Source organism: Methanobrevibacter sp., assembly GCF_045611865.1.
In the GTDB taxonomy this organism is placed as follows: Archaea; Methanobacteriota; Methanobacteria; order Methanobacteriales; family Methanobacteriaceae; genus Methanocatella.
This window is the reverse complement of sequence record NZ_JAZKXX010000060.1, coordinates 57,672-115,342: the sequence shown is the minus strand read 5'-3', so window position 1 is coordinate 115,342 and position 57,671 is coordinate 57,672. Positions and strand designations below refer to the sequence as shown.

General features: G+C 33.7%; 53 protein-coding genes and 1 tRNA gene. 23 read left to right on the top strand and 31 right to left on the bottom strand.

Going from position 1 to position 57,671, the window contains the following annotated elements:
• Window positions 1-65: 65 nt before the first annotated feature.
• A complete protein-coding gene (locus ACKI32_RS06220; RefSeq protein WP_407414589.1) occupies window positions 66-464 on the top strand; it encodes a C-GCAxxG-C-C family protein in 399 nt (132 codons plus the stop codon).
• A 248-nt stretch (window positions 465-712) separates the two neighbouring features.
• A complete protein-coding gene (locus ACKI32_RS06215) occupies window positions 713-2,860 on the top strand; it encodes a hypothetical protein (protein ID WP_407414587.1) in 2,148 nt (715 codons plus the stop codon).
• A 28-nt stretch (window positions 2,861-2,888) separates the two neighbouring features.
• Here ACKI32_RS06215 and ACKI32_RS06210 read toward each other — a convergent pair whose 3' ends face one another.
• From ACKI32_RS06210 to ACKI32_RS06195, 4 genes are read right to left on the bottom strand one after another with little or no spacing between them, the layout of a single operon-like run.
• The gene (locus ACKI32_RS06210; protein ID WP_407414585.1) at window positions 2,889-3,911 is read right to left on the bottom strand and encodes an SLC13 family permease; all 1,023 of its coding nucleotides are present in this window, start codon (window positions 3,909-3,911) and stop codon (window positions 2,889-2,891) included.
• Between the two features lie 8 nt (window positions 3,912-3,919).
• Window positions 3,920-4,234, bottom strand: coding sequence for a TIGR04076 family protein (locus ACKI32_RS06205; protein ID WP_407414583.1), 315 nt, complete (start codon window positions 4,232-4,234; stop codon window positions 3,920-3,922).
• A 4-nt stretch (window positions 4,235-4,238) separates the two neighbouring features.
• The gene (locus tag ACKI32_RS06200; RefSeq protein WP_407414581.1) at window positions 4,239-4,796 is read right to left on the bottom strand and encodes a DUF6434 domain-containing protein; all 558 of its coding nucleotides are present in this window, start codon (window positions 4,794-4,796) and stop codon (window positions 4,239-4,241) included.
• Between the two features lie 32 nt (window positions 4,797-4,828).
• Complete coding sequence (locus ACKI32_RS06195; RefSeq protein ID WP_407414579.1) at window positions 4,829-6,019, bottom strand: redox-regulated ATPase YchF; 1,191 nt, start codon at window positions 6,017-6,019, stop codon at window positions 4,829-4,831.
• 79 nt (window positions 6,020-6,098) lie between these two features.
• Between ACKI32_RS06195 and ACKI32_RS06190 the strand changes: the two genes are divergently transcribed.
• From ACKI32_RS06190 to ACKI32_RS06165, 6 genes are all read left to right on the top strand, one after another.
• Window positions 6,099-6,968, top strand: coding sequence for a metallophosphoesterase (locus tag ACKI32_RS06190; RefSeq protein ID WP_407414577.1), 870 nt, complete (start codon window positions 6,099-6,101; stop codon window positions 6,966-6,968).
• Entirely contained in the window at window positions 6,965-9,088 is a 2,124-nt protein-coding gene (locus ACKI32_RS06185; RefSeq protein ID WP_407414575.1) for an alkaline phosphatase family protein, read from the top strand. Before ACKI32_RS06190 ends, ACKI32_RS06185 begins: the two co-directional genes overlap by 4 nt.
• A 44-nt stretch (window positions 9,089-9,132) precedes the next feature.
• Entirely contained in the window at window positions 9,133-9,771 is a 639-nt protein-coding gene (locus tag ACKI32_RS06180; protein ID WP_407414573.1) for a cobalt-precorrin-7 (C(5))-methyltransferase, read from the top strand.
• Between the two features lie 175 nt (window positions 9,772-9,946).
• On the top strand, window positions 9,947-12,760 hold the full coding sequence (locus ACKI32_RS06175) for a hypothetical protein (protein ID WP_407414571.1): 2,814 nt from the start codon (window positions 9,947-9,949) through the stop codon (window positions 12,758-12,760).
• The gene (locus tag ACKI32_RS06170) at window positions 12,757-12,939 is read left to right on the top strand and encodes a hypothetical protein (protein WP_407414569.1); all 183 of its coding nucleotides are present in this window, start codon (window positions 12,757-12,759) and stop codon (window positions 12,937-12,939) included. Before ACKI32_RS06175 ends, ACKI32_RS06170 begins: the two co-directional genes overlap by 4 nt.
• A 79-nt stretch (window positions 12,940-13,018) precedes the next feature.
• Window positions 13,019-13,360: a hypothetical protein gene (locus ACKI32_RS06165; protein ID WP_407414567.1), complete on the top strand. Its 342-nt coding sequence runs from the start codon at window positions 13,019-13,021 to the stop codon at window positions 13,358-13,360.
• A gap of 30 nt (window positions 13,361-13,390) precedes the next feature.
• Here ACKI32_RS06165 and ACKI32_RS06160 read toward each other — a convergent pair whose 3' ends face one another.
• Window positions 13,391-14,401: an ArsA family ATPase gene (locus ACKI32_RS06160; protein ID WP_407414565.1), complete on the bottom strand. Its 1,011-nt coding sequence runs from the start codon at window positions 14,399-14,401 to the stop codon at window positions 13,391-13,393.
• Window positions 14,402-14,591: 190 nt separating this feature from the next.
• Between ACKI32_RS06160 and ACKI32_RS06155 the strand changes: the two genes are divergently transcribed.
• From ACKI32_RS06155 to ACKI32_RS06145, 3 genes are read left to right on the top strand one after another with little or no spacing between them, the layout of a single operon-like run.
• Window positions 14,592-15,380 (top strand): NAD+ synthase, encoded by a 789-nt coding sequence (locus ACKI32_RS06155; RefSeq protein ID WP_407414818.1) that lies wholly within the window; start codon window positions 14,592-14,594, stop codon window positions 15,378-15,380.
• A 10-nt stretch (window positions 15,381-15,390) separates the two neighbouring features.
• Complete coding sequence (gene leuS / locus ACKI32_RS06150) at window positions 15,391-18,246, top strand: leucine--tRNA ligase (protein WP_407414563.1); 2,856 nt, start codon at window positions 15,391-15,393, stop codon at window positions 18,244-18,246.
• Window positions 18,247-18,281: 35 nt separating this feature from the next.
• Window positions 18,282-19,121 (top strand): alpha/beta hydrolase fold domain-containing protein, encoded by an 840-nt coding sequence (locus ACKI32_RS06145; protein WP_407414561.1) that lies wholly within the window; start codon window positions 18,282-18,284, stop codon window positions 19,119-19,121.
• On the opposite strand, the gene ACKI32_RS06140 is transcribed toward ACKI32_RS06145, so the two are convergent.
• Window positions 19,122-20,165, bottom strand: a complete 1,044-nt coding sequence (locus tag ACKI32_RS06140; protein ID WP_407414559.1) for an acyltransferase — start codon at window positions 20,163-20,165, stop codon at window positions 19,122-19,124.
• 163 nt (window positions 20,166-20,328) lie between these two features.
• Between ACKI32_RS06140 and ACKI32_RS06135 the strand changes: the two genes are divergently transcribed.
• Complete coding sequence (locus ACKI32_RS06135) at window positions 20,329-20,571, top strand: hypothetical protein (RefSeq protein WP_407414557.1); 243 nt, start codon at window positions 20,329-20,331, stop codon at window positions 20,569-20,571.
• Here the strand turns inward: ACKI32_RS06135 and ACKI32_RS06130 are convergent.
• From ACKI32_RS06130 to ACKI32_RS06120, 3 genes are read right to left on the bottom strand one after another with little or no spacing between them, the layout of a single operon-like run.
• Window positions 20,566-21,297, bottom strand: coding sequence for a tRNA (adenine-N1)-methyltransferase (locus tag ACKI32_RS06130; protein WP_407414555.1), 732 nt, complete (start codon window positions 21,295-21,297; stop codon window positions 20,566-20,568). The two genes, ACKI32_RS06135 and ACKI32_RS06130, sit on opposite strands and share 6 nt — an antisense overlap.
• Window positions 21,298-21,305: 8 nt before the next feature.
• Entirely contained in the window at window positions 21,306-22,265 is a 960-nt protein-coding gene (locus tag ACKI32_RS06125) for a zinc metalloprotease HtpX (RefSeq protein WP_407414553.1), read from the bottom strand.
• 7 nt (window positions 22,266-22,272) lie between these two features.
• Complete coding sequence (locus tag ACKI32_RS06120) at window positions 22,273-22,623, bottom strand: hypothetical protein (RefSeq protein WP_407414551.1); 351 nt, start codon at window positions 22,621-22,623, stop codon at window positions 22,273-22,275.
• A 110-nt stretch (window positions 22,624-22,733) separates the two neighbouring features.
• Here ACKI32_RS06120 and ACKI32_RS06115 point away from each other — a divergent pair, with 110 nt between their 5' ends.
• Both ACKI32_RS06115 and ACKI32_RS06110 read left to right on the top strand, forming a co-directional pair.
• Window positions 22,734-23,681 carry a replication factor C small subunit gene (locus tag ACKI32_RS06115; RefSeq protein WP_407414549.1) on the top strand — a complete coding sequence of 316 codons (948 nt, stop codon included), beginning with the start codon at window positions 22,734-22,736 and terminating at the stop codon, window positions 23,679-23,681.
• A gap of 10 nt (window positions 23,682-23,691) precedes the next feature.
• A complete protein-coding gene (locus ACKI32_RS06110; protein WP_407414547.1) occupies window positions 23,692-25,185 on the top strand; it encodes a replication factor C large subunit in 1,494 nt (497 codons plus the stop codon).
• On the opposite strand, the gene ACKI32_RS06105 is transcribed toward ACKI32_RS06110, so the two are convergent.
• Together ACKI32_RS06105 and ACKI32_RS06100 are read right to left on the bottom strand one after the other, a co-directional pair.
• On the bottom strand, window positions 25,168-25,857 hold the full coding sequence (locus ACKI32_RS06105; protein WP_407414545.1) for an ATPase: 690 nt from the start codon (window positions 25,855-25,857) through the stop codon (window positions 25,168-25,170). The two genes, ACKI32_RS06110 and ACKI32_RS06105, sit on opposite strands and share 18 nt — an antisense overlap.
• A gap of 7 nt (window positions 25,858-25,864) precedes the next feature.
• Window positions 25,865-26,713: a shikimate dehydrogenase gene (locus ACKI32_RS06100; RefSeq protein ID WP_407414543.1), complete on the bottom strand. Its 849-nt coding sequence runs from the start codon at window positions 26,711-26,713 to the stop codon at window positions 25,865-25,867.
• Between the two features lie 85 nt (window positions 26,714-26,798).
• On the opposite strand from ACKI32_RS06100, the gene hisS reads away from it, so the two are divergent.
• Genes hisS through ACKI32_RS06080 form a run of 4 tightly spaced genes read left to right on the top strand, consistent with a single transcriptional unit; the run spans window position 26,799 to window position 31,106 of the window.
• Window positions 26,799-28,094 carry a histidine--tRNA ligase gene (hisS, locus tag ACKI32_RS06095; RefSeq protein WP_407414541.1) on the top strand — a complete coding sequence of 432 codons (1,296 nt, stop codon included), beginning with the start codon at window positions 26,799-26,801 and terminating at the stop codon, window positions 28,092-28,094.
• 3 nt (window positions 28,095-28,097) lie between these two features.
• On the top strand, window positions 28,098-28,505 hold the full coding sequence (gene hisI, locus ACKI32_RS06090) for a phosphoribosyl-AMP cyclohydrolase (RefSeq protein ID WP_407414539.1): 408 nt from the start codon (window positions 28,098-28,100) through the stop codon (window positions 28,503-28,505).
• Between the two features lies 1 nt (window position 28,506).
• The gene (locus tag ACKI32_RS06085) at window positions 28,507-30,351 is read left to right on the top strand and encodes a PINc/VapC family ATPase (RefSeq protein WP_407414537.1); all 1,845 of its coding nucleotides are present in this window, start codon (window positions 28,507-28,509) and stop codon (window positions 30,349-30,351) included.
• Window positions 30,352-30,356: 5 nt separating this feature from the next.
• A complete protein-coding gene (locus ACKI32_RS06080; protein ID WP_407414535.1) occupies window positions 30,357-31,106 on the top strand; it encodes a sugar phosphate isomerase/epimerase family protein in 750 nt (249 codons plus the stop codon).
• Here ACKI32_RS06080 and ACKI32_RS06075 read toward each other — a convergent pair.
• The 10 genes from ACKI32_RS06075 to ACKI32_RS06030 all read right to left on the bottom strand — a co-directional run bounded on the left by ACKI32_RS06075 (window position 31,103) and on the right by ACKI32_RS06030 (window position 44,156).
• Window positions 31,103-33,421: a DEAD/DEAH box helicase gene (locus tag ACKI32_RS06075; RefSeq protein ID WP_407414533.1), complete on the bottom strand. Its 2,319-nt coding sequence runs from the start codon at window positions 33,419-33,421 to the stop codon at window positions 31,103-31,105. The genes ACKI32_RS06080 and ACKI32_RS06075 overlap by 4 nt on opposite strands.
• A 99-nt stretch (window positions 33,422-33,520) precedes the next feature.
• Window positions 33,521-33,883, bottom strand: coding sequence for a response regulator (locus tag ACKI32_RS06070; RefSeq protein ID WP_407414531.1), 363 nt, complete (start codon window positions 33,881-33,883; stop codon window positions 33,521-33,523).
• A 9-nt stretch (window positions 33,884-33,892) separates the two neighbouring features.
• Complete coding sequence (locus tag ACKI32_RS06065; protein WP_407414529.1) at window positions 33,893-35,761, bottom strand: histidine kinase dimerization/phosphoacceptor domain -containing protein; 1,869 nt, start codon at window positions 35,759-35,761, stop codon at window positions 33,893-33,895.
• Between the two features lie 223 nt (window positions 35,762-35,984).
• On the bottom strand, window positions 35,985-37,493 hold the full coding sequence (locus tag ACKI32_RS06060; RefSeq protein WP_407414527.1) for a Mur ligase family protein: 1,509 nt from the start codon (window positions 37,491-37,493) through the stop codon (window positions 35,985-35,987).
• Window positions 37,486-38,871 (bottom strand): Mur ligase family protein, encoded by a 1,386-nt coding sequence (locus tag ACKI32_RS06055; protein WP_407414525.1) that lies wholly within the window; start codon window positions 38,869-38,871, stop codon window positions 37,486-37,488. The genes ACKI32_RS06060 and ACKI32_RS06055 overlap by 8 nt, the downstream gene beginning before the upstream one ends.
• A 118-nt stretch (window positions 38,872-38,989) precedes the next feature.
• Window positions 38,990-40,177 (bottom strand): aconitase X, encoded by a 1,188-nt coding sequence (locus ACKI32_RS06050; protein WP_407414523.1) that lies wholly within the window; start codon window positions 40,175-40,177, stop codon window positions 38,990-38,992.
• A gap of 1 nt (window position 40,178) precedes the next feature.
• Entirely contained in the window at window positions 40,179-41,513 is a 1,335-nt protein-coding gene (locus ACKI32_RS06045; RefSeq protein ID WP_407414521.1) for a DHHA1 domain-containing protein, read from the bottom strand.
• Window positions 41,503-41,901 (bottom strand): 30S ribosomal protein S15, encoded by a 399-nt coding sequence (locus tag ACKI32_RS06040; protein WP_407414519.1) that lies wholly within the window; start codon window positions 41,899-41,901, stop codon window positions 41,503-41,505. Before ACKI32_RS06040 ends, ACKI32_RS06045 begins: the two co-directional genes overlap by 11 nt.
• 60 nt (window positions 41,902-41,961) lie before the next feature.
• Window positions 41,962-42,513 carry an XTP/dITP diphosphatase gene (locus ACKI32_RS06035; protein ID WP_407414517.1) on the bottom strand — a complete coding sequence of 184 codons (552 nt, stop codon included), beginning with the start codon at window positions 42,511-42,513 and terminating at the stop codon, window positions 41,962-41,964.
• Window positions 42,514-42,557: 44 nt separating this feature from the next.
• Window positions 42,558-44,156 carry a bifunctional N(6)-L-threonylcarbamoyladenine synthase/serine/threonine protein kinase gene (locus tag ACKI32_RS06030; RefSeq protein WP_407414515.1) on the bottom strand — a complete coding sequence of 533 codons (1,599 nt, stop codon included), beginning with the start codon at window positions 44,154-44,156 and terminating at the stop codon, window positions 42,558-42,560.
• 80 nt (window positions 44,157-44,236) lie between these two features.
• Between ACKI32_RS06030 and ACKI32_RS06025 the strand changes: the two genes are divergently transcribed.
• On the top strand, window positions 44,237-44,740 hold the full coding sequence (locus ACKI32_RS06025; RefSeq protein ID WP_407414513.1) for a hypothetical protein: 504 nt from the start codon (window positions 44,237-44,239) through the stop codon (window positions 44,738-44,740).
• Entirely contained in the window at window positions 44,733-45,794 is a 1,062-nt protein-coding gene (gene cobT, locus ACKI32_RS06020) for a nicotinate mononucleotide-dependent phosphoribosyltransferase CobT (RefSeq protein ID WP_407414511.1), read from the top strand. The genes ACKI32_RS06025 and cobT overlap by 8 nt, the downstream gene beginning before the upstream one ends.
• A 32-nt stretch (window positions 45,795-45,826) precedes the next feature.
• Here cobT and ACKI32_RS06015 read toward each other — a convergent pair whose 3' ends face one another.
• Together ACKI32_RS06015 and ACKI32_RS06010 are read right to left on the bottom strand one after the other, a co-directional pair.
• Complete coding sequence (locus ACKI32_RS06015) at window positions 45,827-46,660, bottom strand: undecaprenyl-diphosphate phosphatase (protein WP_407414509.1); 834 nt, start codon at window positions 46,658-46,660, stop codon at window positions 45,827-45,829.
• 9 nt (window positions 46,661-46,669) lie between these two features.
• Entirely contained in the window at window positions 46,670-47,593 is a 924-nt protein-coding gene (locus ACKI32_RS06010) for a branched-chain amino acid transaminase (RefSeq protein WP_407414507.1), read from the bottom strand.
• Window positions 47,594-47,713: 120 nt separating this feature from the next.
• Here ACKI32_RS06010 and ACKI32_RS06005 point away from each other — a divergent pair.
• Window positions 47,714-47,785, top strand: a tRNA-Val gene (locus ACKI32_RS06005).
• Window positions 47,786-48,040: 255 nt separating this feature from the next.
• On the top strand, window positions 48,041-48,868 hold the full coding sequence (locus ACKI32_RS06000; RefSeq protein WP_407414505.1) for a F420-dependent methylenetetrahydromethanopterin dehydrogenase: 828 nt from the start codon (window positions 48,041-48,043) through the stop codon (window positions 48,866-48,868).
• A gap of 657 nt (window positions 48,869-49,525) precedes the next feature.
• Here ACKI32_RS06000 and hisB read toward each other — a convergent pair.
• Genes hisB through ACKI32_RS05975 form a run of 5 tightly spaced genes read right to left on the bottom strand, consistent with a single transcriptional unit; the run spans window position 49,526 to window position 53,292 of the window.
• Window positions 49,526-50,104: an imidazoleglycerol-phosphate dehydratase HisB gene (hisB, locus tag ACKI32_RS05995; RefSeq protein WP_407414503.1), complete on the bottom strand. Its 579-nt coding sequence runs from the start codon at window positions 50,102-50,104 to the stop codon at window positions 49,526-49,528.
• Window positions 50,105-50,143: 39 nt separating this feature from the next.
• Entirely contained in the window at window positions 50,144-50,344 is a 201-nt protein-coding gene (locus ACKI32_RS05990) for a 4Fe-4S binding protein (RefSeq protein ID WP_407414501.1), read from the bottom strand.
• 13 nt (window positions 50,345-50,357) lie between these two features.
• The gene (locus ACKI32_RS05985; protein ID WP_407414499.1) at window positions 50,358-51,050 is read right to left on the bottom strand and encodes a TOBE domain-containing protein; all 693 of its coding nucleotides are present in this window, start codon (window positions 51,048-51,050) and stop codon (window positions 50,358-50,360) included.
• 59 nt (window positions 51,051-51,109) lie between these two features.
• A complete protein-coding gene (locus tag ACKI32_RS05980) occupies window positions 51,110-52,669 on the bottom strand; it encodes an oligosaccharide flippase family protein (protein ID WP_407414497.1) in 1,560 nt (519 codons plus the stop codon).
• A gap of 38 nt (window positions 52,670-52,707) precedes the next feature.
• Window positions 52,708-53,292 (bottom strand): flavodoxin family protein, encoded by a 585-nt coding sequence (locus tag ACKI32_RS05975; RefSeq protein WP_407414495.1) that lies wholly within the window; start codon window positions 53,290-53,292, stop codon window positions 52,708-52,710.
• 51 nt (window positions 53,293-53,343) lie between these two features.
• Between ACKI32_RS05975 and ACKI32_RS05970 the strand changes: the two genes are divergently transcribed.
• Window positions 53,344-54,090: a phosphoserine phosphatase gene (locus ACKI32_RS05970; RefSeq protein ID WP_407414493.1), complete on the top strand. Its 747-nt coding sequence runs from the start codon at window positions 53,344-53,346 to the stop codon at window positions 54,088-54,090.
• Here the strand turns inward: ACKI32_RS05970 and ACKI32_RS05965 are convergent.
• Genes ACKI32_RS05965 through ACKI32_RS05955 form a run of 3 tightly spaced genes read right to left on the bottom strand, consistent with a single transcriptional unit; the run spans window position 54,087 to window position 57,543 of the window.
• Complete coding sequence (locus ACKI32_RS05965; protein WP_407414491.1) at window positions 54,087-54,368, bottom strand: zinc ribbon domain-containing protein; 282 nt, start codon at window positions 54,366-54,368, stop codon at window positions 54,087-54,089. The two genes, ACKI32_RS05970 and ACKI32_RS05965, sit on opposite strands and share 4 nt — an antisense overlap.
• A gap of 56 nt (window positions 54,369-54,424) precedes the next feature.
• Window positions 54,425-55,666, bottom strand: a complete 1,242-nt coding sequence (locus ACKI32_RS05960) for a bifunctional 5,6,7,8-tetrahydromethanopterin hydro-lyase/3-hexulose-6-phosphate synthase (RefSeq protein WP_407414816.1) — start codon at window positions 55,664-55,666, stop codon at window positions 54,425-54,427.
• Window positions 55,667-55,719: 53 nt separating this feature from the next.
• Window positions 55,720-57,543, bottom strand: coding sequence for a threonine--tRNA ligase (locus ACKI32_RS05955; RefSeq protein ID WP_407414489.1), 1,824 nt, complete (start codon window positions 57,541-57,543; stop codon window positions 55,720-55,722).
• Between the last annotated feature and the right edge of the window lie 128 nt (window positions 57,544-57,671).

Sequence of the window (57,671 nt, the reverse complement as noted above, 5' to 3'; positions counted from 1 at the left end):
TTAACAAATAAGTATTTTTAATTCTTAATTAATATAATTAATTAACAAATTCTGGAGATTGCATTATGGAACTTGACAAAAAAATTTTAGAGGAAAAAATTAGAGAATACAGAAAATCAAAAAGCTGTTCTGAGTCAACTTTAATGGGTCTTTGTGAAACCGCAGGCGCAGACATTACAACTGAAGAAATGATTAAATTAGGTTGTGGATTTGCAGGTGGAATGGGAGGAACATTCGATGAAGGAACATGTGGAGCTGTGACTGGAGCTTTGATGGCAAATGGTATTATTTTAGATGATACTGGGAAAATAAAGGCTAATGCTAAAGAGATTTTTAATACTTTTAAACAAGAATACGGAACAGTTAGATGTGATAAAATTACAAATAATGGTAAAGACAAATCACCTTGCGTTGACTGTTGCGTGTTTATTGCAAACAAAGTTGCTGATTTATTAGATGAATAGATATTATTCATCTTTTAAATATAACAACCTCACCATGACCTTTAAAAAAACACTCACTATTTTTTAATCTTAAACTTGTTTTAATTGTATCTTTTCAACCCCTAAAATAATATAGTAATACTTTTTTTAAATATATGCAATATATGAGTATTACTTAATAGTAAATTATTAATAATACAAAATAAATAGAGAAATGATGTAATTACTTGGAAAATAAGTATTACATCTAAAATTATTAGAGGAAAAAAATGAAACTGAAAAAAATAATTCCAATTTTGATTTTAATAACAGTATTATTTGTTTCATTATCTGCTATTAGCGCAGAAGCAGTATCTGATGAAACTGTAATATCTGAATCCACAAATCAAATTGATGACGTGATTTTAACAGATGGTGAAACCACTAACGATTATTATGTATCCCCTGAAGGATCTGACGATAATAACGGTACCCTAGATTCACCATATAAAACAATTGAAAAAGCGGTTGAAAAAACAACTGCTGATAAAGTAACAAATATCCACTTATCCGAAGGTATTTTCCAGGGAAATGGAAATGTTAACCTAAGTTTAACCAATAACATTAATTTAATAGGAGTTTCTCCAGAAAAAACCATATTAGATGGTTCAAATGCAAATTGGTTAGCAAATATGGATAATGGCATATTGACCATACAAGATTTAACAATAACAAATTTCTTCCTAAACATCAATAAAACTGATACATATGAAGGAATAATCACAAGTAACTCCGATGTTACTATAGACAATGTAATTATCTCAAACAATGTTATCAGAACAGAATTAGGAGCTGAAGAAGAAAAATCAACCATTTACACTGGAGTATTGTTCAGTACCGGAAAAATATACATCAACAACGTTACCGGATTTGACAACAGAATTGACAATACTGCAGGTACCACCTTAGCTGATTTAAGAAAATTAGCTGATTGGGGATGTGTAATTGGTTCATTCAACAGCACCATAATTGCAAATTCCAAATTCTACAACAATCAAGGAAGTAGATCCTCTGTAGTATATGCTCACACATTAACTACCTTAGACATTATAAACAGTACCTTTGAAAATAACGCTGCAACATACTGTGGTGGAGTATTCTTAGCATACTTAAACAGTACCACCCACATCAGCAATTCCTATTTCAAAAACAACAACGGAACCAATGCTGGAGGAATAATTTACCAACAAAGATACTGTAACATGTATGTCGACAACTGTATCTTTGAAGACAATTATGCAAATACCGGTGGTTCATTATATGCACACCACTACAGTAATCTTACTGCAACAAACTGTTCCTTTTCAACTGGCCGTGCAAGAACCGGTTCAGCAATTATTGGTGCAGATTTCGTTGTATTAACTATAACCGATTGTAAATTCAACAAAAATAACGCAAGTGAAGGAGCAATAATGGGAGATGAAGGTTGTCAAATAATCGTTGACCATTGTGAATTCACAAACAATATTGCAACATTCGGAGCAGCTGTATTCGGTGATATGATTAACAACATTACAGTTACAAATTCCCTATTAACCAATAACACTGCAACATACGGTGGTGCAATATTTGGAACCTTTGAAACCAATATCAGAATTTTAAACAACACATTCACCGAAAACAAAGCAGTTAACGGATCAGTTGTCTTTGTTGACAACACTGGTAAACTTGATGAAGAACCAGAAACCCCTGCATATGATGGAATAACTAGTTCTATTTATTCAAAAGACAACATATTTGTCAACAACACTTCCGAAGACAACTTATTAATCGTAAACTATGAAACTGAAAATAATCCTGTGTTAAAAGACACCCAAATTATTGTTTCAGACGTTACAACAACTGTTTATATTGCTGGAGACAACAAACAAAAAGTCAATGTTGAATTAAAAGACGCAGATGGAAATGTTTTATCTGAAAAAGAACTTTACATAATCGTGGCCGGTAACATATATGCAGAAAAAACTGATGCAAATGGAAAAGTTGAATTAGAATTAACCATTTCCAAAGTTGGAACTTATGATTGTGTTGTTTGTTTTGAAGGAGATAAAAATTATAAACCGTCAATTGCAACATCCAAAGTAATAGTAAATAAAAAATCAACAAACATTGTTGTATCTAAAGCAACTTTTAAAGCAAAAGCAAAAACTAAATCTTATTCCGTTACTTTAAAAGATGCTAATAATAACGTTTTAGCTAAAAAACAAATTATTGTTAAAATTAAAAACAATACCTATAAAGCTACTACTAACTCAAAAGGTGTTGCAAAAATCAACGTGAAACTAACTAAAAAAGGAACTTACACAGCTAATATAAGCTTTAAAGGAGATTCCATCTATAATAAAGTTTCAAAAACTGGAAAAATTATTATCAAATAAGGAGATTAATATCTCCCTTTTTTATTTTTTAAATTACCAAATAAACACCCAATAAAATAAACAATAAAATTACATTTAAAACAGTGAATATAATCAAAAACTTCACTTTAAACTCCTTATACTCACGAACAAGAATCTTATAGGAAATAAGATTTGCCATAGATGCTATAAGTGTACCCAAACCACCAATATTAATTCCAACAATAATAGCTTTATAATTAGTACTAAACGTAGTAATCAACACAGCAGCAGGAACATTGGAGATAATTTGAGATGAGATAATTGAAAAAATTACCTCATTACCCACAATCCACTTCTTAAGCAATAGACTTAAAAATGGAATATTCTCTAAATTTCCAATCAAAATGAAAAGTGCAATGAAAGTCAAAAGCAAATAGTAGTCAACACCTAGAAAAACACGTTTAAAGAAATTTTCTCTATCAAAACTAACTTCCCCCATATCGGGCAAATTGATGTTCTCCTTTGGAATGAAAAATGACACACATACCAAAAATACAGCAGATACAACAATATAAGGCAATAATAATAAGAAAAATGACCAAAATGGCATATGGGAAACTGTATACAATACGATATTATGTGGAGATCCAATAGGAAGAACCATACACCCCACATTAGCTGCAATAGTCTGCAGAGCAACAGTCAATATCAATAAATCCATCCTATTAACTTTTTTTAATGCAAGTATGGCAAACGGCACAAATATGATTAAAGTGATATCATTTGTAATAAATATCGCACTAAAAAAACAAGTGAAAACTAAAAATAAAACCAAACCGCGTGTGTTTTTAACCTTAATTAATAGCTTGTGAACCAGTATTTCAAAAATAGCCAAGTTTTTAAGAATTTCAACTACCACCATAATTACAAAAAGCAGTATTATAGTTTCCCAATTAATATAATTCAAATAATCAAGACTAGGTTTTACAAAAAAACAAGAAATAATTGCTAATATGACTGATACAGATAATATTATCTCATCTTTCATGAAATTAATACATTCATCAAATTCAACCATATTATCAATCACGAAAAAATTTAATCTGCATCCTCATCCAAAGTTTCCAGAAGAAAACTGACAGGCCTAAAACCATCATTGCATGAAATCATTGCAGATTTTTTATTTTTCATCCAACCATCATAAAAATCTTCAGCACCATTGGCCAACCCCAATACAAAAGGTGAAACACTCTCCCAGGCACTATCACAAAAATCATCTGGTTTAACCCATCCATTAGCAATGAAAACATCACCTATTTCAACATCACATTCGTGTTCAAGTGGATTTTCATATTTTTCAATTAAATCATCGTGCCTGACTTTTTTAACAACAGTAATTTTTACTTTTTTCATGTTATCACTTATCCAAAGCCATTAAATCGCTTTTTTCGTATTTATTATGTCCTTTTAAGCTTTTTTTATATTTCCAACATTTTATTGCATCATCTAATGATTTACCATTATTATCTTCAAAGAAATCCTTAACGTATTGATTGTATTGAAACTGTTTGCCAATGCTTGTTTTTTCTTTAGAATTTTGAATTTCATAGTATGCATCAATCGCATCCTTATATGTTTTATCTGGATTTGATTTAAGCCATTTTTGAAATTTTACTTTGAATTTAAAACCTTTACCTATTTCTTTTTCAAAAAATTCTCTTTTATCTTCGCTACATTTGAAATTTTCCCCTATTTTTGAATCCAGTTTTATTTCATTTACTTCATTAGGTAAAGATTTAGTGGTGGTTTCTTTTAAAGACTCACCAGTTTCAAGGTAGTGGATGATTCTTCTTTCCAAATCTTGTTTACTTCCACTTATTTTTAACCCTTCATCTCTACAAAAATCTTTTAATTCCTCTTTTAAAAAATAGTATTCATTGAATTCCTCAGGACTTAAATCTTTAGTTAATTTCATGAAAATCAGGACAATAAAAAAAAGTAGAGGTGTTAACCTCTTGTTACAATGCTGATAATGTCACCGTCTTTCAGTTCATAATCACTAGCTACACGCATTTTTGACCTTGCATCGACTGCATGCATGAATTTATCACCAATATCAGTGTGGACAATATAAGCCAGTTGTTTAGGAGTAGAACCTCTTTTTACCAAAAATCCATCCGGCAAAACATTACCTTTTTGATCTGTGTATTTATTTTCATCTTGAACAGGATAGACAACAATATTATCCAATAAGTCAAAAATACCATAATTTAAAGCATCTTGAACACCAGTGCTTCCATATACATCCAAAATATTGGTTTGAATATATTCCAACGCCTTCTTTTGAGGTTCAGATAACTCATCAGGTTTTAGGATTTCAAAATGATTATCACCTGAAACATAACTGATTAAACCTGATTCATTTGCTTTTACAAGTGCAAGCTCTGAATTTGCAGAAGTCGGAATTACATTTGGGTATTTTTCTTTAATCCTTTCTATATTCTCTTTAGAAGTTGGCAAGTCTGCCTTATTTGCAATAATCATCATTGGTTTTGCAATATGCAGGATATTTCTAGTTAATTCAATCAAGTCCTCTTCTTCCCATTTATTGTAATCTGGTTCTATGGTTCTTTTAGCTTCTATAATATCTTCAATAGCTATTCCAGTACCTGATAATTGGTCAAATAACACTTTTGAAATATCCAAATGCTCAGCACCGACTTTTCTTATAAGCCTTACCCAATTTTTTGAGAGTATTCCATACATCCACATTACAATCTCATTTTCCAAAAATTCCAAATCATCAAGTGGGTCATGACTTCCAGAATCGACAGGATTTCCTTCCAAATCGGTTGAACCTGAAGCATCAATAACATTTATAAATACTTTAGCTTGCATTAAATCATCTAAAAACTTATTACCTAATCCTTTTCCTTCATGTGCTCCAGGAACTAATCCTGCAACATCAATTAATTCTATTGGAAGTAATCTTTTTCCATCTATACAGATTGAATTGTGAGGGTTGCAGGTAACACCTAACTCCTTACATGGACAATCCTTAATTACATGAGCAACTGCTTTATTTGCATCAATAGTTGTAAATGGATAATTAGCCATTTCTACAACGGATGCGGTTGCTGAATTGAAAAAAGATGATTTTCCAACATTTGGTTTTCCACAAACTGCAATTTGAAGCATAATAATCACATTAAAATTAATAACAACTTAATATTTACTCTTTAAAATATAAATAGTTTCAGAAATTAAAATAATAACAATGAAAGAGGAAGACATTGAAAGGCCACAAGCGATGAAAATCCGCCAAGGCATCCAAGATGCAATGACATATTCCTTACCTGACAAGAAGTTTAAAGAAGAAAATATCGATTTAGTTGAAGTTGATATTGAATTAGACAATTTGGGATGGAATTTTAACAATTACAGGATTTTAAATTTAACTGATATTCACTTGGGCCAATGGATAAATCCAGAATATTTGGATGAACTTGTTGATTATGTGAACACATTAAACGTCGATATAATCACATTAACTGGAGATTATTTCTCATATGTGATTGATGAGTATTTAGACTCCCTTAAAAATTCATTTAAAAAATTAAAAGCTCCAGACGGAAAGTTTGGGGTTTTAGGAAATCATGACCATTGGATGAGCGCTTCTAAAATCAGAGAAATATTTAAAGCCACAGACATTGTTGATTTAAGTAATGATGTTTATACTTTCGAAAAGGATGGAGAGTTCTTAAATTTGGCAGGTGTTGACAGCTGTACAGTTTGTGCTGATAATCTAGATGAAGTATTGATAAAATTAAGAGAAAATACACCAAGTATTCTTCTTGCCCATGAACCTGATTTTGCAAAAGAATCCTCACAGACAAACAAGATTGATTTGCAGATTTCAGGTCATTCCCATGGCGGTCAGCTCATCATACCTAAAGTTGAAACAACACCTTTCAGAGGACCAAATTCAACAAAATATCCTGTTGGACTTTACAAAGTTGGAAACATGGTTCAATACACAAGCAAAGGTCTTGGAACAAACTCATTTAGAATAAGAATCAACTGTAAACCTGAAATTACAATAATCACGCTAAAAACAAAAAATAAGCAGATAATTCCGATAGAATGAATAAAAATAAAATAATTTCATCCTTAAAAACAATATTGACAACTGCATTGATTATTTTAGCAAATATTGTTGCAGTTGCCTTTGTGGATTATATTAGTGCTGATTTTAACTATACTAACTGGTACGATCCAATCATTATTGTAATTGCTATTACAATTGCAAATTCCATACTTTGGCCTATTTTCAGACGTTTTTTGATGAAATTTATCCTATTAACATTTGGTATCGGTGCAATATTTATTAACTCTTTGATATTTTATATTGCAACTTATCCCATTCCAGGAGTTTATGTTGGATTTTACGGCTTCTGGCAGGTTCCAATTGTTATGGCAATAATTACAACATTTATGACTAACATCACCAACACAAATTACTACGACAGATACATTAAAAGCATATTGAAATATGCTCTTAAAAGAAAAACCTACCATAACAAACAGTACCCTGGAGTAATAATGCTTGAAATCGATGGATTGTCAATCAATACCCTAAAAATGGCACTGAAAAAGGACATGATGCCAACCATTAAAAAATGGTTAAGCAACAATACACATACCCTAAAATCCTGGGAAACAGATTTGTCCTCACAAACAGGGTCCAGCCAAGCAGGGATTCTGCACGGAAACAATGAAAATATTGTAGCATACAGATGGGTTGAAAAAGACAACAACAATAAGATTATGGTTTCAGGCAAATTAAGCCATGCCCCAGAAATTGAAAAAAGAATAAGTAACGGTAATGGGTTGCTTGTGGATGGGATAAGCATTGGAAATATGTTTTCAGGAGACAGTCCCATCTCCGCACTAACATCCTCAAAATTTGGATCAAAACATAGGATATACAACAAAACCCTACATTCGGTGTTTTTAGAATCCTATAACTTTCAAAGAATCATTGTCTTATTCTTATGGGACATCCTTCTTGAGTTGAAATCACAAATAATGCATAAACTAAAAAATATACAGCCTCGCCTCAGAAGATCAATTGTCTATGCTGCAATAAGGGCTGGAGCTAATGTAGCTTTAAGAGAGGCAACAACTGAGGTTTTGACAAGTGAAATTTTTGCTAGTGATATTGACACAGCATATGCGACATTTATGGGTTATGATGAGGTAGCCCACCACTCAGGAGTTCATGATGAAGACGTTTGGGGAGTATTAAAACAAATTGATGTCCAGATTCAAAGATTGGAATCAGCAATAGATATGAATGAGAGGGATTATAAACTAGTTATCCTATCAGACCATGGCCAAAGTAGTGGAGCAACATTCAAACAAAGATATGGAATAACATTGGCAGAATACGTCAGAAGATTGCTTCCCGATGATCTGATGATATATAAAAACGAATATAACATTGACCACTTTAGAGATGCAGTATTGCCTGAAAATAAACAATTGGAAATTATAAAAAGAAGATTTGGAAATATCCGTGACGTATTATTCGATGAACATGAACCCCATCAAAACATGAAGGATGAAATTGACAACATCAAACCTGCGATAATTTTTGAAAACGACAGATATATTAATTTAAGAGATAGGTATTCAAACAGCCTGGATTACATTAAAGGACATGAGAGTGTTGAACAAAGTACCAAAAAGGTTAAAGATTCTGAATTGATAGTTTTAGGCTCTGGAAATATGGGATTGATATATCTAACTCAATGGAAACAACGTTTGAGTTATGAAGAAATTGTTATGCTCTTTCCGGATTTGATTCCAGGCCTTGTAAAGCATTCTGGAATTGGTTTTGTTTTAGTTAATTCCATAACCGACGGAGGTATGGTAATAGGCCAAGAAGGCATTTATTATCTTGACAACGATAAGATTGTTGGACAAAACCCACTTAAGGACTTTGGTAAAAATGCCGCAAGACACCTAAAAAGAGAAAATTCATTTAAAAATATGCCTGATATCCTGGTCAACAGTTTTTATGATTCTGAAAATGACGAAGTTTGTGCGTTTGAAGAGCTGATTGGAAGTCATGGCGGTCTTGGTGGAGACCAATCAAAACCATTTATTTTATATCCTCGTGAATGGGACAATCCTGGTGATTTGATTGGTGCTGAATCCATTTATAAATTCTTAAAAAAAGAAATAGAAAATATAAAATCTTGAAAAAAATTAATATGTTAAAAAAATAAAAAGAATTACTGATTAAAATGAGTGGAAAAATTTATATTATCGGAATTGGACCTGGTTCAAGTGAGTATCTAACTAAAAAAGCTGTTGATACTGTTAAAATGAGCGATTATACCGTTGGAAGTACACGTGCAATTGATTTGTTTGATGATGTTCAAAATACAATTGCATTTAACGTTAAAGAGCTATTGGATACCCTCGAGGAAGGTGTTGAATTAGCTGTCAATGGTAATACCGTTTCAATATTGTCAACAGGAGACCCTGGTTTTTCCGGTGTTTTAAATACTGTTTTAAGAATCTCTGATGAAAAGAGTTTCCCAAAAGAAAACATTGAAGTGATTCCAGGAATCAGTTCTCTTCAGCTTGCTGCTGCAAGAAACTATATCCAATGGGACAATGCCAATGTAATGACCTTCCACGGTAGAGAAAACATAGAAGACATTTTGCCTGTCATTAATAACGGAAAAGTAACTATTGCACTTCCTTCAAGAAAAGTAAAAGACATGGCGCAGTTTTTACTTGATAATGGGGTTGAAGAAGACAGGAAAGTTGTAGTCTGTGAACGCCTCAGTTATCCAGATGAAAAAATTGTTGAGGCTACATTAAAAGATATTGCCCACAGTGAATTTACTTATATGTGCATTATGGTCATATATTAGAAATATTTACCTTTAAAATTCATTTTAAAAACCATTTACCATTTAATTTTAAAATTAAAGCTTATATAAACTAGATATCATACTTTAATTGTTGATTTTAACGAATTAACAAAAAAAGGTAGATATCATGAATAAAAAAATAAACACGTTATGTTTTATTTTCTTGTTTTTCTTTTTGATTTGTGCTGTTTCGGCAGCAAACGACGAAAATGAAACACTAAAAAGCATTGATTCGACACAAGATTTTTCTAAATTAGGTGTTGAAAAAGTAAGTGAAACACTTGAGGTAAAAGAAGTTGAAAAAATAACTGATTCATCTGTTAAAAAAGAAAATGTGATTTTAAAAGCTCCGGATATAAAAATGCATTATAAAGATGGAAGCAAATTTACGGTAACACTGAAAGACAAAAATAAAAAGGCTATCCCAAAGGCTAAACTAAAAATCACAATTAATGGGAAAAGCTATACTAAAACAACAGATAGTAAAGGAAAATGCTTTATTGATTTAAATTTGAATAGTGGAACTTATACTGTCCTAACAACATTTCAAGGAACAAATAAATACAACTCCCAATCTCTAAAAAGCACAGTTACAATAAAAAGCACAATAAAAGCAAGTGATTTTTCAAAATACTATAAAAATTCTGCTTCATATTATGCGACATTTTATAACCAAAAGGGAAAATTACTAAAAAATGCATCTGTTAAATTTAAATTAAATTCAAAAACATATTCCATTAAAACTAATTCCAAAGGTGTGGCAAAATTATCCATTAATCTAAACCCTGGAAAATATAGTATTAAAACAATAAACCCAAATACCACTGAAAGCGTTAGTAAAACAGTAACAATAAAGTCATTGATTGTGAGCTCTGATTTGACATTAACCCCCGGAGAAACTGGCAAATTTAATGTGAAAATTTTAAACATATATGGTAAAGCATCACCCAATAAAAAAGTTAAAATTACTGTTAATGGAAAGTCTTACAATAAAACGACCAATAAAAGTGGTATTGCATGTTTAGACCTTACGTTAAACCCCGGAAAATACAGTATAACAACTGAATACAATGGACTTAAAGCTACCAACAAAATTACAGTTACTAACGCGATAAAAAAGACAGAATTTTCACATGTAACCTTAATTCCAAATTATGTTAATATTACAATACCCTATGTATTTAAAAATGCATATTATTCATTAAAAGAGGGAGTTAATGGAATAATAAAGATGCCTAAGACAGAAGTTTTATCAGTTCAAGTTGGATTAGATGATTATTATTTTTCCACTTCACAAACAACTGACAAAGATACCATAGAAATAGGATACAAAACGTATTTTATCCCATTTAATGGAAGTGGAATTATAAGCAATTTCAATAAAGACCAGCTGAAGGGAGATGGAATTTTAATAAGTAAAATTATAAACTATACTCAAATCGAATGCAGAATTACCACCAGCAACAATACCGAATTATTCGGATTTTACGCCGACAAGGGTAGTGGAAATAGTGAAACATTAACTTACATGAAAAATGACCAAATAATAGCCAAGATCAGTATTCAAACAACAGAATTTGATGAAACAGGATTAAAATATAGCTTATCAAAACATTATTATACATCAACGGCCAAAAACTATGAAGAACTAACAAGAAATGAAACAGATAAAATTAGATTTTCAAATACAAACACCCCTGTTACATTTAGCTATTTTAAAAATTATATAATGGGTTACATACCTAAAGAAGAAATAATCACCAGGTTTGTAGTTAACGGACAGGAAGAACTTGAAAAAATAGAAACTATCACTTACGGCTTTGGTGAGAAATACAGACAAAGCTTAGGCTTTGAAGTGCTTCAGAGTTTCGCCATAATTAATGAAAAAGTAACAAAAGATATCGTTGAATACTGGCTTTCACAAAATCCAAAATATTTAGACAGATTTGGTGTAATGAATATTTATGGAATGTTTTTAGCATCGCTTGAAACATCTTGGATTGCAGATGAAATAGCAGATAACTATTCAAAAGAATTTAATGTAGACTGGTATCGAGGCCATACCTTGACAATATTGGGTGGAATAAACCTAGAAGATACATATTTAAATATTTTAAATTCGGATATGGGGATGAATGTGACTGGAAATAAAGAAAATGAAATATTATTTAGATTTATAAATTCTTTACAATTGCCAAACCTTGAAGATTACTCTTTATCTGAGGTATCTTGGAGATTTATGGATAACACTACCAATTCACTTGATAATGTATTATCTGCAATTTCAAATAACAATTTCAGTATTGCTCAGTTGGGAGAAATGATTTATATTTTCACAGAAGATGGGGCAAACTCTGCAATTGTCTATAATACTACAAGCGGAATAGCAAATGTAATTCTAAGCCATGACAATTCAACATATAAAGGGTCAGCAATTTCAACAAGTTGTGACTGTTGTAGTGTTGGAATAATACCTAAAGACATGATTAAAGGTATAAGAAACACATTAAATAGAGTTGATAATGATATTGACCATATACTGACAAATTTACAGCCTTATAGTTATTTACTTTATTTAATAGGCAAGGAACTTTTAAAACCACTGGTGACAGGTGTTTCTGCAGTAAGTTTAGATGTTTTTTCAACAATGATTCTACTACAAGCAATAGGAACAAGCTATAGAACAAATATTGCAAATGAAAAAGAATGGTATAGTCTAATGGACACTGTTACCTTTACAAGACCCGGTTATCTTCAAAATAAAAAAGTTTATAATATTCCCAACAAAAATGGAGGTTATGATTACGTTGAAATAAAAATCAATAGCGATTTAACATTAGATAGAACAAATGCAATATATATTAGTGATGGAAAAACCAAAAAATTAACTAAGGAAGAAACTTACAAATATTTTACTGATGACAATTGGACCCCAATCAGCATGCCAACAAAATATTGGGATAACAGTTGGAAGGTGATTGCAAAATGAGAATAATCAAAAACTTTAAAAAGCAATCATTATTTATTAAAATATTAGATGTTTTAAGTCTAATATGTGTTATCTATGAAATAATTATATTCGCAATAACGGGCACTTTAAATTATTCAATAATGCCTGGAATAATAGTGATTATTTCAATTAGCACAATCTTTAGGAAAAAAGACTAAAAAGTTAAAATTTTAACTTTTTTATTTTTTTAAACCTAAAAAATTAGAACAAAGATTATAGACTAATGGTGAATTTTTTATGAACAAAAAAGAATTAATATTTCTTACAATTGCAATAATAATATTACTTGCCTGTATCAGCACAATTCCGCAATATTTTTTTGCATTTATATTTTTACTGGTTTTGGCCATATTATTTATCATAATGACACTTTTTGATGGATTTAAAAGCAGATTTGAGAATCATACATTGTCTTTAATCTCATATGTAATTGGAATAATTCTTTTTGTGGTGTATTTTGTTAATTCAATTAATTTTGATTTTAGCATCAAAGGTTCATCATTTGAAAGCAGCCTAATCTTACTCTTATTTTTCATAGTGATGTGCATTGGATGGCTTTTAGAAAAAAATAGAAATTAAAAGTTAAAATAATATATTTTAACTTATTACTTATAGTTGAATAGCTTCCTGAACAACTTCATCGTTGTCTTCACCATCATACAAGATATGAGCCAAGTTCAACAATTTTTCCTGACCTTTAACTTCATCTTTAAACAATGGAACTTCAGCTATGTGTTGGTCTGGGAACTTTTGGTCAATCAAAGCTAAACGTTTTTGTTGTAATTTGTGTCTTGAATGACAGAAATCGCAGTCACAGATATCAGGCATCACTTGGTTAACAATAACGCTGTCTACTGTGATATCATATTTACCTAAAGCTTCTAAAGCTCTTTCAGACTCATAAATTGACATCTCTTCAGGAATAACAACCATTTTGAATGTTGTTCTATCAGGATCGGATAAAACTTCTTTTGCCTTATCAATTTGTTCTTTTGTTCTTTTTAAATCTTCAGAAGTTTGAGGATCATCAACGGCATCCATAAAAGGCATGATTTTCTTTAAAGCATTTGTTGCAGTACCTAATTTTGCCTTAAGCATCATCATTTTACCTACCCATGAGTCCATGACTTCAGGGAAAGACAACAACCTTAAAGTGTGACCTGTTGGTGCTGTATCAAATACAACGACATCGTATTCATCTGAGTTCATTACTGCCATGAACATTTCAAAAGCTGCTGCTTCATCAGCACCTGGAGAAGAGGATGCCATATCTAACTGATCTGATAAAAAGTCCATGCCCAATAAACCTCCATCATCAGGATTTGCTGTTTTTTGAGCTTCCAATTGTGCTTGTTTTTGAGCCATCGCTTCATCAGGGTCAATTTCAACAGCAAACAAATTGGTTTTAATTTCACGAGGATAGCTGCCGATTGGTACTTCAAGTGAATCTGCTAGGGAATGAGCAGGATCAGTTGATACAATTAATGTTTTTTTACCTTGTTCAGCAAGCCATAATGCAGTAGCAGATGAAATAGAAGTTTTTCCAACTCCTCCTTTTCCACCTACGAAAATGAATGTTGTTTTATCTTTATTAAATCTGAAATAATCTTTAAATGCCAATTAAAATTCCTCCTTAAATAAACTTACTTTTAGTAACTAAATGTTATTTTAATTATTCATAGTATATAAAGTTAGTTATTAACAATTAATTGAATTAAATATCTCATCAAAATCCACCTTAAATATAGTATATATTATAAATTAAAAAGTACATATTAACTATATAATGAATGATTAGGTTGGTGAGAATATTAGTGAAATTCCAGAATTAAACTTAGAAAAAACAAAAGATGATATTGTCAAATTCATTCAATCAAAAGTGGCTGAAGCTAACAGTGATGGAATTGTTGTTGGTTTAAGCGGTGGAATTGACTCAACTTTGGTTGCATACCTTGCTTGTGAAGCGTTAGGCAAAGACAAGGTGTTTGGAATTATCATGCCATCCACTACAACACCAACAGATGATAAACTTCATGGAATCAAGATAGCTCAAGGTCTTGGAATTGAATACAAGGAAATAGCTATTGACAGTATTTTAAATGAATTTTTATCTATGACACAACTAGAAGACAACATTCAAGCGATTGGAAACCTTAAAGCTAGAATCAGAATGTCAATCATTTATTATTATGCAAATGAAAGAAATTACCTTGTTTGCGGAACTGGTAATAAAAGCGAAATCCTAATCGGTTACTTTACAAAACATGGAGATGGAGCATGTGATCTCGAACCGATTGGAGACCTATACAAAACTGACGTTTATAAATTAAGTAAATTCCTAGATGTTCCCCAAGAAATCATTGACAAACCACCTCGTGCAGGATTATGGAACAACCAAACCGATGAAGATGAAATTGGAATGTCTTATGACTTAATTGATCAAATTCTTTATCAATACAAAGAAAATGATAAAGAAGCTAAAAAAATCGCAGATACTCTAGAAATATCTGTTGATGACGTTGATATGATTATTAATAAAATTATTAGGAACAAACACAAAAGTAAAGTTCCTGAAATCCCTCAAAAAACAATATTATAATGGTGATTTAGTGAGCGAAAATATAGAAAAGAAATGGCAGAAAAAATGGGCTGATTCAAAGTTATTTGAATCCAATCCCGATGAAAGAGAAAAATTATTCCTTACCGTTGCTTTTCCATACCCTAGTGGAGCTATGCATATAGGTCACGGACGTACTTACACTGTACCAGACGTTTATGCTAGATTTAAAAGAATGGAAGGATACAATGTATTATTCCCAATGGCATGGCACGTAACCGGTGCACCGGTTATTGGAATAGCCGACAGGATTAAAAGAAAAGATCCATGGACACTTGATTTGTACGAAAGAGTTCACGGAGTTCCAAAAGAAACATTGCCAAAATTAGAAGACCCAGAATTCATTGTAAAATACTTCTCAACCGAATATCACGAAGTAATGGAAGAAATGGGTTATTCAATTGACTGGAGAAGGGAATTCAGAACAATTGACCCAACTTACAAAAAATTCATAGAATGGCAAATTACCACATTGCATGACAAAGGATTGGTTGCAAAAGGAGAACACCCTGTAAAATACTGTCCAAACTGTGACAACCCTGTTGGAGACCACGATTTACTTGAAGGTGAAGGTGTTGGGGTAAATGAACTTACCCTCTTAAAATTCAAGATTGACGATAAGGTTCTTGTAACTGCAACCTTAAGACCTGAAACCATCGTTGGAGCAACAAACATTTGGTTAAATCCTGATGTGGAATATGTTTTAGTTAATGCTGAAGGTGAAAACTGGGTAATTACAAAAGAAGCTCACTACAATTTACAACACCAAATAAAAGATTTAGAAATTATATCTGAAATTGACCCTAATGATTTAATTGGTAAAATGGCAACTAACCCATTTACCGGCGATGAATTACCAATTTTCCCAGCCAGCTTTGTAAGTGCATCATACGGAAGCGGTGTCGTATTTTCAGAACCTGCTGATGCACCGGCAGACTATATTGCACTTCAAGACTTAAAAAACAATGCTGAATTAATAGCTAAATACAACCTAGAAGGCATTGTTGAAAATGTTCATCCGATTCCAGTATGTACTCTTAAAGGCTATGGAGAAATTCCAGCTGCAGATATTATTGAAAGACTTGGAATTACCGACCAAAATGATGAAAAGTTACATGAAGCTACAAATGAATTATATAAAGCCCAACACAGTAAAGGTACTATAATCGAATCAATTCCTGGTTTTGGTAGAATGAAAGTTCGTTTTGCTCGTGAACAGTTAAAAGAACAACTAATAAACGACAATATGGCAAAAATAATGTATGATTTTGCTGAAAGACCAGTTGTTTGTAGATGTGGAAATAACTGTGTCGTTAAAATCATGGATAATCAATGGTTCATGAAGTATGGTAATGAAGAGTGGACCGAAAAAACTTTAAACGTTCTTGAAGGTGAAACAATCATTCCAAAAGAACTTAAAAGTAATTTTGAATATTATATTAACTGGTTAGATGATTGGGCTTGTTCTAGAAAAGTAGGGCTTGGAACAAGACTTCCTTGGGACGACCAATGGTTGATTGAGCCATTGACCGACTCCACAATTTACATGTCCTATTATACGATAGCCAAATACTTAAAAGACATGAATCCTGATGATTTAACACCTGCATTCTTTGATAAAGTTCTTTTAGATAAGGATTCTGGAGATATCACTGTTCCTGCTGATAAAGTCCAAGAGATTCATGATGAATTCAACTACTGGTATCCTCTTGACTGGAGACTGTCTGCTAAGGATTTAGTAGGTAATCACTTAAGTTTTTTAATGTTTACCCACAGTGCAATCTATCCTGAAGATAAATGGCCTAGAGGAACTGTAGTGTTTGGAATGGGGCTTTTAGAAGGAAACAAAATGTCCTCATCCAAAGGTAACGTAATTTTACTTAAAGACGCTATTCGTGATTACACTGCAGATGTTGTAAGACTCTTCTTAATGGCATCAGCTGAACCATGGCAAGACTTCGATTGGAGAGAAAAAGAAGTGCTCGGTACAAAAAGAAGACTTGAATGGTTCAAGGAATTTGCAGCTAAAATTGAAGAAATGAAAGGTTCAGAATTGGACTTAAGTAATATTGAGGAAGTTGAATTGACCCGTACCATCGATTTATGGATGATTAGTCAACTCAACCAACACATCAAAAAGTCAACTGAAGCACTAGAAGTCTTCCAAACAAGACAGGCATTACAGGAATCATTGTTCTTACTTAAAAAAGACGTGGATCACTACTTGTACAGAGTTAAACATTTAGTTGACTCACAGGATCCTGCAATCATTTATGTTTTATCAACAGTCCTCGAAGCTTGGATTAGACTTCTTGCACCATTTACACCACACACTTCAGAGGAATTATGGTCAACATATGGCGGAAAAGGATTTGTAAGTGAAGCTTCATGGCCAGAGTATGATGAAAGCCTTGTAAGTGTGGAAATTGAAAAATCAGAAGAATTGGTTGAAAATATCATCAAAGATATTGCACACATCAAACAGATGGTTGGAGACGAAGTTTCCAAAATCCACATTTACCTTGCTCCTGACTGGAAATGGGACTTATACAAAATAGCTGATGAAGTTGGAAAACCTGACATTGGTCAAATTATGGGAAGAGCTATCGGAGCCAACATCTATGATGATAAAAAAGAAATAGCGATGGTGGCTAAAAAAATCGGTAAAGAAATTACTAAAACAAGATACATCGGTAAAATTAACGAAGAAGAAATCTTAACTGATGCTTTAGACTACATCCAAGAGGAATGCGGAAATGAAGTAATTGTTCACACCGATGACTCTTACGACCCACAAAACAAGGCTAAAAATGCTATGCCTTATAAACCTGCAATATTCATGGAATAATTAATTTTATTCCACTTATTTTTTATTAGAGTGACATGTCATTTATTGCCAAAATAGCTGAAAAAATTTTAAGGTTTACAAAACCAGAATACATGGATTCTCAGAATTCAGTGGATGATTTTTTAGCTAGTAAAGATAAAGCATCCAATAAACCTATCAAAAGCATTTTTAAAATCATTGACTTTAAGGGAATGCAAGTTTTCACATTCGGAAATAAAAATTGTGAAAATATAATAGTATACGTACATGGTGGAGCCTACGTGAATGAAATAAATTACCAACACCATTTATATTGTATGAAGCTATCAAGAAAATTAAATTCATATGTACTTGCACCCGTTTACGGACTCGCTCCTAAGCATAAATCACAAGAAACTTTTGATGCCCTTAGGGAATTATACGAAGACCTGCTCAAAACCAATAAAAACATCACATTGATGGGTGACTCTGCAGGTGGAGGGTTTGTCCTGTCATTTGCACAATACCTAAAAACAATCGATTTGCCACAACCCCAACACATTATAGTTTTCTCACCATGGGTAGACATTTCCATGGGAAATCCTCCTTATGACAGTGAAAACGATCCAATTTTGGGTGAAATTGGCTTAATAGAAATCGGAAAGTCCTGGGCAGGCAATATAGATACAAAAGACTATCGAGTAAGTCCTCTTTATGGAGACAAATCCAATTTAGCCAAAACACTGATTTTTGCCGGGACCAACGAGATATTCTACAAAGACATTGAAAAGTATGTTGAAAACAGCACCAATACACGATTAGTCACCGGCGAAGGTTTGTTCCACATTTACCCATTATTCCCCATACCTGAGGCAAAAAAAGCATTTAAAGAAATAAAAAAAGAGATAATTGATTAATTATCTCATATACAATATATATTTTCCAAATCTAGGAATCCTATAAATAATTACAGTTGCAGCATAACTGAATATTATTAATAAAACCCAAAGAATTATGGCTTTGACAGGTTCTGTGTACGGTAATTGAACAATGATTGGAAGTAAAGGTAATCTAAACAAGTTATGTACTAAAAACACAGCAAATGAATACTTAGATAAAAATGTAACTATAGGATATGCCCTAACTTTACCCATCCTAGAACACAACTCAAACAATGCAAATGAACCGGTTAAAATGAATGGGAATTCATACCATAATTGGAAGTCATATCCTTTTGTATATGCATAGTATTGGAAAAATAAGCAAATCATAAATGATATGAGTGCTATCAATCCCAATTTTATACTATCATAATGTTTAAATTGTCCTTTTTTAACCAAATACCCTAAAATAATATAAATTCCATAAACTCCACCACTAAACCCAAGACAATATTGGATGTTAACATTTTGGATACCATTCATGTCCAATACAAGAGTGATGAACGGTAGTAGGAACGCTAAAAGTGAAAATACAATTGTTGCTTGCCAGATAGTATTGCTGTCAAACCTTTCAAGAGCTGATGAAACAAAAGGCATTGAAAGATACATTCCAATAATCATTGGCATATACCACATGTGACTAAAGAACAAGCTTCCAGCCTCAGAATAATTCACCTGACCACTTCCAACAGTGATAAACTGCAAACTAACCGCATAGATTGCTGCCCAAATAACAGTAACGATTATCAAACCTTTACAGTTTTTGTTCCAGAACTTACGCACACGTTCATCATCATAAGGTCTACCGAGCAACAGATAACCTGTAATCATTAAAAAGAATGGAACACCAATACGTCCAATAAAAAGAGATGCAAAATTAAATACTCTTGAAAAAACTGTGTAGTTTAATATTGAATCGGATGAGATAATATAAATCCCATCGGTAGCGTGAATGTATAAAACAGTTAAAATAGCTATTGCACGTACCAAATCAATCCATTCGACCCTAGTTTTACCCATTGACCTTTCTCCATTTTTTAAACTATCTATCAAAAAATTTCCAAATTAATTCTATATATAAATATAAAATTCTAAAAGTATATAAAAATTGGCCATTTCCTTAAAAATTAAATATCTAATTAAACAAACCATAAGTTAATGAATTATATAATGGTGGATAAATATGGCAAATAAATATTTAGCAGCGATTTTATCTTTTTTTATTCCGGGTTTAGGTCAAGCTTATGCTGGAAACATTAAAAAAGGTATTGTTTATTTCCTTGTTGCATTTGTTGCTTTGGGAATTATTGGAGGAGTTTTTGTTGATAATGTTTTAAATTCCTTTTATTATATTATTGATATTCTTATCAGCATTTATGCATCTTACGATGCTTATCTAATGGTAAAAAAGCAGAAAAGATTATAATTTACGTGCAAACACCATATAACCGCTATGACCTACCATACGTGTTTTTGGCCTTACTCCTTGAGGTCTTACTTCAAGACCCCTTTCTAAAATCTCAATGATTTCAATATCATAAAATCCTAGTTTTTTAGCTATGCGATATGATATTTCAGCTTGATCAATGTAAGGTGCATAGACTGTTAACCATCCACCAACATTTAAAGATTCCCAAACATCTTCAAATATCTCAAATGGCTTTGGTAAGTCTAAAAAGACCAAATCGATATTATCTTCATCAATTCCGTCTTTAATATTCTTATTTTTTACATGAATATTTTCAATTCCGAATTTCTCAATGTTTTTTTGAGCAACTTCGGCAAAATCTTCACGGATTTCGTATGTGAACACTTCACCTTCAGGACCGACAACATTTCCAAAATTAAGTGCAATTGCTCCGGCACCAGTTCCAGCATCTACTACCCGAGAACCTGCTCCCAAACCAGTATGTGCCAATACTTGTCCAATATCCTTTTGAATAAGGATTGAACAACGTCTATCCATGATATCAATGAAATCATTGATGTTAGGTTTCATGATTTTAAATGTGTGGTCAAGATGACTTTTAACTTCATCACCGAAACCGGCATTGTCTAGAACATCTGCTTTAACAATTCCTAAATCGCTTTGAAAGTCTTCGCCCGGCTTTAAAACATATTTTTTTCCACGCTCATCTAAAATCATCTTCATATTTACACCTAATTTTCAAGTTCCGCCAATCTTTTTACTCTTTTCAATGAATCTGGGTGAGTGGATAACAATTCCATAAGCCCAGTTTTTTTAGAGATTTTAACATCTGAATTTGCAAGTCTTCTTAACTCCTCATCAGAGATTCTTCCATCACCATCAAAGTCTATTTGTTGGAAATCATGAATGTCATGTTTTGCATTGTTAATATCATTAACGAAAAATGCACGATTAGTATTTAAATTATCGATTGTTTCTTTATTGCATCTTGCAGCACCATAAGACAACTTGTATAATGCAGACACCAATGCTGCCGGACGGTTTCCAAACTCAACACTAGCCGCATCAGCATAGTATTCTCTTGTTCTTGAAATAAACAATACCAATAATTGTCCAATCAAGTAAAATAGATATCCTAAAAGTCCAATGATGATTCCTCCACCATTTCTGCTATCCCCAGAAAATATGAATGACAAGGCAATATAATAACAAATCATTGGAATTACGCTTACAGCAGCTGTTACAATCATATCATTATGCTTAATGTGGCCCATCTCATGGCCCAACACTGCCCTTAGTTCATCACGGTCAAGCAATCCCAAAATAGGACGGGTGATTGCAATGTGACCGCTTCTGCTTGATCTTCCATAAGCAAATGCATTTGGAATGTTGATTTCTGATAGACCCAATTCTGGTTTTTTAATGCCTGCTTCATCGGCTAATTCCTGAACCATTTGGTGAATATGAGGTGCTTCTGCTTCGGATAATGGCCTTACATTCATTGAACGTTTAACAAGGCTTGGTCCAAACCAATATTGTAAAAATACGATTATTAAACTCATGCCCATGTATAATGTCCAACTACTTATTCCCAAATACATTCCAACAAGCATGATAAGGAAATAAACAATTGTAAACATTAAAATTGATGTTAGAATCATTCTTAATCTAAGTTTCCATGCGCCCTTCATTTTATCACTATCCTATCCTTTCCTCACTGATTGGTCCATTTTCTGACCAGTATGCTTCATATATACCAGGTTCATATTGTCCCCCAGAAGTTGAAATAACTGACCTGTAGATTGGACTTCCAAATTCATCATATTCTCCAGTTTCATAATCCTTTTGCCAATCATCATATTTTTTGACTTGTGAATCCTGTGATTTTAATGTGGCATTGACAACAGAATCCTCATTATCAGTAGTATTATTTATAACACTATTAGAATCATCATTTTGATTATTTCCAATCAAAGCAAATCCTATTCCAGAAATGAGTATTAAAATAATAATAATTAATAATCCTATGATTATTTTATTACTTTCCAAATGGGGTCACCTCAATTATATATAAATTAGATTTCATACATTAAAAAAGTTACAAAAAATAATTTTAACTAAAAACTACATAAATGTTACTATAAAAAAATGGTGATTAAATGAGCGGACCATGGGTAGAAAAATACAGACCACAGACACTAGAAGACATCGTTGGACAAAAACAAATTGTAACAAGACTGGAAAAATATGTAAACGAAGAAAGTATGCCTAATTTAATGTTTACAGGTCCGGCAGGTGTTGGAAAAACAACCACAGCTTTAGCATTGGTAAAATCTATTTTAGGTGAATACTGGAGACAAAACTTTTTAGAGTTAAATGCATCTGATGCAAGAGGAATTGAAACCGTAAGAAACAATATTAAAAACTTCTGTAGGTTGAAACCTGTTGGCGCCCCATTTAGAATAATCTTTCTAGATGAAGTAGACAATATGACAAAAGATGCCCAACACGCACTTAGACGTGAAATGGAAATGTATACTAAAACCGCCTCATTTATATTATCCTGTAATTATTCTTCAAAAATTATCGACCCAATTCAGTCAAGATGTGCTATATTTAGATTCACCCCTATTAAAGGAGAAGAAATCAAACAAAGATTGGAATTCATCTGCCAAAGCGAAGGATTCGAAGCAGATGACAAAGGTCTTGAAACAATTGTCTACTTTGCTGAAGGAGACATGAGAAAAGCTGTAAATGTTCTACAAGCAGCAGCTTCTGAAGGAGAGGCAATAACTGAAAACGCAGTTTATGAAGTTGTCTCAAAAGCAAAACCACAAGACATTGGAAATATGATTACTAAAGCATTAAGCGGAGACTTTATGGGTGCCCGTAACATTTTAAGGGAAACCATGGTTCTACAAGGAACCAGTGGTGAGGATATGGTCACTCAAATCTATCAAGATGTTTCCAAACGTGTTATTGAGGGCAAGATGGATGCTAGCATTTACATGGACTTGATTGAAGCAATAGCTGAATGCGATTTTAGAATAAGAGAAGGTGCCAATCCAAGAATACAGCTTGAAGCACTTTTAACCCAATTCTTATAAAGGTATAGAAATGTTATGGACTGATAAATACCGTCCGCAAGAGCTTTCCGAAGTGGTCGGTAACAAAAAAGAGATTAAGATAATCACAGATTGGGTTAATGCTTGGAAAAATAATGACCCGCAGATTCCCCTACTTTTAGTTGGCCCACCAGGTATTGGAAAAACCACACTGGCACAAATCATTGCAAAGGAGTTTTCAGAATACATTGAATTAAATGCTAGTGACAAACGTTCTCAAGATGTCATTAAAAGTACCATTGGTGAGTCATCATCATCAAGATCACTATTCGGCGATGAATACAAATTAATTATTCTTGACGAAGTTGACGGTATCCACGGAACAAACGACCGTGGTGGAGTCAAGGCAATTGGAGAGATTATTAAAAATTCCAAACACCCCATGATATTAATAGCCAATGATTTTTACTCAAAAAGATTGCAATCAATAAAGCCAAAGTGCCAAGTAATAAAAATGAAAAAATCACGTTGGAATTCTATTTCAGCGCTTTTAAGAAAGATTGCTCAATCAGAAGGTGTCGAAGCTAATCCCCAAGCTTTAAAAGAGATTGCACTTAAATCACAGGGAGATGTTAGATCAGCAATAAACACCCTACAGGCTCTGGCCGACAAAGATGGGACTTTAGAGGTTAAGGATGTTGAAAACCTCGTAACCAAAGATACACGTTCAGACATATTCAATGCAATTACCGGCGTTTTAAAAAGTAAAACCCCTGCACACGTAAAAGAAGCATTATGGATTGAAGAAGACCCAACACTTGTAATGGAATACATTGCAGAAAACATTCCAAGAGAATATAAAGACAAAAATGAAATAAAAAAAGCATATGATTACATCTCAAAAGCAGACTTATACTTTGGAAGAACCAACACCAGTAGAAATTACGGTTACTGGAAATATGCAAGTGACTTCATGGGAATTGGAGTAAGTAACTCCAAAAAAGAAACCTATAAAAAGTTCACAAAAATACAAACTCCAACAATATTTGGTTTAATGAGCCGTAACAGAGGCAAAAGAAACCTTAGGGATGGAATTGCTGAAAAAATGTCCAAAAAAATGCATATTTCACATTCCATAGCAATTTCAATGTTTCCATATCTTGAAATAATGTTTTTAAATGATGAACTTGCCTGGGAAATAGCTGACTTTTTAGAGCTTGAAGATGATGAAATCAAACGATTCAGGAAAAAGAAAATACCTAAAAAAGTTGTAACAAAAATGGAAAAACAGAAAGCTCAAATGAGAGTTGAAGAACGTGACAAACGTGCAGAAGAGCTTAAAAATCAGATGGTAAATGTCGTTTCACAAGAAATTGAAGAACCTAAAGAAGAGGATTTACCATTCGAAATTCCGGGTCTTGAAGAAACAGTTTCTGAAGTAGAAGAAGTTGTTGAGGAAGAACCTCCTGAAGACGTTGAAGAAAAAACTGAAGAGAAAAAGGACAAAAAGAAAACTGATAAGCAAGTTTCACTTTTCAGTTTCTAGCTTAGCTTCAATGAACTCACTAGCTTTTAAAACATTCTCCTTATACTGTGGAGCAACATCATCTAAAAATTCGGAAAATGAGATAGCCAATTCATTTTTATTTTGTTTTTCTAAAATATCCTGACCGTCCATTTCCAAAAATGAGTTTATCCAGTCAAATGAGACATTTATTAATGGAAAAATCTCATTATCCTTTTTGATGATATTCAAGCCTTCACCTGAAAAGATTCCTTCAAAAATATTGTTTACCTCATCGTCCAAAACCAATGGATTTACTTTTAAGTCATGTTCTCCTTCATAAACCAGTTCAACACCGTATTTTCGAGTATAAGGCTCCATTATCAGCTCAATTATAAAATTATCTTCAGGCATTAAAATTCGTGAGTTGGGTTTGATTTCTTCTGACAGTACCTTGGATGATTTTGAGCATATCTTTTGGAACAGTTTGTTTCTTACAACCTCAATTTCAGAGTATTGTTTATTAAAAGTAGTTTCACGGGTTCTTGAAAACTTTGAAAATCTTAAATTGTTAATGTAAATTTTTTCAGGAGTATATGAAATAAATCGAGTGTCTACTCCTATTATTTTCAGAAATTTCAACACATCTTTTTTGGATGTGGAAAATTCCTCATCACCGGAGGTCAACCCTGAAATATCAAACATCAAATCCATATAATCACTACAAATTAAGAGTTTCTCTAAGTGCTTTTTCCATCACATCAATCGGTGCATCCACTCCAGTCCAAATTCTAAAGCTTTCTGCTCCTTGATATAATAACATTTTAATTCCGTAAACCGGTTTTGCACCTGCTTTAATAGCTTCTTTTATTAGAACTGTTTCATTAGGATTGTAGACTGCATCAAATACCACTAAATCCTCATGCATATCACTAGCCCTAGCGATTGGCTCATCATCAATGTGTGGATCCATTCCCAAAGGAGTGGTGTCAACCAGAATATCCGCATCATTTAAATAAGTGTTAATCTCGGAGATTGAATCTGATTTAACATCCCCAATTAAATTTGAATCTGAAACATCACTAGCCAAGTTTTGAGCCCTGTCAACATTTCTATTCAATATTGTTATGGATTCGGCATCGTATTTTGCAAGATAAAATGATATTGCCCTTGACGCACCACCAGCACCTGCAACAACCACATTCTTACCCTTAACGCCAGTTACCTCTTCAATAGCTTTAATGGCTCCGATACCATCGGTATTGTAACCCTTCATGTTTTTAAAGTCAATTGTATTTACGGCACCAATCAAGCTAGCTACCTCATCCAATTCATTTAAATATTTCATTACTTCGATTTTGTGAGGAATTGTCACATTGAATCCTTTAATGTTTAATGATTTTGCACCTTCGATAGCTGATTTTAAATCATTGGGATTTACATCAAAAGCAACGTAAGCATAATCCATTCCTAATGCTTCAAATGCTGCATTGTGCATTGGCGGTGAGAAACTATGTTCAACAGGATGGCCTATCAAACCTACAATATTTGTACTTCCTTTAATATTCATATAATATTTAATTGATTAACAAAGATTATATAACTTTGCAGATACAAATTTTAATTATAATATATCTTATGATAGGAGTGTAAAAATGGAATTTACAAGACCAAGAGGTACAAGAGATTTCTTATTTGAAGAGATGAGACAAAGAAAACAAGCGGAAAGTACCTTAAGAGAAATATTTGAAAGTTACGGTTATCAAGAAATCAAAACCCCCTTATTTGAAGAATTAAAATTATTTACAACTAAATCTGGAGAGGAAATTGTTGATCAATTATACAACTTTAAAGACAAATCTGATAGGGATTTGACTTTAAGACCTGAAATTACTGCTCCGGTTGCCAGATTATACTTAAATGAACTTGAAAAAACAGCAGTTAAGCCAATTAAGCTTTATTACTATGGAAGCTGTTTTAGATATGAAAGGCCACAAAAAGGAAGATTCAGACAATTTTGGCAGTTCGGTTGTGAATTGATTGGAGCAAAAACTCCTCAAGGTGAAGCCGAAGTAATTGCCCTTTGTAGTGATGCAATACAATCTTTGGGAATTACCACAGCCGACGTTAACCTTAACCACCTTGGAATCATCAGAGGCCTATTCAAACACTTTGAAATTTCTGATGAAACCCAAAGGGAAATTATGGTTATCATCGACAAAGGTGACAAAGACCTTTTAATTGAATCCTTAAGTGGAGATAATCCGGTTATCGATAATGATGAGTTAAATCAAATTTTATTAAAATTGATTGACCTTGTTGGAGATAAATCCATCATAACCCAAGTTGAAGAATTGATTGAACCTTATGATGAACCAAAAGAAGCCTTAGACGAGTTAAAAGAATTAATTGCACTTCTTGAAGCATTTAAAGTTGAAAATTACACATTAAACCTTGGTGTTGCAAGAGGACTTGACTACTATACCGGAATCGTGTTTGAAATATATGTTCCTGAACTAGGTGCCCAAAAGCAAATCTGTGGTGGTGGATCCTACAGTCTTGTTAAAGTCTTTGGAGGCCAAGAAGTAGAATCAACCGGTTTTGCACTAGGTTTTGACAGATTAATGAATGCTATTGAAGAGTTAACAGAACCAGAAGAGTTACCTTCTCACTTGGATATTTATGTAGCTCCAATATCTGCTGATGTTCGTTTAAAAGCTTTTGAAATAACACAACTTTTAAGGAAAAATGGGATTAAAGCCGATGTTGATTTAAATGGTAAGAAATTCAAGAAATTAATGAATTATGCCGATAGGATTAAAGTTTCCAAAATCGCCATCATCGGTGCTAAAGATTTGGCTGAAGGTAAAATAACCATAAAAGACATGGTTAGCGGTGACCAGGAATTGGTTGACGTTGAAAATATTGTAGATTATCTTAAAGGGGAATAAAATATGGAAATAAACTTCAGACATGAAATCAATGGCGTTAAAGTCATAACCGCCATCGCCCAGGATGCTGATACCAACGAAATATTAATGCTGGCCAATATGAATAAAGAGGCATTGACAAAAACAATCGAAACCGGTAAAGCCCATTACTGGAGTACTTCAAGAAACAAGTTATGGCTTAAAGGCGAATCATCAGGCCATTTTCAGGAAGTTAAGGAAATCTTAGTTGACTGTGACATGGATGCGATTATCTTGAAAATCGAACAAACTGGTGCGGCTTGCCATGAAGGTTACCGTTCATGCTTCTTTAGAAAATTAAACACAGAAAATAAAATCAATATTGAAGATTTAAAAGATGATGATTTGGAAATCGTTTTAAAAAGACTTGTAAACCCAGAAGACGTGTATTAAGATGAAATGTATAATACCAGACACAAGCGCTGTCATTATAGGTGCAGTAAGTGAATTGATTGAAAAGGAGAACTTGGATTATCCTGAAATTATTGTACCTGAAGCAGTTGTTTGTGAACTAGAACACCAGGCAAACGCTAATAGGTCCGAAGGTAAAAGAGGTCTTAAAGAGCTTCAAAAATTACAAGACCTTCAGTATGAAGGAGAATTATCTATTAGTTTCAAAGGAAAAAGGCCAACCAACTACGATATTAGATATGCTAAAAGTGGTGAAATCGATAGTATTATTAGAGATTTAGCTAGATCCGAGTTAGGAACACTCTTGACAAATGATAAAGTACAGGCAGAAGTTGCAAAGTCTCAAGGAATTCCAGTTTACTTTTATGAACAAAAATACGAGGAAAAACCACTTTCAATTGAAAAATTCTTTGATGAAAACACAATGTCAATACATCTGAAGGAAAATGTTGTTCCAATGGCTAAAAAGGGAACACCAGGCCACATTGACTTTGTTGTGCTTAATGAAAAACGTTATACTCACAGAGAGCTTAAGGAAATAATGGACGAGATACTTGATAAGGCAAAAAGCGACCCTAAAACCTATTTGGAAAGTGAAAAAGAAGGTTCATTTGTTGTCCAGTCAAGAGAATATAGAATCTCAATAGCCTATCCTCCATTTTCCGAGGCTTTGGAAATTACTATTGTAAGGCCCGTTGCAAATATAGATTTAAACGAATACCATTTATCCGATAAACTGCTTGAAAGAATCAGGACCAATGCAGAGGGAATATTGATTTCTGGTTCTCCGGGAGCAGGCAAATCCACATTTGTACAGGCCATTGCAAAATATTACTCATCAAAATTGAATAAAATTGTAAAGACAATGGAATCACCGAGAGATTTACAGTTACCTGATGAAATTACACAATATAGCCCTTTAGAAGGCAGTATGGAAAATACTGCTGATGTATTGCTACTTGTAAGACCTGATTATACTATTTATGATGAGTTAAGAAAGAACACTGATTTTAACATCTTTGCAGATATGAGGCTAGCGGGTGTTGGAATGATTGGTGTTGTTCATGCAACCCGTCCGATAGATGCAATTCAAAGGATTGCTTCAAGGGTGGAACTTGGTGTAATTCCATCAATCGTTGATACAAGCATTTACATAGAAGACGGTAAAGTAACAAGCGTTTATGAGACAAAAATGACTGTTAAAGTTCCAAGTGGAATGAAAGAAGCAGACCTTGCAAGACCAGTAATTGAAGTTAGAGACTTTGAAACTGGTGAGCTTAAAAATGAAATATACACCTATGGTGAGCAAACCATTGTAATGGACATGGATCTAGTTAACGGAACTGGTAGTGAAGAGAAGTTTAAATCATCAGTTGATAGGATTGCCGAAAAGGAAATTTTGCGAAAAATCAAAAAGCTTTTACCTAAAAAAGCAAAAGTTGACGTTGAAGTTATCTCACCTGAAAGAGCCAACATTTACATTCCAGAGGAGTTTATTCCAAAAATCATCGGTAAAAACGGTAAACGCATAGCTGAGATAGAAGAACATGTTGGAATAAGTTTGGGAGTTGAAGTAATCGAAGCAAAACCAGTCAATAAAAATCCTCTTGAAGTTGATATAATCCACACTAAAAAACAATTGATTCTGAATTTGGGAAAGGACAACGGAAGAAAAAATTTTGATGTGTTCATTGAAAATGAATACTTGCTTACGGCAACCACTTCCAAAAAAGGTGAAATAAAGATTAAAAGAGGAATAGAATTATCCGATATTATTATTGAAGCTATTGAAATTGGCTTGGAAATTACGGCTGTTCAAAAAATGTGATAATCATGAAAATCGGCGCATCGACACTTGCAGGAATAGAATATGAACTAGAACATACATTGGAGTTTATTGAAAACTTGGGACTTGACTATGCAGAAATTGTACATCAGTTTCCATCAGAAGAAGTTAACATAGACTCTTTGGAAAGTTTTAACCTAAAATATACAATCCATGCCCCATTTATGGATGTTAATATCGCGTCATTGCAAGAAAAAAGTAGGTTAAGCTCAATAGAGCAAATTAAAGATTCAATCGATTTTGCCGGTAAAATTGATGCTGAGGCCGTTGTAGTTCATCCGGGACTTGCTTCATTTTTAGCAAATAAATACTTTTTAGATGACGTTTATACATGTGCAGAGGAATCAATCAAAGAAATTGGAGAATATGGTAAAGATTTAGGAGTTTTAACAACAATAGAAAACATGCCTACCTTTGACGCCATGATTTATACAGATCTTGAAAAACTAGACGAACTTGTCACCTCTTTAGATTTGTCAATGACCTTGGACATCGGCCATGCCAACCATGTAGGATATGCTCCTGACGATATGATTTTTGATTCGATTAAACATGTACATGCCCATGATAATTTTGGTGATGATGATGCACACCTTGCATTAGGTGAAGGCTCTATTGATTTAAAACACATCATCAATACTTTAGAGAAAAAAAATTATGATGGCATCTACATCATTGAAGTAAATGACTATGATTCTATCAAAAAAAGTTATGAATATATGAAAAAGAACTTCTAGAGAAGTTTCTTTTCCTTAATCTCTTTTTCGAAATACAAGTATTTAGAATCAACAACCTTCCTTATATTTTCAGCTGTTTTTTTACCTATTCCTTCAACTTCCTGAAGTTCACTTTCACTTGCATTTAATACATTTACAACAGAGCCAAAGTGCTGCAGTAAGTTCTTAGCATTAACGGGGCCTATGTTTGGCAAGGATTCTACGATGAATAACTGTTGTTCCATTAAACTAACCGGTTTTTTATCAGTTCTAACTTGTATCGGAGTTCTTTCACCATTTTGTTCACGAACAGCGATTCTTTTAATCATTGCCGCTGTGTCTTGAGCATTTCTAGTTGGAATAATACTAATACCGAAATCGATTGCAATAGAAGCTAGAGAACCACGAATTGCATTTGGATTAAGCATTCCAGAGTATAAGTCATCACCCTCTAAAATCAGCAAAGGACGTTTAAACTCTTCAGACAATTCACGAGCCTGTTTAAATAATCTTTTATCAATTATTGAGTCAACAAAATCTTTAGCTGTTTTTCTCTCAATGGCCACTTCATCACTTACCTGATAATCGGCAACAGCCATTGATTGGACTTTAACATCAATTTCCATTTCGGTCAAATGCCTAATGACTTTAGAATTGCCTTCCCTTGAATCTGCATAAACTATTGGAAAATCATTTTCTTGGGCAGGCCTATCAATTACCTTAACTTTTTTTTCGTTTTCCATTCTCTCAACTGCTGAAGCATTAAGTTCTTCTAAAACCTCTGGATCAATAAGTTGGTTTTTCATTCTGTCCTCTTTTCTGATACTGGACCAATAATAAGCTTCATCCCTTGTTCCATTAGTAATTAAGACTTTTACACGACCGGTTCTTTTACGGCCAGTCCTTCCACGCCTTTGAATCATCCTAACTTCAGATGGAACAGGCTCATATAAAACAACCAAATCAACTGCAGGAATGTCAATGCCCTCTTCAGCCACACTTGTTGAGAGTAAAACATCATATTCTCCCATTTTAAAGGCTTTAATGATGGCCTTTTGTTGTTTTTGAGTGAGGCCTTTTTCACCATCTTTTGATGCCTGACCAAAGAATTTGGCTGATTTGATACCTTCTTTTTCAAGCTTTTGATGAATCATCTCAAGAGTATCCCTGTATTGTGTGAATACCATGATTTTAGATGAGCTTTCATCACTTTTATCATCAAATCTAGAGGTTTTAAGTTTGGTTTGGCCACCTTCGCCCAGTTCTTTTTTAATGATTTTTGTTATTTCCCTAAGTTTTGGATGTTCCCAACCATGTTTTTCAGCTTCCCTAGCCATTTTAACTGCACGGCCAAAATTATCATCCCACATCAATGATTTAGCAGCCTTCGTTTGCTTTTTTCGAAGCCTTCCAACATACTTATTGAAGGTTTGAATACCTTGGGTTTCTATTAACTCCTGAGCATGCTGAATATTAATAACCGCACTTAAAATGGAAATGGCCTGGAACAAATCCCTATCAGGGTTTGTGCTTCTTGCAATTTCACCTTGGACTCTTCCTCTTGCTTTTAAAATATCCACTTTACCAACTGATACTGTCTTAATAATGCCCATATTCTTTAATGCTTTAAGCCTTACCTTCAAAGCTTTGTCAACATAAGCCTTTATTTTTTCAAGCTCACTGCTCATCTTAACTCTAACCCATTCAATTTCAACTGGATTAAAATAAGGTTTTACATCTGCATCCTCTTCCGTTTTTACAACAATATTCTGAATATACAAGTTTTCACAAACTTCTTTAATTTTAAATTTATCAGAACCCGGAGATGCTGTTAATCCCAAAATTAAATTAAATTTAGATTCCTGAACATATCTTGATGCCAGGTATACATAAGAATAAGATCCGACCCCATGATGGCATTCATCAAAGACCACTAATGAAACACTGCTTAAATCATAACGTCCGTTTAACAAGTCAGATTCAACAGTCTGTGGAGTTGCACAGATAATTCTTGACTCTTCCCATCTTTTAACTCTTTCATCAGTTTTGACAGCGCCTGTTATTGAAGTGCATGGAAGAGTAATGAATTCCTTAAAACTAGCTTCATGCTGAATTGCCAATGGCTTTGAAGGTGCTAGAACAAGAATTTTAGAATTTTTAACCTTTTGAAGCCTATCAGCTGCAACTAAAATAGCTACAATTGTTTTACCTAGTGCTGTAGGTGCAACAACCATTGTATTTCCTTTTTTCAATACATCCCCGGCCAAAACTTGTTGATAAAGCCTTGATTCTATTGCATTTTTTTTCAATAAGGGATGTGAAATATAGCTAGCCATACTAGGAATTTTGTTTTTATGTATTTATAAATGTTATAAGAGAGCATTTGTGAAGTAATCGGTACGAATATGAACATCATCACAAAAATTTTAACTTACCTAATCCTTAACAACATTCTGAATTGTTTTATCTAACTGATTAATATCAAAAGGCTTGGAGACAAAAGCAAGAGTACCCTCAATATTCAATTCTTCAATAGTGCTCATATCAGTATTAGCTGAAACAAAAATAACATGACTGCCCAACTTAGAAATGGATTGAGCTGCTTCAGTACCTTCCATATCACCTTTTAATTTAATATCCATCAAAACAACATCAGGTTTCAACTCATTACTAGCATCAATAGCATCTTGACCTGTATCAACGGTCCCCACTACATCATAACCTAAATCCTGCAGGGAATACTTTAAGTCCATAGCAGTTATTGCCTCATCCTCAACAATTAAAATATTAACGCTCATATATTACACCTATCCTTCAATTGTATGTTTCATCTCAATTGGGAAAATCAACCTGTAACCAGTACCCTTTTTATGTTCAATCAACTTAATTTCACCATCAAGTTGTCTTGTAAGACTTTTAATAATCTCACAACCAAGATTACTGCTCACTTTAGATGGATCTTCAATACCAACACCATTATCCTGAACAATCAACTCGGCCGTATCATCATCAATTTTTCTAATTATTTTAGTAATCTTTTTATCCGGAACGCTTTTATCAGGAAAAGCATGCTTAATAGCATTCATGGTCAACTCATCAACAACCAACAATAATGGAGTAATAACCTCAATAGTCAGATTCAAATCCTCATCTACATGAGATTCCAACTCAACACCGTCACGCATACCAACAATATTTCTTAACTGATTGTCTTGGTCTAAAATAAAATCACGTAAATTAATATTCTTAAAATCTGTAGTATTATAAGTCTTTTCATGTAACAGAGCAAGAGATGTTAAACGGGTCTGCATATGATCAATGATTATCCCTGGATTATCCTTATAAGCCCTTTTTTCAAGATTTAAAAAACTATTTAGCACTTGCAAATTGTTCTTTACCCTATGGTGAACTTCCTTAATTAAGACCAACTGATGCTCATTAGCATCAACCAACTCTTTTTGTTTAATTTTTTCTTCAGTAACATCAGTTAAAAAACCAATACTGTGTCTCATGCCACCAAATTCAAAACTCTCCATATATAACTCGACAATCTTATCCTTTGGATTATCCCCACCAATATGGAGAGTAAAAGTAACATCAATCTCACTAATCTCACGATTGATTATACGAATAATCTGATTTTGAGCTTCTTTTTCAACAATCTTCCCAACTACATCCAGAGAATGAACATATTCCTCAGGAGTTTTCTCAATCAAATTATAAAAACCCTCACTAAACTCATACCTCTTACTATTTAACGGTTCAATCATCAAAGCCAATTTTTTACTATTTTTAAAACCGCTCATTAAAAAATCAACCGGTTTAGTAATTTGGGTATTAGAATAATGAGTAACATCATTAATCAAACCCTGACGATTAATTAAATTGCCATCATCAAAAGTAGAATAAATGCTAACCTCCAAATACTTCAAAATACCATCATGAGTACGAATACGAATGACCCTTTCCAAATGAGTAGCATGCCCCTCATCCAATTCTTTAAAAATATTATCAACGATAGTTTTATCCTCAGAAATCACTAAATCAAAAACAACATTGTAATACTTGTCGTACTCTTCACGACGACGATTGACAATATTATAAATACCTGGAGACCAACTATAAACTCCATCAACCTTAGAAAAACTACCAGTTTGTGAAACATATTCCAACAAATAAGAATTATCTTCACTGAACTCATCAGAACCCAACAAATTATTATGGCTAGTATCAATATTGTCAGTTAAAATAAAAAGCCTTCCAACCTCAAAAACAATCTTAACATTAGTCAAACGAGTAATGTTATTACCGCTATAATAAAAAAAGCGCATTTTTTTAGTGGTGTGAGACTTATAAACATCAAAAAGAGAATCCTTTAAAATCTCATAAAACATAGGTGAAATTTTACTTAACAAACGGCCCTGAACATCACTCTTATTAAAATTGCCCCTTTTAAGAGTATAACTGCCCAATGACTGAATTATAAAATCATTACCATCATCAAAAGGAAATAACACATGAATGTCTGTGTCAATATTGTTCATAAGCTCCTCAACAGGAATTTTTTCAACTTCAAACTCCTGAGGAGTAGGATTATAAAAATCGAGATCCTGAACATCGTATATACTAACTTCTTCAATATCCTCCAATTTCCTATACTGTCTTTCAATAATCACTACTAAACACTCCCAACCTAGCAAACTAACAAAATAATAAAATCATAATTGTGATTTCATGGAAAAAATATTAAGTTTTTCTAAAAAATGTGCATATTTAATGCTTTGGCTAAAACTTAAGAAATATCTCTTTAAAATTACTTATAAATAAAACAGCATATAAATTTTACCATAGAATTTAAATCATTAATTTTAAAAAAATAACTAAAAAATTAAAAGGAAATTATAATTCAAAAATAATAGATTTGAATTTTGTAGCCGCTTCACCAATAGCTATCACCATTTCACAATCTAAGTTTAAAGCCTTTTTCAAACCATCACGAACCTCCTCTTTTGAAGCTCCGAGAGTTCCTACTTTTTCAAAGTCTCCGACATGGTTTAAAAATATTCTATCATTTAACTTTGGATTGGCTTCCAGTTTTTCGACAGCAATCTTTTGTGAAGCTGTTGATGCTGGAACAATGAATTTTGAGAATTTTAACACACTGTTAAATATATCTAAATCACCTGCATAGCCAGATTCTGAGGAAACAGTAATTACTGTTGTAAAATCTCCGAATAATTTTTTAAATTCCTTTAAAACAGTTTCCACACCTGCAGGATTGTGAGCATAATCAACAAAAATGTCCTTTCCTTTGACTTTTCCCACCTCTTCCATTCTTCCACTTACACCACTAAAACTAGCAATTGAAGGTAAAATTTTCTCATAAGGCAATCCTAAAAATTCATGAGCCGCAATAATAACCCCAGTTAAATTATAAACATTGTGAAGGCCATCAACCCCCATCTTTACAGTTAATTTTTCGGTTGGAGTGTGTAAATCAAATTTCCTATTAGGTAAATCCACATTTGTTGCGACATAGTCTACTTGAGGAGTTGTTACGCCACATTTACAGAAGTAATAACCGCAACCTGAAATAATCTCTTTAACTGCAATTTCATTACCGCAGACACATTCTTTCATTCCAATTGAATCCGGAAGTTCATCGACACCAAATGTAATAACTTCACCTTTAAAGTCAAGTTCTCTTAAAAGCCCAATTATTGTTGGGTCATGACCATTGACAATTAATTGACCAAGGCCCAGTTCGGAGATAAACTCCCCTTTAACATTTGCATATTCCATAAAACTTCCCAAATCTCTTAAATGATCTGGAGTAATGTTTGTTATTAAACCACCGGACATTGAAGTATTTTTAACTATTCTTCCAACAGTTCCTGGAACTCCGAATGTTCCAACTTCCAAAATACCAACGTCACCATTTAATCTTGATTGTAGGATTGGAATGAATTCAGCATTTCCTTGCATGCCCTCCAAATCATGCTCACATGGTTTAATTCCATTATCATATGCTACTTTTTTAAGCAAAGTAGTGGTGGTTGTTTTACCATTTGTTCCGGTAATACCAAATACCGGTTTTTCAGGTTGAATCATGTCAATTATATCTTGAAGTTCTAAAATAGGTTTTTCACAGTTTTTTAGAATTTCTGAATCTTTAGAAAGACTTGCAGGAGGAATTATATAATCTGATTTTTTAAAAAAGGTTTCCGGTGTTTTTCCATAATAAACCTCAATATCATAACCTTCTAGGGCTTTTGCAAAATTACAATCTTTTTTGAATGCTAAATCAGTTCCTATAACATTAAATCCTCTTTGTTTGAGTATTCTAGCAATTAAATTACCATTTGCTCCGCAAACACCAATAACACCATAGGTTTTATTTTTATTCATACTTCCTACTTCCCTTTTCAAGTCCTTTCATGATTTTATCAACAGTAGTCAGCCTATCATAAGCTATAAGTGGCCCCATGTGTAAAATAATATCTCCAGGTTTGGAATATTTAAATGTCTCACAAGCCGCAATTTCTATTGTTTCAACAGCAACTTTTTTAATGTTTGGATTGGAAATTGCATCCAAGATTTCTTGAGCTGCCTCCATTTCCACTTCCTGGGTTACTTCATTAAAACCACTAGCTATAACAACTTTAATATCATAGTTACTTACCAGTTGGCCAACCTCTGCCTTATCTCTTACAGATAATGTATCAAAATGATCAAGGAACAAGACAACACTTTCATCCTTAAAATAGTCCAAAGTGATTTTCATTCCATCATATAAAAATGCAGAATCAAGGATTACTTTCCTACCATTGTAATTGCCTACATCTTCCATATGTGCAGGTAAACCTTTAAATTCTGTTAATGCATCAATAATATCTTTTTTATCAACCCCATAGGTTAGTGCAACTGCTGAAGCCGCAACAGAGTTTTCAAAGAAATAGCTCATCATATAAAACGGAGTTGTGAATTTATCATTTCCATATTCAATTGTTAATGATTTATCCCCTACAGTACCTTTAAAGTCAACATCCTCATCCAACGCGTAATAGATTGCATCATCCCTTACTTCATCAATTATTTCTCTACAGGAGTTATTGGCAATAAATGTTTCACTCATTGCTTCGAGGACCAATTTACGTTGCTGGTATAACTCTAGTGACCCTCCAAATTCAGACAAGTGATCTTCTGCAATATTTGTTAAAAGTCCTATTTTAACATCCAATCTATCTAAAAGACCAATTGTACCATGCGGAAGTTCAAAAATAGCTATATCACATTCATCAGCTTTTCCTTTGACAATACCATCAATAATAGCTTCTGAAACTAGGTTATTTACCAAAGATGAACAGGACCAAACTTTATAGCCCGCTTGTTTAAACAAGCTTGTAGTTATAAAAGTAGTTGTGGTTTTACCCATAGTTCCAGTGATTCCAATTATATCAACTGGAATTAAATCATTTACAATTTTAGAAAATTCTTCATTGGTTAATACTTTTAAATTTGAGTTTTTGACTTTTTTAGCTATAGGGGCGGATTGCGGTAATGTAGGTGGCATATAACAAGCATCAAAGCCTTCAACACCAGGGTCCTTATTGGCTAAGTCTAGTTTTACACCTTCTTTTTCGATTTCATTTAAACTTCTTTGAAATTCTATTTTGAATTCAGAAATATCTTTTAAATCAGTTATAGTAACATTATGACCTAAATGATTTAGTAGTCTTGCAACAGGCCTACTAGCATTTCCAGCACCAACAACTAAATAATTCATGAAAAGTCTTCCTCATAATTTCTTAGTTAAAATATATAAATTTCATTTAATTTAAAGTTTAATAAGAAAAAAAGTTTATTTTAAAAAAAATGTTTAAAAAAAAAGAATTTTAGAAAACCTATTCAAATTGAATGAGATTTTCCACATCATTATATACAACATCAAGTCCACACATTGATGGAACATAGTTTGCTGCTTTTGCAGAATTAACACCAATTACTTCAAAGCCCATCTCTTCGATAGGAGCCACAACCATACAGGTGTCACATACAACATTTCCGCCTGCACTTTCTATGATTTCTGTGTAACCCATTCTATCTGCAGTAGCTTTTACGCTGACAGATGTGCAAATCCATAATTTGTTTTTAATAGTTTTTCCTTGAACGATAGCCGCTACATTTTTAATTTCTTCAAGTGATGCATGAGGACATCCTAGACATATTAAATCAGGAGTCTTATCAGTGGTTGTTAATTTTTGTCTAGTTTCTGTAATCTCCTTATCAGAAATAAACATGATATCTTCAACTTCTTCCTCACCGGCAATGTCATATTCAGGAGTTACATTTTCAACATGGTAAAGTGCAACTGAACCGGATGAAGCAAGTGCCGCACCTAAAGTTTTTAAATCATTGTTGTTAGGTGTATTTTGCATTTTAAAGTAAGGAACACCGCCCCCAACTACTTTACCAATAATATATCCTAAAGCACCAAAGTCAGCACCTTTTAGTTTGCAGGAAACATTAACCACCAAGTTTGCTTTTCTATTATGGTCTAAATGGAATCCATAGAGTGGAGTTTTACCAACAATAGCTGCTGCGAGTGCTGCCGGTCCTCCTTCACGATTAGTTCTGGCACCAATGACAGAGTTTCCATATGCAACAGCAGATGATTCAGACCAAGAAATGTGGTCTCTAAATCTTGGAACGTTACCAACCAGGTATGGAGTGCAAGTACAAGTTTTTGCTATTCCTAAATTTGCATAAGCATCAACAATATCATTCTGTTTTAATGCAAAATACTCTGGAAAACCCAACTCCTCCCAATTGTCTAAATCTGTTCCAGGTGGATTGAGTGAAGCGTTTACACTAGCTTTTCCTGATCCATCACTAGCCAAATCTTGTAAATATTCTAAACCAGCATCCCCAATTGTTTTATAAGAAACACCGGATACCTGTGCAGAAGTAATGTCAACTAATTTAGAAGCACCATAGATATCTCCCAATGCAACGAGAATATCCATACTTTTTCTAATGGTTTCTCCTGCTTCACCATCGCACATTGCTTGTTCTTCTTTTGTTAAAAACATATTAATCATTTGTTAATTGGTATTCTACCATTTCATCAACCAAGTGTAGGAAGTTGTCTTTACTTTCATATGGAATCATTGCGCCTGCAGCAATGTCATGGCCTCCACCAGTACCATTGAAGTTGTTAGATGAATCTTTAAGAGCTTTTCCTAAATTAACACCTTTTGCAACCATATCCCTTGTGGTTCTGCCAGAGATTTTGATGTCTTTGTGAAGTCTTGAAAGACCCAATACCGGTTTTGAATCATCAAGTAGCTCAACTGAAAGACCTATGCTTGCAATTGTACCCATTACAGATTTCAATACTTTATCTTCAGAATATAAGTATTGAATAGAATTTAATTGTTCGGCACCTTCCTTTTTAACCCATTCAAGCCCTTTAACAATTTGGTCACGGTATTGACGTTGTAATTTCAATGCCGCATCAAGTGCCTGGTCTTTTTCACCAAGTGCAATGCTTAAACCAAGGCCCTGTTTTTTGTTTTTACCACAGGCATCAAGAATATAGGAATATTCCTCCAAATCACGAAGCATTGGGTTTTCCTTAGGAATAACATAACAATCACCGAAAATATCTGGATTTATAGAAATAAGAGCTTCCTTAAGCAAGTCTTTTTCTTCATCTTCCATATCGGTGAATTTGATTCCATAAGATAGGTTCATTCTCTCTAAAAATTCACGAGCACCGTCTAAGTCCCCACTGATTTTTGGAAGTGGTGGTGAGAAGGTGTAAGCCAGGGATTTAAAAATCGGTTCAGATGCTTTTGAAACTATTTTTAAACCTTCATGAATTTCCATAGTTCCACTTTCAACTGCATCATCAACAATCAGTTTATTTACCCCTCTAAAACCGTCCTGACCTTGCATGTCACCAAATGCACCAACCAGTGCAAAATAAGCAAGATGTTTTTTATCCAAATCACGAACAGTTAAATAAGCTGAGCCCGCACCAGATAAATCTCTACTTCCATCAATCTCAAATAAATGAGGATTTACATGGACGACATTGCTTTCGCTGTCTGTGTCATCTACCTGATGGTGATCTGCAACAATAACATCATGCTTATAAGTGTTAAATTCCTTTATAAATGGACTGCCCATATCTGAAAATATGAACAATTCATATTTTTCACTTCTAAGCTGATTTACAATATCCTCCTTAAGACGAGGAATTATTGTAGTGTGGAATTGAACATCTTCTTCGGCTAAAGCATTAGCTATAACTGCTGCTGCTGATATTCCATCAGCATCGTTATGAGAAATTATTCTTATAACACTATCCTTTTCAATATGCTCTTTGAGCATATCACAAGCTTCGCTAGCTCTATTTAACAAGGAGTGCTGCTTCTTTTGGATTATATCTCCAACCTTCTGGTAATGCACCTTCACTTACATAGTAAGATGCTAATTTTCTGATTCTAGATTCGATAATAGTTAAACCTCTTTTAGAGTGTAAATCCTTAGGATTTTCATCTAAGTGGTCTCTGATATTAACTGCTCTTTTGATTAAGTTTAATAAGTCTTCTGGGTATTCTCCAGCTTGACCGTTTCTTTTTAAAATTTGGGTGATTCTTTCACCGGTTACATCTTTTACGGATGGAATTCCGTATTGGTCTCTTAAGATAATACCGATTTGAGAAGTACTTTTACCTTCTTTGTTAAATTTTAAAATCATTTCTTCAATTTCTTCGTCACTGTAAGTTACCCATTCTGGTCTTGCCATAATATAAACCTCTTTAAATTTTTTAAATCTTAAATAAGCCCAAATAAACAGAAAATAATGTTACTCTTGACTAGAATACCATTTGATAAATTTTTCTAATGAATTTTTTCTATGTGAAAATTGGTTTTTCTCATCAGTTGTAAGCTCTCCGAATGTCTTACCCTCACTTGGAACATAAAACAAAGGATCAAAAGCAAATCCTAAATTTCCTCGCTCTTCAACTGCGATTTCACCTTCAACCTTGCCTAAAAAAGTCTTGGGCTCAGAATTGGGGGCACAGTACCCAATAACTGACCTGAATTCGGCATAACGGTCATCAGTATCAGTTAAAAGCTTTAAAATTCCCTGATTTCCAATAGTATCCTGAACATAATGAGAATACACTCCTGGAAAATCATTCAAAGCTCTAATGAATAAACCAGCATCTTCAACAATCACAGGTTTGTCAAGCTTACGACAAGCATATTTTGCGCCTGATATGGCCACTTCCTCAAGAGTTCCTTGGGGTTCAACATAGCCCAAATCAATATGCTCTAAGTTAATGTCATAATCTTTGAAAATATTCTCTGCTTCTTTAACTTTATGTTCGTTACCAGTTATAAATGTTATCATATTCTAAAATATGAATTCATTTTTTTATATAGTTAATGTAAAAATTAGTGAGTATATCTTCCACGGGATTCAATGTCAGATATTGTATTGACGATTGATTCATTTCCATACCCCTTTAAAACCAAATCAAAGTATCTGATAGCTAAATTATAATCAATACTCTGCAGAGATTTCTTTAAAACAAGCAGGTCTACAGCCTTATCTTCATTGAGGGTAGAGTATCTTCCAAGGCCGAAATCTATGAAAACAAGTTTATCGCCTTGAAGCAGAATATTTGATGTTGTAATATCTCCGTGAATAATGTCAGCAGAATGCAATTTTGCAATTTCTGCACCAATCTTGAATGCCAAATCATCATCTATTACATCTTTAAGCATAGACCCCTCAATTTCCTCCATTACAATGGCCTTGCTCTCCAAATCAACATCATATAATATTGGGGTTTTTACGCCTGCCCTTTTAGCATCACTTAATAGCTTGGCTTCCTCTTTGGTTCTTGCATTTCTTATCTTATCATCAATTTCAGATATTCTGTAGCCTTTAGGGACTCTATCTTTTATGACGGCCTTTTCACCCAAATAAGAAGATTTGACAATGTTTGACTCAGCACCCTTTGCAATCAAGTCATCTGACAATTTTAGGTAGGTTTTTGTATTGTCAATCCATGGAATGTCAACTTCATCGGTTCTGAACTTTTGTATTATTCCTGTCTCGGACAATTCCATCGGTCCAAATTCCCTACACATCAAAAGACCCAACCATGCAATCATGACTCCATTATCACCGCAGAGTTTCATTTCTGGCATGTAGAATTTAGCACCATGTTCTTCAGACATTGTCTTAAGCATTTCACGTAATCTTGAATTGGCTGAAACACCACCACAAAGCATTACCTCATCCTTTTGTGTGTGTGACAAGGCACGTTCAGTTACTTCAACAAGCATTGAAAAGGCAGTTTCCTGAAGTGAAAAACAAACATCTTCGATTGGAGTTCCTTTTTCGACTTCCCTGATTGCTGCTGAGAGCAGTCCTGAAAATGAAAAGTCCATACCCTTTACAACATATGGCAAATCAACATATGAACCCTTTTTGGCAAGCTTTTCGATTACCGGTCCTCCAGGATGGCCCAAACCTGTTTCACGTCCGAAATGGTCAAGGCAGTTTCCAACTGCAATGTCCAATGTTTCGCCGAAAATCCTGTATCTTCCACTTTCATAGGCGATTACCTGACTATTTCCGCCACTTACATAAAGTGAAACGGGATTTACCGCACCGGTATCAAGCTTTCCAACTTCAACGTGACCAATACAGTGATTGACACCAATTATTGGTTTATTTAAAGACAGTGCAAGTGATCTTGCTGATGTTGCAACAATTCTTAAAGCCGGACCGAGGCCGGGACCCTGTGAAAAAGAAATCAAATCAATGTCATCATATGTTAGACCTGATTGTGTTAAAGCTTCAGGAATCAATTTGGGAATCCATTCTGCATGGTGTTCAGCTGCCAATCTCGGATGGATACCTCCCTCTTCTGGAAATAGCTGTTTTCCAGCCATTCCCAATATATTCCCATCGCTGTCAACAATACCTACACCGGTTTTTTCTGCTGTTCCTTCAATTCCTAAACTTATCAAAACAATCAACTAAAAAAATTAATTAATTACTATATTACTAACTAAGAATATAAAAATATTTTTTAAATTTAAAAAACAAAAGTGAAAGCATGGGATTTTATAGTGCAAATACCCCTGAACAGAAAAGGGTTAAAAAATTAACAGGCGACATTAATATTAGCGATATGTTTAAAAACGAATGTGAAACAAGAGGAATACCAATTTACAATGCATACAATATTCAAAAAAGATTATTGCATGAAGTGGAACAGGAACAATTGGTTGGTGTCAAAGCTGTAGATGACAGATTAATGGAGCTGCTTGACGAGAGGTCAAAAAACAAGGTAACACACCGATACGTGGACTTCATTTCAAATGAAGACAGTGCCTCAAGAGGAGTTATACCTCCAAGAGGAGATGAAAAGACATCTTTACCACCAAAAAATGAAATTAAAATCCCACCAAGAGCAAGAGATGGTAAAGAATACTTCAGAGATGATGAATTACCAGAAAAAGAAATGTTAAAGAAAATTATGCTTCAAAATAAAAAGATTATTAATCAAAATAAAATAATCATAGAACAGCTAAAAAAATTAGGTGAAAAGAATGATTGATGGAATTACAACTTACGGATCAACTGAATTAATCGAAAAATTACAGGCTTGCGAGGATCCAGTATTTTTAGTGACAATCGGAACAACCGACACTTCCAAAATACCAGGACTTTCCGGAGCAGGAGCTACACCTGAATTAACTGAATTTACACCTGCTGCAGATGCTGAATTTTTGTGTTTGGGCCAAGTCCGTTGTACTGATGCAGCTGCTGAGACTGTAGTTGACGGAGCAGCAGCACCCACCCCTGCAAGACTTACAAAAGCATCACTTCAACTTGCCAACATTCCATTTGTTATTATTGATGCAGGTTCTAAAATCAAACCAGATGTTGAATATGTCAGTTTTGGAAAAGAATACGGAAGAGACATAAGAACAGGTAAAGGTATCTTAAACCCACTTGAAATCTTTGAAAACGGTAAAGAATTAGGTGCCGAGTTATCCTCAAGACATGAAATGCTCATCATCGGCGAAAGTATACCTGCAGGAACAACTACCGCATTAGGTGTCCTAAAAGCATTAGGATATGAAGCTAATGAAAAGGTCAGCGGAAGTATGCCTCACAATCCTCATGATTTAAAATCAAAAGTCGTGGATGAAGGACTTGAAAATGCCGGAATCGTACCTGGCGAAGCTGATGCGATACAAGCTATCGGCGCAGTGGGAGATCCTACACTACCCGCAATAGCCGGTTTGGTATTAGGTTCTGACATTCCTATTATTTTAGCTGGAGGAACACAAATGGCCGCAGTATGCGCCATTATCAAATCAGTCCAACCTAACTTTGATTTCTCAAGAATAAACTTGGCAACAACCGTCTTTGTTGCGGCTGATGAAACAGCAGACTTGTTTGGAATTTTAGACCAAATTGACGATAACATTACCGTTAATGTTGTTGACCCAAGATTTGAAGAATCAGAACATGAAGGATTGAAAAATTACCTAACAGGATTTGTAAAAGAAGGAGCTGGAGCTGGAGGAGCAATGTTTACAGCGCTTGTCTTAGGAAATTCTGTTGAAAAATTAAGAAAAAAAATAGAAAAAGTATGTAAATAGAGATTTAATTAATCTCTATACAATCTCTTTTTTTAAAATATATGAGCGATTGAGCCCACAAACACAATAATACTTATCACCCAACAGTAATAAGAAAATACATCAAGGTTTCTATTTTGGATTAAATCTAACATCCATTTAATAGCTAAATAACCTGCAATAATTGATACGATAAATCCTAAAAATATAGGTAAAAAATTTGTATCCATTGCAGAGCCAATGTCTTTTAATTTAAAAACAAAAGCTCCAAAAATTGCTGGGATTGATAATATAAAACTGAATTTTGCTGCAAACTCTTTTTCAAGCCCTATTGTTAAACCTGCAGCTATTGTTGTACCTGATCTTGAAAGACCCGGCAATAATGCGCATGCCTGACCTAATCCCATGAAAAATGATTCTTTTGCGGAAATATTGTTTAGATTAATATTTCCACTTGACATCCTTTGAGATAAATAAAGGATGGTACCGGTTACAAACAGGAAAAATGCCGGAACATATAGTGCTCCCGCAAACAGTGAATCTACAGCATCTTCAAATAGGACTCCTGCAATACCAACAGGAATAGTGGCCAATATAACATACCAAGCAAGTCTTTTATATGGGTCTTGTCTGAATCCTTCCTTGAATCTCCCCTGAAGGATATCTCCAATACTTAACCACCATGATTTAAGCATTTTAATGATATCATATCTAAAGAACCATAAAACTGCAATTAATGTTCCCAAGTGTAGGAAAACATCAAAAGCAAGAGAGCTTTCGACCCCCAATAGCTTTTGAGCAAAAACTAGATGTGCAGAACTACTAACTGGTAAAAATTCTGTCAATCCTTGAACAATACCAATTAATATTGCTTGAAGTATATCCATAATCTACCTCTAAATGTAAGTTAACCAGCCGTATTTATCTTCTACTTTAGCTTCAACAATGTCAAAGAATGCAGTTTGTATTTTTTCTGAAATTGGGCCTCTTTTACCTATTCCGATTGTTCTGTGGTCAATTGAACGGATTGGTGTAACTTCAGCAGCAGTTCCAGTGAAGAATACTTCATCTGCAAAGTATAACCTTTCTCTTGAAATTGTTTCTTCCACAACTTCATAGCCTAAATCACGTGCGACAGTCATGATAGAGTCTCTTGTGATTCCTCTAAGGTTGGATGAACCGAGTGTTGGAGTGTATAGTTTTTCACCTTCAACTAAAAAGATGTTTTCTCCACTACCTTCTGAAACATGCCCTTCATAGTCTAACATGATTGCTTCATCAAATCCATTGTCAATTGCTTCGAGTTTTGCAAGTTGTGAGTTCATATAGTTAGCTCCACATTTTGCAAGTGTTGGGAAAGTGTCAGGTGCTGGTTTTCTCCATGATGAAACACCTATGTCTACACCATTTTCCATTCCTTCTTCACCAAGGTATGATCCCCATTCCCATGCTGCAATTGCAACATTTACAGGACAACCTAATGGATTTACTCCTAACTCTCCATATCCTCTAAATACGATAGGGCGTATGTAGCAGCCGTCGAGTTCATTTATACGGACAGTTTCGATGATTGCTTCAGCTATTTCTTCTTGTGTATATGGAATATCCATTTTGTACACTTTTGCTGAGTCAAATAAACGTTGTACATGTTCTTCTAGGCGATATACCGCTACTCCTTTTTCATTGGAGTATGCACGAATACCTTCAAAAACACTAGTTCCATAATGGACCACGTGAGAAAGTACTGAAATATTTGCATCTTTCCATTCAACAAATTCTCCGTCAATCCAAACTTTTGTTGCTTTGTCGTCCCAAGCCATTTTATCACATCATATTTTTTATGATTTTAATTATGTTTTTATATATATTTAAATTTTCATAGTCAAAATTTGGAATAATAGAAACATATATATAATAGTAAATTCATAATAATATTTGTTGGTTCCGTGGTCTAGTGGTATGATACCTCCCTTACAAGGAGGGGATCACGAGTTCGAGTCTCGTCGGAACCACTCTAATTTTATTTTTGAAATTTTCATTTTCTAGTCTACTTTTTCGTTGATTTTAAGAGAAAAAATACGCATAATTCTCATTATTTTTGTTAGAAAAATTTTAAATTTATAGCCAATTGTATAATTTTTTTTCAAATTTCTTAAAAATTGAACAATATTCAATAAAATTTATAATCAATGATTAAAAATATCAAATAATAAAATTTAAATAGTTTCTTAATTAAAATTATAACTATCGAAAAAGGAGACTTAATTATGGTAGTTAAAATTGCTATTATTAAAAGTGGTAATATTGGTACTTCACCAGTAATTGACCTATTGTTAGACGAAAGAGCAGACAGACCAAATATCGATGTAAGAACTTTTGGATCTGGAGCAAAAATGAACCCTGAACAAGTAGAAGACGTCGTGCCTAAAATAGACGCATTCGAACCTGATTTCGCAATTTTCATAAGCCCAAACCCAGGAGCACCTGGACCAGCTAAAGCAAGAGAATTATTATCTGCAAAAGACATTCCTGCTATTATCATTGGTGACGCACCAGGTAAAGGTAAGAAAGACGAAATGGACGAACAAGGTTTAGGATACATCATCGTTATGTCTGACCCAATGATTGGTGCAAAAAGAGAATGGTTAGACCCAACTGAAATGGCAATCTTCAACTCCGACATCTTAAAAGTATTAGCAGAAACCGGAGCATTAAGATTAGTCCAAAAAACTATTGACGATGTAATTGCACAAGCAGAAGCAGGATCAATTGAATTACCTAAACTCATAATCACTGCTGAAAAAGCTGCAGAAGCTGGTGGATTCGCAAACCCATACGCAAAAGCAAAAGCTATCGCTGCATACGAAATGGCAGCATCCGTTGCTAACTTAGACATGAAAGGTTGTTTCATGACCAAAGGTTTCGAAAACTTCATCCCATTAGTAGCTGCTGCTCACGAAATCGCTGCATGTGCTGCTAAATTAGCACAAGAAGCAAGAGAAATCGAAAAAGCAAATGATACTGTTTTAAGAACCCCTCACATGAAAGAAGGTAACCCAGGTTCAAAAACAGACTTAATCTCTAAACCAGAATAAGTAGCTTATCGCTACTTTCTTTTTTTATTTTTACTTTTTTTTATAGAAATTTTAGAAAACTAGCTAATTTTATCAATATTTTTAGAAAAATAGATTTTTTTGAATAAGGATAAATTAATACCCTTACTCAAAGACAAACTAAAATAGGTCGCAATGACCATTAACATCTCTTTGATGTCATTACAACATATGATTTTTTTAGTATATAAAACTTCTTATTTTCATTTTTTTACATTATTAAGTCAATATTGCTTAATTAAATTAATTATAATGATAAATAAATATTGATTTTTAAAAATAGGTAGTTCTAAATAACTATAAATAAATATAAATAATTCTAAAACACAATAAAATAAAGACAAACTAAAAAGGTGTTTTAATGATATCAAAGAGAAATATTGTAATACACTCCTATCAATGGAGGAATAGTAATGGCTGTTGAAAATTTAGTACTTGCTTTCTCTTATGTTTTATTGGCAAGCTACTATTTGTTGTTGTCCATTAACTTGTTAATGAATTAACAACATATGATGTCGAAAGGGAAGTACAGTTGGATTTTATCCTAAATTTTTCTATCTAATAGCTTTTAATATGTGTTTTATAATTTCCCTTTTTACACATAGTCAAAAAAATAAAAATAGATAGCTAAATTAATAGCTATAATACGCCTTTTGTTGAAGGAATTTGGTCATGTTCAACTTTAATTGCCTCTTTTAAGGATTTGGCAAATGCTTTAAAAACCGCTTCTGCCTTGTGGTGATCGTTTGCACCTTCAACAGTTCCATAAATATTCAGTTTTGCTGAACTTGAAAATGACTCGAAAAAGTGAATTATAACATCTGCAGTCATATCACCAATTTTATCGTTTTTAAAGTCTAGTTTCATATTGCAGTAACTGCGTCCACTTATATCAATTGCAACTGTTGCAATAGATTCATCCATTGGCACCATTGCATGTGCCATTCTTTTTATTCCTTTCTTATCTCCAATCGCTTCAAGAAATACTTCGCCAAGTAATATTCCAATGTCTTCAATAGTGTGGTGATCATCGATTTCAATGTCGCCTTTTGCATCGACATCCAAGTCTATCATGGAATGCTTTGAAAATGATTCCAACATGTGGTTGAAGAAGTTAACACCTGTGGAGATGTTATATTTACCTTCACCGTCAAGATTCATTTTTATTGTGATATCAGTTTCTTGAGTTTTTCTTGAAAGATTTGCAATTCTAGTCATAATCTAACCTATCAAATTATTAATTTTAGCTTAAAGGATTTATGCTTCTTCACCCGGACGTACTATTTTAATGCAGTCTTCAGGGCATTTCATTGCGCATATTGTACAGACATGACAATATCTTAAATCCAATATATGTGCAACGCGATTAATCTTCCAAATTTTAGCTGCTTTTGGACAAATGTCATAACAGTTACCACATCCTGTGCATTTATCCTCATCAACCAAAATCTGCAACATATTATCCCTCAAATCATAATTTTAATGTAGCAACAGACATTGCCTTAAATCCGACATAGACTTCCTTACCTATGTTTAAATTAAGCTCTTTTTCAGCGGATACTGTAATATCTGAGCATATGATAACTCCACCCACGTTGATTTTAACACGAATAATCTCCCCCTCGAGTTTCATCTCAACGATTTGGCCTTTTAAGATATTACGAATACTTGAAGCTTGAGGTTCCAACATTAAAAAGATATTGTCATAACTAATCAATGCTAAAATTCTATCTCCAATTTCATAATTCCTATTTAAAGGAGCATTAATCTCAAACTCTTCCATTTTGATTGTCATGACACCCTTGATGTCATTGATGTCAACTATCTCGGCTTCGATTTCGTTAACGTCCTTGTGAAGCTCCATAATAGCATTAATCTTTTTACATTCTTTTAAGATAGAGTAACCTTCTTCAGTAAGAGAAGTTCCTCCACCTCCACCTTTTCCACCTTTAGTGGTACTTACTACTTTTACAGTTAATGTTGATTCCATTTTCTCAATGTAGTTAAGAGCAGTCCTATAAGAAACCTTTATTTCCTTAGCAGCTTTTGTTAAAGAACCAGTTTCTAAAATGGACTCTAAAAGTTGATATTTTTTACTATCAAGTAAAAAAGAGTTACCGTCCACATTGATTTTATACTCAACACCAGCTTTTACATCAGCCATATTATAATCCCCCGAAATATAATATTATTATGTATTTTTGTTATAATTAAATAATTTTTCTATTTTCTAAATTCTATTTTTTCGACAAAGTTTAAGAGTTTATCGACGATTTTAGACAAAGGTCCGAATCTAGATGAAAGATGTCTTAAACTTTCGATATCGTCTTTTTGGAAGAACTTAACCAAAATTAAACTAAAGAAATAGACAATAATACATGCAAATATACCTGGGAATAACCATAATGTATCTTTTGGAATGAAGTATGCAAATACTCCCATTATTGTAGCTGCGACCAATATCTTTATAATAGATTTTGTTGGGGCTTTTGTTTTGGTTAACTTAAAAACGAAGTAGATACATGGTATCATCATTAAAAAACATGCTATACTGGTTGCCAATGCCCCACCGGCAATTCCCAATATTGGAACCATAACCCAGTTTAGGACACCAGTTACAAATGCTCCTCCAATAAGAATATACATTGGAATTCTTGGATTACCGATTCCCTGAATGATACTTGTTGAAATAGCAAATATTGAATAAAATGTCATACCAAGTGACAAAATTGCAAGTGCAGTTGCCCCTGCAACATAAGCCGGATTTTTAAAGTATAAAACCCTTAATGTAGGGGTTGCAAACAGTGCCAGTCCTACACACATCGGAACAACAAAGAGTAATGAGTATTTATACGCCTCTGAAACATATTTTTGAAGGGTTTGTGTGTCTTTAAGCTTGAAAGCTTCAGAAGATGCAGGCAGAATTGTTGTTGCAACAGAAATTGAAATCATCAAAGGAAGTCTTGCGATTGGATCGGCTGCTGCAAAAAATCCGACATCATCAAAAGTCAAAAACTTACCCATTACAATGGTACAAATGTTATAAATAAGCATTTCAGCGATAGCTGTGACAATAACCGGAATGGAAAACTTAACTAACATTGTTGCAAGTTTAAATTCATCCTTAAATGTGAATTTGAATCCTTCACTTGAAGGGGGAATGTATTTGCCCATGTGGAATTTGAAAATATAAATCGCTGATAGTGTGGCAAATGCAAATCCTAAAACTGTACCCCACAACGCACCAACGGTGGAAAGTCCAATTAAAACAAATGCGGTTGCAAATAAAATCATACCCAACTGCTCAACGGCCCTGGTGTATACAATATACTCCATCTTGTATACTCCCTGAAATGCCCCTCTAAAAGCACCTACAACAACACTAAAAGGAGTAATGAGACCTACAATTTGAAGAGGAACCAAAGCAGCGGGTTTGCCTAAGTAATCATAAGCAAGATATGGAGCTACAACAAAAATCATCAAAACTCCAAAGAACAATCCTAAAAATACCATTATCTTCAAGGCCGTAAAAATCGTTTGCCTGGCCATGTCATGCTCATCGACCGCCTCATACTCAGCAACATATTTTGCAATTGCCGGAGGAAGTCCACCAGCAGATAATGTTTGGAAAATTCCCTGAAATGGCAAAGTGATACCCAATATTCCATAGGCAGTTGGTCCAAGCAATATAGCCATTAAAAAACGGTAAATATAACCACCGATACGGAAGATTATATTGCCTATGAAAATTATCAAACTACCACGAATTAACTTATTTGCCATAATAATTACCTAAAATTAATATAATCACTTTAAAATATTTAAATGTACTTATTTAGAAAATTTTTAAATTCATGCAATGTCCTATCCAGGGACTCCATTCCATATGTATCATTTTGAATATCTTCTAAAGAGTCGTTTGACCAAAATGAAGCGCCCAAATTAGAACCGAATGGTCCTCCGCTGACCGGAATAATGCCGTGTATCATGTAATATGTAATGATTTTTAAATGGGCAAAGTCCTGGCCACCTGTACGGTCGCCTCCAACAGCAATGCTCATTCCAATTTTACCCCTTAAGAGATTATAGTCAATCGCCTCCAGGGCCCTTGTTCGATCCATTATTGCCGCCAGGTTGGATGAAATACCTCCACTTTGGATTGGAGTTGCAATTATAATCCCATCTGCCTTTTTGAGGTTTTCATAGACTTCGGTCATGTCATCCCTGATTATGCACTCCTTGTTTTCCAAACAATAGTCGCAGTGCATGCACGGTTTGATGTCTTTAGCCTGGCATGTAAACATTTCACACTCAAAATCATCTTGGGCGAGTTTGTCTAAGGCATTTTTCAATACATATTCAGTTGTATTATTCCTTGGACTTGCACAAATTCCAAATATATACATACAACAATATTTATTAGAAGTAAATAATAAATTTAATACTAAGGGATAATCATGAAATACGGAAAAGGGATTGTAAAAAAATATTCAAGAGAATACAACAGGACACTTAAAAACGGTGAGAAGAAAAAATACACAACCGAGCAGATTCAAATTACAGTGCCTAAAAACGAAGACATCTACACAAATAAAGAAGAAGTCCTTATTATCCCTAACAGCGAAATTGAAGGTTTTAAAAACATTATCCAAGAAAACGAAGACTTAAAGATTGCTAATTACTTACACACTCAGGAGTTAGAGGCGATGGAAAGACAATTTAGAGAAAATACAAGCCCTTCTACTTTTAATTATGAAGAAAAGATTGAAAGCCTAAGAGACAAACATTCCAAATTAATAATTGAAAACGAAAACTTGAAAACCAAGTTTGTCAATATCAAAACGGAAAATGAAAACTTGAAAACAAAATATTCAAGCATTAAAGAGGAAAACAAAAATCTCAAAAACAAATGTCATAATTTAAGGGAAGAACACGACTCCATTCGTGAAAGTTACAATCAAGTTTCAAGCAAATATGATCAGCTAAAGCAGGAAAGTCTCAATACCAGGACAAGCTATGCTGAAATGTATGAAATCAACGAAGATTTGGAAAAAGATTATGATAACCTTCGCCTGGAATATAATGATTTGGTTGATAAATACAATAATTTAGAAGAAGAGCTATATAGACTTAAAACATCAAAAAGCCGTGATGAGTATATAGCCAATAAAGTTAAAGAATTTATTTTAAAAAGTGGAAATTAGAGAGTTTTGTAGTCATCCTGAAACTCTGGATTCCATCTCTTAAGGCCTGGAATAAACATTGCAGTAATACCTGTTGCCTGTGTTTCAGGTAATCTCGGATTTTTCTCCATCATTTCTTTTGTTTTTCTTACAATCATCTCTTGTAAGGTTATATCCGGTTCTGTATATTCACCATTCTGATAGCAATCGATACAAAATTCATCGTTTGGACTGCCATCCTTGTTTGTTCCGTAATCTTCTCTGACAATTGGTCTTCCGCAGGAATTGCAAAAACCCATAATAAAAACTCCTTTTAAAAAATAGAAAAAGTGTAAATTAGATTGAATCTAATTTACTAGTCGTCTTTTACTTCGATATTTTCGTCTTCATCCATTGCAAGTCTCATGTTGTCTGGATCTGGGTCAAAGTGTTCTAAGAAGTCTTGTGCAGCTCTTCTTACATCTCTTGAACCGATGATGTATCTACCTGCAATGATGATGTTTGCACCTTTACCGATTGCTTCTTCGACATTGTTAGGTTTAATTCCACCAGCAACAGCGATTAAACCATTTTCACCAAGAATTGCTTTAATGTCTTTAATGTTACCCCATTCAGTCATATCACTGGTGTCTTCACCGTGTTCTGCTCTGTAAGTTTCCATATCAACATTTCTGTGTAATAAAACAATGTCCGGTTTTAAGTCTTCAGGAAGTTTAGCTAATTTTTTCTCGAATTCAGCAACGTTCATCATATCAAGGATGGAATAAATACCTTGTTTTTGAGTTTCATGGATTGCTTTTGCAATTGATTCAACAGTACCGAGACCGGAAATAGCAACTGCATCTGCGGTTTCGTCTGCTGCCATTTTAACTTCCACACGACCTACGTCTAAAGTCTTTAAATCAGCAATAATGAATGCATCAGGACGTAGCGCTCTGATTTTTCCAATAATTCCAACACCGAATTTTTTAACAAGTGGTGTGCCTGCTTCAAGCAAGATTCTGTCGTTATCTGGTAAATCTTTGATGATTTTTTCCATTGCAACTTCATTGTCAAGGTCAAGTGCAACTTGCAAGTATGGTGGGCTCCAGAGTTTTTTGACTTTGAATCCCATAATTGGATGAGTTCCACGATCTTTTTCTGCAAGTACCTTTTCGATGGATGGGTATCCTTCCATTGCTCTTCTGATTGCCAATTTGGTTGCACCGTAATTGTATTGGTATATTTTCCTGAAATCTTTTGCAGAAGGATCAATGAATACACTTACATTGATTACAATGTCTTCCACAATGTCTTTTGGAATATATCCGTCTTCCACTGCATCAGCTACTGCTCTTGCAACAGCGGTTTGTGCAGGTCCAAATATTTTACTAGCATCGTCTAAATCGCCAACGGTAACTTTAGGAATGATTAAAGTTGCCGGTTTTGTCATTAAGTTTGGTCTAATTACACTTGTTAAAGGAGTGTGTCCTACAGATAAGTTTGATAAACCATTAGCAAAAGCTTGACCTACAGGGCCAAATTTGTCACCAATTAATAAATCAATGTGAGCTAATTCAGGTCCATCTCCAATAAGAGCTTCTCCTATTCTATACATTGGGTCCATTAAATTTCCTCCATATAATAATATAAGTTTAATTTTTTAAATAATTATTGGAAATTAATCCTTCTTGAGATATCCTTAGGTAAAGGCAATCTCCTGAAAGGTTTTCCTTCACATTTAGCATTAATTTCAGCTATTAATTCTTCAACTGTCATTTCAACCTTTTCACCAGTTTCACGAACAGTTACCTGGAATTTGCCTGATTCCACTTCTTTATCACCAATGACAAACATATACGGAATCCATTCCTTAGCTGCATTTCTGATTTTCTTACCGACACTTTCATCCCTGTCATCAACATCCACACGAATGTTAGAAGCATTAATCTTATCATATAATTCATCTGCAAAGTCCTTGTGGGATTCTCCAACGGTTAAAATTCTTGCCTGGATAGGACTTAACCAAGTAGGCAACATTGGGGAACGTTCATTAATTTCTATTGCAGTCTTTTCAAGCATTGCACATAATACTCTTTCAATACTTCCAGTCGGTGAAGTGTGCAATATTGTTGGGTTATGCTGTTTGCCATCTTCGCCCAGGTAGGTAATGTCAAATCTTTTTCCACTTTCAACATCGATTTGAACAGTTGGATTTTCAATTGGACGACCTAATGCATCAATATTTGCCAAATCGATTTTACATACCCAGTAATGATGTCTTTCCGGTAAAATTTCTAAAAGAATTGGTTTATTGAACTTACGAGCAATTTCATACATCCATTCCTCATTTTCTTCAAAGAAGTCTTGAGTTGCTCTAAAAATTACTTCAAAGTCTAAATCTAAATCTTTACCTGTTTGCATACACATGTCAGTTTGTTGAGAGAATTCTTCTAAAGAGGAAGGTACATCACAACAGAATGAGTGACAATCAGGCATTGTGAAAGCTCTTAATCTTTTAAGACCAACAACTTCACCTTTTTTCTCAAAACGAAAACTGTATCTGGTTAATTCGAAAATTTTAGCAGGGAAATTTTTCCATGTCAAATATGAATCAGCCATTAATCTAAATGCACCAAAACAAGCCGCAAATCTAAGCATTAAATTCTTTTTAGTGTCAGTCCTGTATTGTCTTTCACCAAATTTATAAGCATGTTCATAAATTGCTTGGTTGTCCAGATCATAGAAAATCGGAGTTTCAACAGGCATTGCTCCACGTTCGACAGTTAAATCATAAACATAATCGGCAAGCAAATCCCTGATTAATTTTCCTTTTGGATACCATCTGAGGTTACCGACATCGGATGCAGGTTCATAATCACAAATTTCCTTTTCCCTCATCAATTTCACATGAGGAGGTTCTCCTTCATCGGAAGCGCCGCATCCAAGTTCATAATCAACTAGTTGTTTGAAGGCCTTGTTTTCAAATTTAAAGTCTTCAATCTGTGTAATCTTGTCTCCTTCAAGAATTTGCCATTTGGAAGGTTTTCTTTCAACTTTTACCTCTTCCTCATCGGCAGTGATTGTTCTTGAAAGTTCACTTAACGGATGTCCCTTACAGGAAATCTCAAATGCCTTATACCATCCGAAAGGTACTCTTTTAACTGTTAAGTTTTCATCTGCAAGTGCCTGTTCGGCATCTTTCAGGATTTGAACTGCCACTTTTGGAGAGCTTAATGATGAAGATAAGTGAGCATATGGATAAAGTACTATATTTTCCGCCTTAACTTGATCATTAGCATTTATGACCTCTTTAACTAAGTTTTTAACAATACCTTCTGGATTATTTTCATCGTCTTTTTCAACAGCTGTAAATACCACTAGAGAATCATCAAAGGAACCAGCATGTTTAGCCTCTTCAATCTCTTCGGCTACAGGTGTTTTATTCTTTACATTATAATTTAAATAATCAGAATGAATAAGAAGTATTCTCATTTAATCACCATATATTAGTGATTAAATTTTTGATTTTAATGTTATATATAAATTAGGAAAATGGAAAATACCGGTCAAAAAAAAGTGTTTTAAATATTACTTTTAGGTGATTGTAAACTAAAAGTAGT

Bases quoted from the DNA above. Each gene is read 5' to 3' on its own strand.
- ACKI32_RS06215 (WP_407414587.1), top strand. From the start codon at position 713: ATGAAACTGAAAAAAATAATTCCAATTTTGATTTTAATAACAGTATTA.
- hisS (WP_407414541.1), top strand. From the start codon at position 26,799: ATGGAATTTACAAGACCAAGAGGTACAAGAGATTTCTTATTTGAAGAG.
- ACKI32_RS06200 (WP_407414581.1), bottom strand. From the start codon at position 4,796: ATGAAATTAACTAAAGATTTAAGTCCTGAGGAATTCAATGAATACTAT.
- ACKI32_RS06125 (WP_407414553.1), bottom strand. From the start codon at position 22,265: ATGAAGGGCGCATGGAAACTTAGATTAAGAATGATTCTAACATCAATT.
- ACKI32_RS06015 (WP_407414509.1), bottom strand. From the start codon at position 46,660: ATGGATATACTTCAAGCAATATTAATTGGTATTGTTCAAGGATTGACA.
- ACKI32_RS06220 (WP_407414589.1), top strand. From the start codon at position 66: ATGGAACTTGACAAAAAAATTTTAGAGGAAAAAATTAGAGAATACAGA.
- ACKI32_RS05980 (WP_407414497.1), bottom strand. From the start codon at position 52,669: ATGGCAAATAAGTTAATTCGTGGTAGTTTGATAATTTTCATAGGCAAT.
- ACKI32_RS06010 (WP_407414507.1), bottom strand. From the start codon at position 47,593: ATGGCTTGGGACGACAAAGCAACAAAAGTTTGGATTGACGGAGAATTT.
- ACKI32_RS06070 (WP_407414531.1), bottom strand. From the start codon at position 33,883: ATGAGCGTTAATATTTTAATTGTTGAGGATGAGGCAATAACTGCTATG.
- ACKI32_RS06050 (WP_407414523.1), bottom strand. From the start codon at position 40,177: ATGTTTTTAACAAAAGAAGAACAAGCAATGTGCGATGGTGAAGCAGGA.
- ACKI32_RS06025 (WP_407414513.1), top strand. From the start codon at position 44,237: ATGGGATTTTATAGTGCAAATACCCCTGAACAGAAAAGGGTTAAAAAA.
- ACKI32_RS06140 (WP_407414559.1), bottom strand. From the start codon at position 20,165: ATGGGTAAAACTAGGGTCGAATGGATTGATTTGGTACGTGCAATAGCT.
- hisI (WP_407414539.1), top strand. From the start codon at position 28,098: ATGGAAATAAACTTCAGACATGAAATCAATGGCGTTAAAGTCATAACC.
- ACKI32_RS05985 (WP_407414499.1), bottom strand. From the start codon at position 51,050: ATGGCTGATGTAAAAGCTGGTGTTGAGTATAAAATCAATGTGGACGGT.
- ACKI32_RS06085 (WP_407414537.1), top strand. From the start codon at position 28,507: ATGAAATGTATAATACCAGACACAAGCGCTGTCATTATAGGTGCAGTA.
- ACKI32_RS05970 (WP_407414493.1), top strand. From the start codon at position 53,344: ATGAAATACGGAAAAGGGATTGTAAAAAAATATTCAAGAGAATACAAC.
- ACKI32_RS05975 (WP_407414495.1), bottom strand. From the start codon at position 53,292: ATGTATATATTTGGAATTTGTGCAAGTCCAAGGAATAATACAACTGAA.
- ACKI32_RS06110 (WP_407414547.1), top strand. From the start codon at position 23,692: ATGTTATGGACTGATAAATACCGTCCGCAAGAGCTTTCCGAAGTGGTC.
- ACKI32_RS06115 (WP_407414549.1), top strand. From the start codon at position 22,734: ATGAGCGGACCATGGGTAGAAAAATACAGACCACAGACACTAGAAGAC.
- ACKI32_RS06100 (WP_407414543.1), bottom strand. From the start codon at position 26,713: ATGAATATTAAAGGAAGTACAAATATTGTAGGTTTGATAGGCCATCCT.
- hisB (WP_407414503.1), bottom strand. From the start codon at position 50,104: ATGACTAGAATTGCAAATCTTTCAAGAAAAACTCAAGAAACTGATATC.
- ACKI32_RS05965 (WP_407414491.1), bottom strand. From the start codon at position 54,368: ATGGGTTTTTGCAATTCCTGCGGAAGACCAATTGTCAGAGAAGATTAC.
- ACKI32_RS06105 (WP_407414545.1), bottom strand. From the start codon at position 25,857: ATGGATTTGATGTTTGATATTTCAGGGTTGACCTCCGGTGATGAGGAA.
- ACKI32_RS06185 (WP_407414575.1), top strand. From the start codon at position 6,965: ATGAATAAAAATAAAATAATTTCATCCTTAAAAACAATATTGACAACT.
- cobT (WP_407414511.1), top strand. From the start codon at position 44,733: ATGATTGATGGAATTACAACTTACGGATCAACTGAATTAATCGAAAAA.
- ACKI32_RS05960 (WP_407414816.1), bottom strand. From the start codon at position 55,666: ATGTATAGAATAGGAGAAGCTCTTATTGGAGATGGACCTGAATTAGCT.
- ACKI32_RS06170 (WP_407414569.1), top strand. From the start codon at position 12,757: ATGAGAATAATCAAAAACTTTAAAAAGCAATCATTATTTATTAAAATA.
- ACKI32_RS06180 (WP_407414573.1), top strand. From the start codon at position 9,133: ATGAGTGGAAAAATTTATATTATCGGAATTGGACCTGGTTCAAGTGAG.
- ACKI32_RS05955 (WP_407414489.1), bottom strand. From the start codon at position 57,543: ATGAGAATACTTCTTATTCATTCTGATTATTTAAATTATAATGTAAAG.
- ACKI32_RS05990 (WP_407414501.1), bottom strand. From the start codon at position 50,344: ATGTTGCAGATTTTGGTTGATGAGGATAAATGCACAGGATGTGGTAAC.
- ACKI32_RS06135 (WP_407414557.1), top strand. From the start codon at position 20,329: ATGGCAAATAAATATTTAGCAGCGATTTTATCTTTTTTTATTCCGGGT.
- ACKI32_RS06165 (WP_407414567.1), top strand. From the start codon at position 13,019: ATGAACAAAAAAGAATTAATATTTCTTACAATTGCAATAATAATATTA.
- ACKI32_RS06060 (WP_407414527.1), bottom strand. From the start codon at position 37,493: ATGAATAAAAATAAAACCTATGGTGTTATTGGTGTTTGCGGAGCAAAT.
- ACKI32_RS06000 (WP_407414505.1), top strand. From the start codon at position 48,041: ATGGTAGTTAAAATTGCTATTATTAAAAGTGGTAATATTGGTACTTCA.
- ACKI32_RS06190 (WP_407414577.1), top strand. From the start codon at position 6,099: ATGAAAGAGGAAGACATTGAAAGGCCACAAGCGATGAAAATCCGCCAA.
- ACKI32_RS06055 (WP_407414525.1), bottom strand. From the start codon at position 38,871: ATGAATTATTTAGTTGTTGGTGCTGGAAATGCTAGTAGGCCTGTTGCA.
- ACKI32_RS06130 (WP_407414555.1), bottom strand. From the start codon at position 21,297: ATGAAGATGATTTTAGATGAGCGTGGAAAAAAATATGTTTTAAAGCCG.
- ACKI32_RS06040 (WP_407414519.1), bottom strand. From the start codon at position 41,901: ATGGCAAGACCAGAATGGGTAACTTACAGTGACGAAGAAATTGAAGAA.
- ACKI32_RS06195 (WP_407414579.1), bottom strand. From the start codon at position 6,019: ATGCTTCAAATTGCAGTTTGTGGAAAACCAAATGTTGGAAAATCATCT.
- ACKI32_RS06075 (WP_407414533.1), bottom strand. From the start codon at position 33,421: ATGGCTAGCTATATTTCACATCCCTTATTGAAAAAAAATGCAATAGAA.
- ACKI32_RS06035 (WP_407414517.1), bottom strand. From the start codon at position 42,513: ATGATAACATTTATAACTGGTAACGAACATAAAGTTAAAGAAGCAGAG.
- ACKI32_RS06205 (WP_407414583.1), bottom strand. From the start codon at position 4,234: ATGAAAAAAGTAAAAATTACTGTTGTTAAAAAAGTCAGGCACGATGAT.
- ACKI32_RS06145 (WP_407414561.1), top strand. From the start codon at position 18,282: ATGTCATTTATTGCCAAAATAGCTGAAAAAATTTTAAGGTTTACAAAA.
- ACKI32_RS06080 (WP_407414535.1), top strand. From the start codon at position 30,357: ATGAAAATCGGCGCATCGACACTTGCAGGAATAGAATATGAACTAGAA.